General features: G+C 68.8%; 47 protein-coding genes (2 of these 47 cut by a window edge). 29 read left to right on the top strand and 18 right to left on the bottom strand.

Annotated elements, in window-relative coordinates; translation table 11 throughout:
* Window positions 1-678, bottom strand: partial view of an ROK family transcriptional regulator gene (locus tag ACVBEQ_RS01850; RefSeq protein WP_447151701.1) — the 5' portion only. Its footprint begins 537 nt before the window's first position; 678 of the gene's 1215 nt are visible here — the first part of the coding sequence; the start codon lies at window positions 676-678; its stop codon lies off the left edge, out of view.
* Window positions 679-751: 73 nt separating this feature from the next.
* Between ACVBEQ_RS01850 and xylA the strand changes: the two genes are divergently transcribed.
* Window positions 752-1939: a xylose isomerase gene (gene xylA, locus ACVBEQ_RS01845; protein WP_447151700.1), complete on the top strand. Its 1188-nt coding sequence runs from the start codon at window positions 752-754 to the stop codon at window positions 1937-1939.
* A gap of 135 nt (window positions 1940-2074) precedes the next feature.
* Window positions 2075-2479: a hypothetical protein gene (locus tag ACVBEQ_RS01840; protein WP_447151699.1), complete on the top strand. Its 405-nt coding sequence runs from the start codon at window positions 2075-2077 to the stop codon at window positions 2477-2479.
* A 76-nt stretch (window positions 2480-2555) separates the two neighbouring features.
* On the opposite strand, the gene ACVBEQ_RS01835 is transcribed toward ACVBEQ_RS01840, so the two are convergent.
* Entirely contained in the window at window positions 2556-3374 is an 819-nt protein-coding gene (locus ACVBEQ_RS01835) for a MerR family transcriptional regulator (RefSeq protein WP_447151698.1), read from the bottom strand.
* 39 nt (window positions 3375-3413) lie between these two features.
* Window positions 3414-4283: a helix-turn-helix domain-containing protein gene (locus ACVBEQ_RS01830; protein ID WP_447151697.1), complete on the bottom strand. Its 870-nt coding sequence runs from the start codon at window positions 4281-4283 to the stop codon at window positions 3414-3416.
* Window positions 4284-4480: 197 nt separating this feature from the next.
* Here ACVBEQ_RS01830 and ACVBEQ_RS01825 point away from each other — a divergent pair, with 197 nt between their 5' ends.
* The 11 genes from ACVBEQ_RS01825 (at window position 4481) to ACVBEQ_RS01775 (ending at window position 18275) form a co-directional block, all read left to right on the top strand.
* A complete protein-coding gene (locus ACVBEQ_RS01825; RefSeq protein ID WP_447151696.1) occupies window positions 4481-5683 on the top strand; it encodes a multidrug effflux MFS transporter in 1203 nt (400 codons plus the stop codon).
* Window positions 5684-5718: 35 nt separating this feature from the next.
* Complete coding sequence (locus tag ACVBEQ_RS01820; RefSeq protein ID WP_447151695.1) at window positions 5719-6741, top strand: zinc-dependent alcohol dehydrogenase family protein; 1023 nt, start codon at window positions 5719-5721, stop codon at window positions 6739-6741.
* A gap of 13 nt (window positions 6742-6754) precedes the next feature.
* Window positions 6755-7279 (top strand): cyclophilin-like fold protein, encoded by a 525-nt coding sequence (locus tag ACVBEQ_RS01815; protein WP_447151694.1) that lies wholly within the window; start codon window positions 6755-6757, stop codon window positions 7277-7279.
* Between the two features lie 86 nt (window positions 7280-7365).
* Window positions 7366-7767 (top strand): (R)-mandelonitrile lyase, encoded by a 402-nt coding sequence (locus ACVBEQ_RS01810; RefSeq protein WP_447151693.1) that lies wholly within the window; start codon window positions 7366-7368, stop codon window positions 7765-7767.
* Between the two features lie 631 nt (window positions 7768-8398).
* Window positions 8399-9496, top strand: coding sequence for a LacI family DNA-binding transcriptional regulator (locus tag ACVBEQ_RS01805; protein WP_447151692.1), 1098 nt, complete (start codon window positions 8399-8401; stop codon window positions 9494-9496).
* A 144-nt stretch (window positions 9497-9640) separates the two neighbouring features.
* Window positions 9641-10963, top strand: a complete 1323-nt coding sequence (locus tag ACVBEQ_RS01800; protein ID WP_447151691.1) for an ABC transporter substrate-binding protein — start codon at window positions 9641-9643, stop codon at window positions 10961-10963.
* A 143-nt stretch (window positions 10964-11106) separates the two neighbouring features.
* Window positions 11107-12096, top strand: a complete 990-nt coding sequence (locus tag ACVBEQ_RS01795) for a carbohydrate ABC transporter permease (RefSeq protein ID WP_447151690.1) — start codon at window positions 11107-11109, stop codon at window positions 12094-12096.
* 1 nt (window position 12097) lies between these two features.
* On the top strand, window positions 12098-13012 hold the full coding sequence (locus tag ACVBEQ_RS01790) for a carbohydrate ABC transporter permease (protein WP_447151689.1): 915 nt from the start codon (window positions 12098-12100) through the stop codon (window positions 13010-13012).
* A 213-nt stretch (window positions 13013-13225) separates the two neighbouring features.
* Window positions 13226-15631 carry an alpha-xylosidase gene (gene yicI / locus ACVBEQ_RS01785; protein WP_447151688.1) on the top strand — a complete coding sequence of 802 codons (2406 nt, stop codon included), beginning with the start codon at window positions 13226-13228 and terminating at the stop codon, window positions 15629-15631.
* Complete coding sequence (locus tag ACVBEQ_RS01780) at window positions 15628-17082, top strand: GH1 family beta-glucosidase (RefSeq protein ID WP_447151687.1); 1455 nt, start codon at window positions 15628-15630, stop codon at window positions 17080-17082. The genes yicI and ACVBEQ_RS01780 overlap by 4 nt, the downstream gene beginning before the upstream one ends.
* An 89-nt stretch (window positions 17083-17171) precedes the next feature.
* Window positions 17172-18275, top strand: coding sequence for a WD40/YVTN/BNR-like repeat-containing protein (locus ACVBEQ_RS01775; RefSeq protein WP_447151686.1), 1104 nt, complete (start codon window positions 17172-17174; stop codon window positions 18273-18275).
* Between the two features lie 37 nt (window positions 18276-18312).
* On the opposite strand, the gene ACVBEQ_RS01770 is transcribed toward ACVBEQ_RS01775, so the two are convergent.
* Both ACVBEQ_RS01770 and ACVBEQ_RS01765 read right to left on the bottom strand, forming a co-directional pair.
* Window positions 18313-19266: an alpha/beta hydrolase gene (locus ACVBEQ_RS01770; RefSeq protein ID WP_447151685.1), complete on the bottom strand. Its 954-nt coding sequence runs from the start codon at window positions 19264-19266 to the stop codon at window positions 18313-18315.
* A gap of 277 nt (window positions 19267-19543) precedes the next feature.
* Window positions 19544-20338 (bottom strand): LLM class F420-dependent oxidoreductase, encoded by a 795-nt coding sequence (locus tag ACVBEQ_RS01765; RefSeq protein WP_447151684.1) that lies wholly within the window; start codon window positions 20336-20338, stop codon window positions 19544-19546.
* 261 nt (window positions 20339-20599) lie between these two features.
* Here ACVBEQ_RS01765 and ACVBEQ_RS01760 point away from each other — a divergent pair, with 261 nt between their 5' ends.
* Complete coding sequence (locus ACVBEQ_RS01760; protein ID WP_447151817.1) at window positions 20600-22375, top strand: ABC transporter ATP-binding protein; 1776 nt, start codon at window positions 20600-20602, stop codon at window positions 22373-22375.
* A gap of 5 nt (window positions 22376-22380) precedes the next feature.
* On the opposite strand, the gene ACVBEQ_RS01755 is transcribed toward ACVBEQ_RS01760, so the two are convergent.
* Entirely contained in the window at window positions 22381-24027 is a 1647-nt protein-coding gene (locus ACVBEQ_RS01755) for an FAD-binding dehydrogenase (protein ID WP_447151683.1), read from the bottom strand.
* Between the two features lie 312 nt (window positions 24028-24339).
* On the opposite strand from ACVBEQ_RS01755, the gene ACVBEQ_RS01750 reads away from it, so the two are divergent.
* The 6 genes from ACVBEQ_RS01750 (at window position 24340) to ACVBEQ_RS01725 (ending at window position 30835) form a co-directional block, all read left to right on the top strand.
* Window positions 24340-25731, top strand: a complete 1392-nt coding sequence (locus tag ACVBEQ_RS01750; protein WP_447151682.1) for a GGDEF domain-containing protein — start codon at window positions 24340-24342, stop codon at window positions 25729-25731.
* Window positions 25728-27209, top strand: coding sequence for a GGDEF domain-containing protein (locus tag ACVBEQ_RS01745; protein ID WP_447151681.1), 1482 nt, complete (start codon window positions 25728-25730; stop codon window positions 27207-27209). Before ACVBEQ_RS01750 ends, ACVBEQ_RS01745 begins: the two co-directional genes overlap by 4 nt.
* Window positions 27210-27365: 156 nt before the next feature.
* Window positions 27366-27722: a GNAT family N-acetyltransferase gene (locus ACVBEQ_RS01740; RefSeq protein ID WP_447151680.1), complete on the top strand. Its 357-nt coding sequence runs from the start codon at window positions 27366-27368 to the stop codon at window positions 27720-27722.
* A complete protein-coding gene (locus ACVBEQ_RS01735) occupies window positions 27719-29320 on the top strand; it encodes an AI-2E family transporter (RefSeq protein WP_447151679.1) in 1602 nt (533 codons plus the stop codon). The genes ACVBEQ_RS01740 and ACVBEQ_RS01735 overlap by 4 nt, the downstream gene beginning before the upstream one ends.
* A complete protein-coding gene (locus tag ACVBEQ_RS01730) occupies window positions 29317-30291 on the top strand; it encodes an SDR family NAD(P)-dependent oxidoreductase (RefSeq protein WP_447151678.1) in 975 nt (324 codons plus the stop codon). Before ACVBEQ_RS01735 ends, ACVBEQ_RS01730 begins: the two co-directional genes overlap by 4 nt.
* Window positions 30292-30301: 10 nt before the next feature.
* The gene (locus tag ACVBEQ_RS01725; RefSeq protein ID WP_447151677.1) at window positions 30302-30835 is read left to right on the top strand and encodes a PaaI family thioesterase; all 534 of its coding nucleotides are present in this window, start codon (window positions 30302-30304) and stop codon (window positions 30833-30835) included.
* Here the strand turns inward: ACVBEQ_RS01725 and ACVBEQ_RS01720 are convergent.
* The 4 genes from ACVBEQ_RS01720 to ACVBEQ_RS01705 all read right to left on the bottom strand — a co-directional run bounded on the left by ACVBEQ_RS01720 (window position 30832) and on the right by ACVBEQ_RS01705 (window position 33717).
* Window positions 30832-31569 carry a copper resistance CopC family protein gene (locus ACVBEQ_RS01720; RefSeq protein WP_447151676.1) on the bottom strand — a complete coding sequence of 246 codons (738 nt, stop codon included), beginning with the start codon at window positions 31567-31569 and terminating at the stop codon, window positions 30832-30834. The genes ACVBEQ_RS01725 and ACVBEQ_RS01720 overlap by 4 nt on opposite strands.
* A 3-nt stretch (window positions 31570-31572) precedes the next feature.
* Window positions 31573-32367, bottom strand: a complete 795-nt coding sequence (locus tag ACVBEQ_RS01715) for a YcnI family copper-binding membrane protein (RefSeq protein ID WP_447151675.1) — start codon at window positions 32365-32367, stop codon at window positions 31573-31575.
* 175 nt (window positions 32368-32542) lie between these two features.
* A complete protein-coding gene (locus tag ACVBEQ_RS01710) occupies window positions 32543-33094 on the bottom strand; it encodes a hypothetical protein (protein WP_447151674.1) in 552 nt (183 codons plus the stop codon).
* A 29-nt stretch (window positions 33095-33123) separates the two neighbouring features.
* The gene (locus tag ACVBEQ_RS01705) at window positions 33124-33717 is read right to left on the bottom strand and encodes a DUF6474 family protein (RefSeq protein WP_447151673.1); all 594 of its coding nucleotides are present in this window, start codon (window positions 33715-33717) and stop codon (window positions 33124-33126) included.
* A gap of 116 nt (window positions 33718-33833) precedes the next feature.
* Here ACVBEQ_RS01705 and ACVBEQ_RS01700 point away from each other — a divergent pair, with 116 nt between their 5' ends.
* Window positions 33834-35546 (top strand): TM0106 family RecB-like putative nuclease, encoded by a 1713-nt coding sequence (locus ACVBEQ_RS01700; RefSeq protein ID WP_447151672.1) that lies wholly within the window; start codon window positions 33834-33836, stop codon window positions 35544-35546.
* 3 nt (window positions 35547-35549) lie between these two features.
* Here the strand turns inward: ACVBEQ_RS01700 and ACVBEQ_RS01695 are convergent, their stop codons facing one another.
* Window positions 35550-36311, bottom strand: coding sequence for an SDR family NAD(P)-dependent oxidoreductase (locus ACVBEQ_RS01695; RefSeq protein WP_447151671.1), 762 nt, complete (start codon window positions 36309-36311; stop codon window positions 35550-35552).
* Window positions 36312-36375: 64 nt separating this feature from the next.
* Between ACVBEQ_RS01695 and ACVBEQ_RS01690 the strand changes: the two genes are divergently transcribed.
* From ACVBEQ_RS01690 to ACVBEQ_RS01670, 5 genes are all read left to right on the top strand, one after another.
* On the top strand, window positions 36376-37416 hold the full coding sequence (locus tag ACVBEQ_RS01690) for an NAD(P)/FAD-dependent oxidoreductase (protein ID WP_447151670.1): 1041 nt from the start codon (window positions 36376-36378) through the stop codon (window positions 37414-37416).
* A 72-nt stretch (window positions 37417-37488) separates the two neighbouring features.
* Window positions 37489-38436 (top strand): proline dehydrogenase family protein, encoded by a 948-nt coding sequence (locus tag ACVBEQ_RS01685; RefSeq protein ID WP_447151816.1) that lies wholly within the window; start codon window positions 37489-37491, stop codon window positions 38434-38436.
* 51 nt (window positions 38437-38487) lie between these two features.
* Window positions 38488-40119, top strand: coding sequence for an L-glutamate gamma-semialdehyde dehydrogenase (gene pruA / locus ACVBEQ_RS01680; protein ID WP_447151815.1), 1632 nt, complete (start codon window positions 38488-38490; stop codon window positions 40117-40119).
* 547 nt (window positions 40120-40666) lie between these two features.
* Window positions 40667-41251 (top strand): helix-turn-helix transcriptional regulator, encoded by a 585-nt coding sequence (locus ACVBEQ_RS01675; RefSeq protein WP_447151669.1) that lies wholly within the window; start codon window positions 40667-40669, stop codon window positions 41249-41251.
* Between the two features lie 47 nt (window positions 41252-41298).
* Window positions 41299-42258 carry an L-lactate dehydrogenase gene (locus ACVBEQ_RS01670; protein WP_447151668.1) on the top strand — a complete coding sequence of 320 codons (960 nt, stop codon included), beginning with the start codon at window positions 41299-41301 and terminating at the stop codon, window positions 42256-42258.
* Window positions 42259-42379: 121 nt separating this feature from the next.
* On the opposite strand, the gene msrA is transcribed toward ACVBEQ_RS01670, so the two are convergent.
* A complete protein-coding gene (gene msrA, locus ACVBEQ_RS01665; protein WP_447151667.1) occupies window positions 42380-43048 on the bottom strand; it encodes a peptide-methionine (S)-S-oxide reductase MsrA in 669 nt (222 codons plus the stop codon).
* Window positions 43049-43176: 128 nt separating this feature from the next.
* Between msrA and opgC the strand changes: the two genes are divergently transcribed.
* Entirely contained in the window at window positions 43177-44415 is a 1239-nt protein-coding gene (gene opgC, locus ACVBEQ_RS01660) for an OpgC domain-containing protein (protein ID WP_447151666.1), read from the top strand.
* 210 nt (window positions 44416-44625) lie between these two features.
* Window positions 44626-47325 carry a PAS domain-containing protein gene (locus tag ACVBEQ_RS01655; protein ID WP_447151665.1) on the top strand — a complete coding sequence of 900 codons (2700 nt, stop codon included), beginning with the start codon at window positions 44626-44628 and terminating at the stop codon, window positions 47323-47325.
* Between the two features lie 30 nt (window positions 47326-47355).
* Here ACVBEQ_RS01655 and ACVBEQ_RS01650 read toward each other — a convergent pair whose 3' ends face one another.
* The 4 genes from ACVBEQ_RS01650 to ACVBEQ_RS01635 all read right to left on the bottom strand — a co-directional run bounded on the left by ACVBEQ_RS01650 (window position 47356) and on the right by ACVBEQ_RS01635 (window position 55216).
* A complete protein-coding gene (locus ACVBEQ_RS01650; RefSeq protein WP_447151664.1) occupies window positions 47356-49140 on the bottom strand; it encodes a chitinase in 1785 nt (594 codons plus the stop codon).
* Complete coding sequence (locus ACVBEQ_RS01645; RefSeq protein ID WP_447151663.1) at window positions 49140-51992, bottom strand: glycosyltransferase family 2 protein; 2853 nt, start codon at window positions 51990-51992, stop codon at window positions 49140-49142. The genes ACVBEQ_RS01650 and ACVBEQ_RS01645 overlap by 1 nt, the downstream gene beginning before the upstream one ends.
* A gap of 207 nt (window positions 51993-52199) precedes the next feature.
* Window positions 52200-54557 carry a PAS domain-containing hybrid sensor histidine kinase/response regulator gene (locus ACVBEQ_RS01640; RefSeq protein WP_447151662.1) on the bottom strand — a complete coding sequence of 786 codons (2358 nt, stop codon included), beginning with the start codon at window positions 54555-54557 and terminating at the stop codon, window positions 52200-52202.
* The gene (locus ACVBEQ_RS01635) at window positions 54554-55216 is read right to left on the bottom strand and encodes a putative pterin-binding protein (RefSeq protein WP_447151661.1); all 663 of its coding nucleotides are present in this window, start codon (window positions 55214-55216) and stop codon (window positions 54554-54556) included. The genes ACVBEQ_RS01640 and ACVBEQ_RS01635 overlap by 4 nt, the downstream gene beginning before the upstream one ends.
* 102 nt (window positions 55217-55318) lie before the next feature.
* Here ACVBEQ_RS01635 and ACVBEQ_RS01630 point away from each other — a divergent pair, with 102 nt between their 5' ends.
* Window positions 55319-55681: an Hpt domain-containing protein gene (locus ACVBEQ_RS01630; protein WP_447151660.1), complete on the top strand. Its 363-nt coding sequence runs from the start codon at window positions 55319-55321 to the stop codon at window positions 55679-55681.
* Here the strand turns inward: ACVBEQ_RS01630 and ACVBEQ_RS01625 are convergent.
* Together ACVBEQ_RS01625 and ACVBEQ_RS01620 are read right to left on the bottom strand one after the other, a co-directional pair.
* Window positions 55663-56358, bottom strand: a complete 696-nt coding sequence (locus ACVBEQ_RS01625; protein ID WP_447151659.1) for a response regulator transcription factor — start codon at window positions 56356-56358, stop codon at window positions 55663-55665. The genes ACVBEQ_RS01630 and ACVBEQ_RS01625 overlap by 19 nt on opposite strands.
* Window positions 56355-57671 carry the 3' portion of a hybrid sensor histidine kinase/response regulator gene (locus tag ACVBEQ_RS01620; protein ID WP_447151658.1) on the bottom strand. 1095 nt of this gene lie beyond the right edge of the window, so only the last 1317 of its 2412 coding nucleotides appear in the window; its start codon lies beyond the right edge, outside the window; the stop codon is at window positions 56355-56357. Before ACVBEQ_RS01620 ends, ACVBEQ_RS01625 begins: the two co-directional genes overlap by 4 nt.

Raw genomic sequence — 57671 nt, 5'->3', positions numbered from 1 at the left:
CAGGAAGGACAGCCGACCGGTGGGCCGCAGCGCGTCGGCCTCCGCGCGGGCGGCGAGGGTTGCCTCGTTGTCCAGCCGGATCCGCACGTCGGCCGTCTCCGGCCGGGTACGGAAGTGCTCGACGACGTCCACGTCGCGCCACCCGAGGTTCGGGGCCAGCCGCAGCGGGCCGTGTGGCCGGTCGACCAACCCGGGGACGGCGAGGCAGCTGCCCGCCATCCGGATCCCGTCCGGGAGCTGCCCGGTCACCTCCCCGTACAGCTCCGAGAGCCGACCCAGCACCTTCGCGGGGTCGCTGCCGCGGAAGTCGGCGGACTCCACCCGCCGGCTCAGCACCGCGCCGGACAGGTCCACCACGCGCAGGCCGAGGTAGTCGACATTGACCTCCATGCCGACGGCGGCCAGAGTCTTCACAGCGGGGACCAGGGGAACCGCGGGTCGACCGGCCCGCTGAGACATGACCGGGGGGAGCTCGGCCACCAGCCGGGCGGAGATGAGCCGATCGGCCAGAGAAGAGACGGTTGCCCGGGTCAGACCGGTGGCGAGGGCGATGTCGGCTCGCGATACCGGGGTCTGCGCGTCGATGATCAACCTCAGCACGAGGCCGAGGTTGTGCTCCCGCAGGTTGGCCTGGCGAATAGCGGAAGCGCCGAGGTGTGTAGACCGGCGGGAGGGCATGGGTTGACCTTAGCGGTCCGATAGGATAAGTTCACTCAAACAACAAATCAGACACCGACGAAGGAGTCTTGTCATGGTTGCTGCACCCACCCCGGAAGATCGTTTTTCATTCGGTCTGTGGACCGTCTCATGGCAGGGCCGGGATCCGTTCGGTGACGCCACCCGGCCCGCGCTCAACCCGGTCGAGGCCGTCGAGAAGCTGGCCGAGGCCGGCGCATGGGGCGTGACGTTCCATGACGAGGACGTCGTTCCGTTCGGTTCCGATCCAGCCACCCGGGACAAGCTGCTCGGCGCGTTCCGCGACGCCTGCTCGAGCAACAACATCACGATCGAGATGGTCACCACCAACCTGTTCACCCATCCGGTGTTCAAGGACGGCGGCATGACGTCGAACGACCGTTCGGTGCGCCGCTTCGCGCTCCGCAAGGTGCTGCGCAACGTCGAGCTGACCGCGGACATCGGCGCCAAGACGTTCGTTATGTGGGGTGGCCGCGAGGGCAGCGAGTACGACGGGTCCAAGGACCTCAACGCTGCGTTCGACCGTTATCGCGAGGCCGTCGATACCGTCGCCGGCTACATCAAGGACAAGGGCTACGACATCAAGATCGCCCTCGAGCCCAAGCCGAACGAGCCGCGTGGCGACATCTTCCTGCCGACCGTCGGCCATGCACTCGGCTTCATCGCGCAGCTCGAGCACGGCGACATCGTCGGGCTGAACCCCGAGACCGGGCACGAGCAGATGGCCGGCCTGAACTACACGCACGGCATCGCCCAGGCGCTGTGGTCGGACAAGCTCTTCCACATCGACCTCAACGGTCAGCGTTCGATCAAGTACGACCAGGACCTGGTCTTCGGGCACGGCGACCTGCTGTCCGCCTTCTTCACCGTCGACCTGCTGGAGAACGGCTTCCCGAACGGTGGACCGAAGTACACCGGTCCGCGGCACTTCGACTACAAGCCGTCCCGCACCGAGGGCTTCGACGGCGTCTGGTCGTCGGTCCGGGCGAACATGGCGACCTACCTGCTGCTGAAGGAACGCGCGCTGGCCTTCCGCGCCGACCCCGAGGTGCAGGAGGCGATGGCGGCCTCCGGGATCACCGAGCTCGCCGCCCCGACACTGTCCGCCGGTGAGTCGGTCGCCGACCTGTTGGCCGACGAGTCCTCCTTCGAGAACTTCGACGCAGAGAAGGCCGCCGCGCACTCCTTTGCGTTCGTGCATCTGAACCAGCTGGCGATCGAGCACGCCCTCGGCGGTCGCTGAGTCCTTTCGCAACGCCCGTCGGAACTGTTCGAAGTTCCTCGAGAACCGTTCCGGCGGGCGCTGCGTACCCCCTGATGAGCCGGTCAGCGCGGCGCCACGGGGCGTCGCACGGCTCCACCCACAGGGGGTCATGTCATGGCATCAGTCAGCAACCTCAACCTGTCCGTCGTCCGTGATGTCGCGAACGCGGAGATCACCATCGAGTACGACATCGTCTGGAGCAACTTCGACCAGCTGACGAACCTGCCGTACGTCGACAGCTTCCGGTTGATCGAGGACGACACCAGCCAGGACGGGGACAACCTGCCGCTCGGCGACGACCCGGTCTCGCTGACCCAGCTGACCTTCGTCCTGCCGATCAGCTCCAACGGTCAGGCCGTCACCCACCGGACGAAGACCACCACACTGCCGTTCGCGAACCTGAACAAGGACGACAGTGCGGGCAACACCGATGACGAGATCCGCGCCGTCGTGACCCTGACGCCGCGGCTGCCGGTGGAGACCAGCCGGGAGAGCAACCTCGTCACCGTCACCGCTTGATCCTGCTGATTCCTGTACGGCCGCACCCGGGCCGGTCTGCCTCCGGCGGCCCGGCTCGGGTTGGTCGCTGTCCGGGTCAGCCGCCCACCGCCACCGGCTCCTGGAGTTCGGTCACCCACGACGAGAGATCCTCGCCGATCTCGATGTACAGCTCCCGGTTGTAGCCGGTGGACCGGTAGCCGTTCGCGTCGATCCACCTGGCCAGTGTCTGCACGGTTCCCATCACGTCATCCATCGAGCCGCGATGGACAATCGTTGCGGCCGAGATGATCTCGGGTAGGTCGGTGACGGAGAAGTCGCCCGCTGTTGTCTCTGCGCGGACCGGCAATGTCGCGTGCACGATGATGTCGCCGTCGTTCCCGTCCTCGTAATACGCGATGGGCGAACCGACCGGGGTGACGCCCGCCTTCGCCAGTCGCCCGATGAGCTCTTCGTACAGCGGCTTGATCACCGGGCTGATGAATTCCGGGGCGAAACCGGCCGCGGTGGCCGTCAGTTCCGCGACCGTGACCGCCGGGATCGTCTTGATCTGGATGTCGTCCGCTGGCATGGTGCCCTCCTGTTCGATGATGTGAAGCCGTGCCTCAACCTGCGCCAATCTGGCTGCGTCGTGGGCGATCTGGGATTGCAGCTGCGCTCGCCGCAGCCGCAGCATCCCGTGCAGTTCCTCCGCGCTGACCGCGTCGTCGAGGATGGACTGCACCTGGAGCAGGGTGAACCCGAGCTCCTTGAGCGCGACGATTCGATTCAGCCTCGACAACTGCGCCGCGTCATACGACCGATACGCCGTCGCTGCGTCCACGTGCGCCGGTCGCAGCAGCCCGACGGTGTCGTAGTGCCGCAGCATGCGCACCGACACCCGGCCGTGTCTGGCGAACTCGCCGATGCTGAACATGGCACAGGTATACGGGCTGACACCGTGTCAGGGTCAAACTCAGCTTTCCTGCAGATGTGTGGCGTTGGTCCAGGAGGCGAGAAGGGCCAGCGCGTCGGCGCTCCGGGATGCCGGCTCGGCCGCGTACAGGGTGAGGGTCAGACCGGGTTCGGACAGCAGATCCATGCTCTCGTAGGCGAGATTTAGCTCGCCGACCGTGGTGTGGTGGAACTGCTTGCTGCCCGCGCCGTGCAGGCGGACATCGTGCCTACCCCAACGGCGGCGGAAGTCCTCGCTCAGCGTCGACAGCTCGCCGACGAGATCGTGCATGCTCCGGTCGTGCGGGTCACGCCCGGCTTCTGTGCGCAGGATGGCCACACAGGTATCGGCCGCGGTGTCCCAGTCGGGGTAGAAGCGGTGGGAGTCCTGGTCCAGGAACGTGTAACGGGCGAAGTTGGGGACCTCACCGGTGGCCCGCTCGTAGAGACTGGCGTGCATGGCGCGGCCGAGTTCGTTGGCTGCCAGCAGGTCCATCCGGCCGTTGCGGACGATGGCCGGCCCGCGGAACGAGTCCAGAATCCACAACAGGGTCGGGTGGGGAGTCCAGGCCGGCCGGTTGCGTCGCGTCGAGCGCAGGATCGCGCCCGACCCGTTGGCGGCCTGCGCCAGGTGGAGCAGGTGGGCGCGTTCGGCGTCATTCAGGTGCAGGGCCCGGGCGATTGCGTCCAGGACAGAGGGGCTGACTCCGGCCAGGACGCCGCGTTCGAGTTTGGCGTAGTACTCGACGCTGACCCCGGCCAGCGCGGCGACCTCTCCACGGCGCAGGCCCGGGACCCGCCGCTGCCCGACGTCGGGCAGACCGACGTCGCGGGGGGTCACCTTCGCCCGTCGGGTGGTGAGGAACTCGCGGACCTCGGCTCGGTTGTCCATGTCGACAACGGTAGGGCGCGGCCGGCCGGCGAAGGGTGCCCTGTCGGTACACGTCACGGCAGGGACTTCTCCGGACGGTCCGGTCGCCGTGGAATGGAAGCACCACACCACATCCACGCCGAAAACCATGGGCCGCTGTGAACCCTCGGTCCGCGAACGGAGATCCCCCAGCGATGCACGTGACCACGCCGGTCCGCATGACCAAGGCCGTCCTCGCGACGGTAATTCTGGTCAGCACGATCGCTCCACTGGCCACCGACATGTACGTACCGGCATTCCCGCAGGTCGGCACGGACCTCGCCGGCACCGCAACCCAGGTGCAGCTCACCTTGACGACCTTCTTCATCGGAATGGCACTGGGCCAGCTGATCGGCGGACCCGTGTCGGATGCCCGTGGCCGCCGTGGCACGCTGCTGCTGGCACTGATGGTGCTGACCGTGGCGTCCATCGCCTGCGCCTTCAGTCCGTCGATCACCGTGATGATGGCGGCACGTTTCGTGCAGGGCCTCAGCGGCGGGTGGGCGATGGTCACGGCGCGGGCGATCATCATCGACCTGTCGCACGGCCCGCAGCTGGTTCGCAGGCTGAACCTCGTCGCCGGCGTCGGCGGTATCGCGCCCATCGTCGGCCCGCTGATCGGCGCGGTGATCCTGCAGGTGTCCAGCTGGCGGGTGTCGTTCTGGGCGGTGGCCGCACTCGGCGCGCTGATGCTCGCGGCCGTCGTCGTCGGAATCCCGGAATCGCTCCCCGAAGATCGACGTCACCGGGGCGGCCTGACCGAGCTCGGCCGCACGACCCGGCAGGTCGTCGGACAGCGCGGCTTCGTCGGCTACCTGATCGTGATGGCCTTCTCGATGGGGATCACCTTCGCCTACGTCGCCACCTCGGCGTTCATCCTGCAGTCGATGAACGGGTTGTCGCCCATCATGTATTCGATCGACTTCGCCGCGAACGCCGTGGGCCTGGCCCTCGCCACCCTGCTGGCAGCGCGGCTCGCCGGCCGCGTCCCAACCCGCATCGTCATCACCGTCGGGCTTGCCGTGACCGGCGCGGCCGGGCTCCTGCTGCTGGTCGGCGCGCTCTGGTGGGGCACCCCGCTCGTCGTCGCCCTGGTGGCGTTCTTCCTGCTGATGAGCGCACAGGGCCTCGTCGGCCCGAACGCCGGAGCGCTGGCCTCGGCCCAGGTGCCCGAGCACCCGGGCACCGGTTCCGCTGTCCTCGGATTCCTGCAGTGGTGCATGGCCGGCGTCGTGGCGCCCATCGCCGGCCTGGGCGGCGAGCACACCGCGGTCCCGATGGCGCTGATCATTGTTGTCCTGGTGGGTATCTCGGTGGCCGCGCTGTTCGGCCTCACCCAGCAGGAATCGCCGAGCGAGGAGCACGCCCTGGCCGGCCGCTGACTTTCCGTCCCCTCCCAACGAAAGGCTCCATCACCATGCGCGCAGTTCTGATGCACGGCCCCCGCGACGTCCGCGTCGAGAATCGTCCCGACCCCGTCCTGCTGGCGGCCACCGACGCGATCATCAGCGTGTCGGCCGCCTGTGTCTGCGGGTCAGATCTGTGGCCCTACCGCGGCACCGACCCGATCAGCGAACCGACACCGATGGGCCACGAATACGTCGGCGTGGTCCAGGAGATCGGCGACCAGGTCAAGAACGTCGCGGTCGGCGACTTCGTGGTCGGGTCCTTCTTCGCCTCCGACAACACCTGCGAGATCTGCAGGGCCGGCTACCAATCACGCTGTGTCCACGCCGAACCCATGGGCAGCATCGGCACCCAGGCCGAACTCGCCCGCATCCCGCTGGCAGACGGCACCCTGGTGGCCACCCCGGGCCGGCCCGACGACGACCTGATCCCGTCGCTGCTGGCCGCCTCGGATGTGCTCGGGACCGGCTGGTTCGCCGCCGTCGCCGCCGAGGTCGGCCCCGGCAAGACAGTTGCCGTCGTCGGAGACGGAGCCGTCGGCCTGCTCGCCGTGCTGGCCACCCGACAACTGGGCGCAGAACGGATCATCGCCATCAGCCGGCACCCGGACCGGCAGGCTCTCGCGCGGGAGTTCGGCGCCACCGACATTGTCGAAGCACGCGGCGACGAGGGCGTCGACGCGGTCAAGGAACTCACCGCCGGTCTCGGGGCGCACAGCGTCATCGAAGCCGTCGGCACCCAGGAATCGATGATGCAGGCGATCCGCTCCACCCGGCCCGGCGGGCACGTCGGCTATGTCGGCGTCTCCCACGACGTGCAATTGCCGGGCGAGGAGCTGTTCTTCAGCGGTGTGCACCTGCACGGCGGGCCCGCGCCGGTCCGCAGATTCCTGCCCGAGCTGATCGGCCTGATCTGGGACCGAAAGATCAACCCCGGCAGCGTCTTCGACCTCACCCTGCCCCTGGAGGACGCCGCCGACGGCTACCGGGCCATGGACGAGCGCCGGGCCACCAAGGTCCTGCTCACCCCGTGAGCCGGTGAGCGAAATGAGACGCGGGTTTCTTCCCACCTTGTTCGCAGGCATCTCGACCGCCGCGCTGCTTGCTGCCTGCGGTTCCAGCGGATCTGGCTCACCGGTGACAGGTACCGGCACGAACTCGACGCCTGCGGTGGCATCCCCGTCGACCGATACCTCGACATCCCCGTCGGATCGGTCGGCGCCAGGCACCATCACCGTCAGCATCGGTTCGGCCCAGTTCCCGGCGACGCTGGCCGACACGGCGACGGCACGGGCGTTTGCCGAACGACTGCCTCTGACGCTGGACATGGCCGACGTCAACGGCAACGAGAAGGCGTTCGAGCTGGCCGATGCCCTGCCGGCAGATGCAACGATTCCGGGCACCGTACGTCGTGGGGACCTCATGCTGTACGGCTCCGATACGGTCGTGCTGTTCTACGAGTCCTTCGACGCCTCGTACGCCTACACGCGAATCGGCCGGTTGGATGCCCCGGATTCGTTGGCCGGGGTGCTGGGTGCCGGCGACGTCACGGTCTCCTTCGCCCAGCAGTAGCAGCCCACCTCGATGATCGGGTGCGGCATGAAACGGCGTCATCCCAACGACACGATCCGAGTGGCATCAACCTGTGGAGGAAGACAGTGAAGATCACCCCTAGTTCCGGCCAGAGCGGCCGGGGTCCCGCCGACTGGTTCACCGGCACCGTCTTCATCGACACGGTCCGGAACCCCGACGACCAATCGGCCATCGGGTGCGCCCATGTGCGCTTCACCCCCGGTGCGCGCACAGCGTGGCACTGGCACCCCAAGGGGCAGACCCTCTACGTCACCGACGGGATCGGACTGGTCAACCGGCGGGGTGGCGAGCCGGTCGAGATCCGACCCGGTGACGTGGTCTACATCGAACCGGGTGAAGAGCATTGGCACGGAGCCACTCCCGACCGGTTCATGGCCCATCTGGCTGTGCAGGAAGCCGACGATCAGGGCCAGGTCGTGACCTGGCTCGACCACGTGACGGACGAGGAGTACAGCTCCCGGCCGTAGCGCCGGTGGGTCGTGCGGTCCGCCGCTTCTGTCGTTGGCGCTGCTCTTGCTGCAGCGTGAGCGGGGCGTTGCCGGCGAGCGTGACGGACCATTGCACGAGCAACGCCCCCACAGGGACGCCCGCCCCCACTGACCAGCATCACCCAGCGTCCACTGAACCCCTCCCTCGCACATATCGCGCAGCACCCCGCCGGTCGTGCGGCAGAGGTTCAGCCGAAGCCTCCACTCACCGCCGGATCCTGGTTGACCCTCGGGCGGCGGCAAGTCCTCGGCAGACGGGTGAACGGACATCGCCGTTATCGATTCGTGACCCAGGGGCCTTGACGAATACTTTTGTTCGCCAGATACTCAAATCCATCGAAGCGCTTCGACGATGAGCCAGCAAGACCGGCAGTCTGTCGAAGCCCTTATGTTGACGGTGATCTCGATAAGATCCCGCTCGACGACGAGATTCGGCTCGTGGGACGACCTGGAGTTTCCGTCCCGCGCAGGCCAAATCGAAGCGCTTCGACGAATGACATGAGGTCCCTCGGCTGACCGAGACCCCGGCACTCGGGGGACGATGCACCAGGACCATGCAGTAGCAGGCAGCAGCACGAACATCACGGTCACTGACGACGGAGGAGGCGAGATGGCCACCATGCAGGACGTTGCCACCCTTGCTCAGGTCTCCATCAGCACCGTGTCCTACGCCATCAACAACACCCGCCCCATCTCCGCGGCCACCCGCGAGCGCATCGAGCGGGCCATGGCCGAACTCGACTTCCGGCCGAATGCGATGGCCCGCGGCCTGGCCAGCAGGCGCAGCAGGATCATCGCCCTGACCTTCCCCGGCATCGAGAACAGTCTGGGCAGCACCGTGATGGAATTCGTGACCAGTGCGGCCGAGGCGGCGCGGTCGCGCGGATACCACCTGGTCGTCTGGCCCTACGCGCCGTCCCGGGCGGACGAGATGTCGGAGATGAGCCGCGACGGCCTGACCGACGGTGTGATCATCATGGAGGTTCGACGTGATGACCCACGGGTCCGGGTGCTCGACGCCGCGGGCGTGCCGCTGACGATGATCGGGCGAACCGACGATGCGGGCGACAGCCGTTCCGTAGACATCGATTTCGACGCCACCACCGAGGACGCGGTCCGTCACCTGGCCGAACTCGGACACCGGAACATCGCACTGCTGAACCATTCCGCGGCGAGTCGGGACAACGGCTACGGACCGACACTCCGTGCGCGCAGCGGATTCGACGCGGCAATGCGGCGGCGGGGATTGGACCCGGTGACGATCTGGTGCGCAGAGACGCCGGCGGCTGGTCGGGTCGCGGCCGCCGACCTGCTGCGTGACCATTCCGAACTCACCGCCATCGTCGCGATGAACGAGAACGCCGTGATCGGTGCCGTCACCGAGATCACCAGGCGTGGAATGACAGTGCCGCAGGACTTCTCGGTGCTCTCGATCGTCTCGTCACCGATGGTGGCTGAGATGGTCCAACCCCCCTTGACCACCCTGCACTCGCCCGGCGCCGAACTCGGCCGGCTCGGTGTGCATTCCCTGCTCGACCAGCTCGACGGGCGGCAACCGGTCGGTGGACCGGTTCTGCTGCCCTGCCGATGGGAGGCCGGCCAGAGCACTGGTCCGGTCCCGCCGGATCCTCCGGCCAGACTGACGCGCACGACCCGGCGTCCGACAGAACCTCATCCCCGACCAGATCACCCCCGCGCGAAGACGTAACCCCGCAACCAGCCTCACCCGAAACCGGACCGGATGCAGCACCCCGACCCGGCGTACCCGCACGCCTTCACGGCCGACCCTTGCCCTTCCCGTCCCCAACCGGCTCCACGATCCGTGAGCCGTCCCTACCCCCTGGAGGAACCCATGAGACCGAACCGACGACGAGCCGGCTGGGTAGCAGCTGTCGCAGCGCTGTCCCTGACATTGGCCGCCTGCTCCGGCTCCAGTGACTCCGGAACGGCAGCATCCGATTCTCCTGAATCCGGGACGCTGAAGCTCTGGCATTACGAGAGCGCGAACGGGGCAATGGGAATCGCCTGGGACAAGGCGATCGAGATCTTCAAGGAACAGCATCCCGGGGTGACCGTCGACTTCGAGCGCAAGGCGTTCGAGCAGATCCAGCAGAACGCGGGCATGATCATCAGCTCCGATGAGGGCCCGGACATCATGGAGTACAACAAGGGGAATGCGACCGCGGGACTCCTCGCGTCACAGGGCCTGCTGACCGACCTGAGCGAGCAGGCCACCACCCGGGGCTGGGACCAGAAGTTGCCGCCCAGCCTGCAGACCACCGCCCGGTATGACGAGAAGGGCGTGATGGGCTCCGGGAATTGGTATGGAGTTCCCAATTACGGCGAGTACGTCATGGTCTATTACAACAAGGACCTGTTCGAGAAGAATGGCATCACGGTGCCGAAGACGCTGGACGAGATGACCTCCGCGATGGACACCTTCGTCGCCGCCGGGACCACACCGTTGTGCATGGCGGGCGCCGAGTATCCCGCCGGCCAGCTCGCCTACCAACTGGCGCTGACAAAGGCCGACCGGCAGTTCGTCGACAACTACCAGCTGTATGCCAACCCGGTTGATTTCTCGCAGGACCCACTCCAGTACGGCGCCGACACGTTCGACGCGTGGGTCAAGAAGGGCTACATCTCCAAGGAGTCGGCCTCGCTCAAGGCAGAGGACATGGGCACCGGGTTCATCGGCGGCAAATGCGCGATGATCGTTTCCGGAAGTTGGTGGTACGGAAGGTTCACCGACGAGATCACCAAGTTCGACTGGGGCACGTTCCTGTTCCCGGGAACGAAGCTGAGCCTCGGCTCGTCGGGCAATCTGTGGGTCGTCCCCGAGGCGTCGAAGAACAAGGAACTGGCGTACGACTTCATCGACATCACGATGAGCCCCGAGGTCCAGGAATTGCTGGGCAACAGCGGCGGAATCCCGGTCGCCGCGGACCCGGCGAAGATCACCGACCCGAAGAACCAGGAACTCATCGCCAACTTCAACACCGTCACAGCGGCTGACGGGCTGGCGTTCTACCCCGACTGGCCGGTGCCCGGGTACTACGACGTGCTGGTGTCCGGATTCCAGTCGCTGATCAACCAGTCCAAGACCCCGGACGAGGTGCTCCAGCAGATCGCCGGTCCGTACGACGAGGGCGTCGAGACCATCAAGGCCGGCTGACCGCATCACCTGGTGCCGCGAACGCACGTCGCCACAGCCGGTGCCATCGCTCTCGCCGTGTGCGCGTTGCTCGCCCTGCAGCGGGCGGAACGCGCACACGGCGGGGGTGGCCGTCACACGATCACACCTCGAGGGAGCCCCGAATGTCCGACATTGCACCGCCATCCGGCACCGTCCAGCTCGACGACTCCCCGGCAGCGCCGCCCACGTCGAGGCCGGCGGGACGGACGAACAAGAGCGTCGGCTTCAGTTCGCGGCCGTATTGGTGGTACCTGCTGCCGGGTGGGCTGCTCTTCGCGGCCATCATCATCGGACCGCTGATCTACAACGTCTATCTGTCGCTGACGAAATGGTCGGGCGTCGGGCAACCGAGGTTCATCGGCCTGGACAATTACGTCAAGCTGATGGGTGACGCGGTCTTCTGGGAATCCTTCAAGAATTCCCTGGCCATGATCGTCGCGATGGTCGTCATCCCGACGTTGATCGGCCTGCTGCTGGCCTCCGTGCTCTTCGATTATCTCGGGAAGCGTTTCGGCGGTTCCAGTGTGAGCGTGCTACGAGCGGTCTTCTACCTCCCGCAGGTGCTGCCCGTCGTGGTGGCCGGAATCGTCTGGGGATGGATCCTCCGCCCGGACGGTGCCTTCAACGCCTTTCTCGACATGGTCGGGCTTCAGGGGTTCACCCGCGACTGGCTGGGCGACCCGAACACCGCACTTCCGGTCGTGATGCTGGTGATGGTCTGGGTCCAGATCGGTTATCCGGTGGTGATCTTCATGTCCGCGTTGCAGCGGGTGGACCCCGAGATCTACGAGGCGGCCGAGATCGACGGAGCCGGCTACTGGGCGAGGTTCCGGGCCATCACCATCCCGCAGATCAAGCCGGAGACGTTCGTCGTCGCACTCACCTGCACCATCGCCGCGTTGAAGGTGTTCGGGCCCATTTACGCGCTCACCAGGGGCGGTCCGGAGAACGCGACCAACGTGCCGTCGTACTTCGCGTACTTCACTTTCTTCAAGAAGCTGAATGTGGGCTACGGCGCGGCCATCGCCACCGTGCTCACCCTGATCATCGTCCTGGTTGCCGCCGCCATCATGCGCTGGCAGGCCGCCAGCGAGCGTAAGGAAGTGGGCTGACATGAGTGTCCCCGTCATTCACCCCGCGCAGGCGGAGATCGATTCCGCCCAACGCCGGACCGACGAGCGGGCGCTGAAGGCCCGCGACCGGTTCCACCGCGGCACCGGCCGCTGGGTCGTCCTGGTGCTCGTGTCGGCGGCGGCGCTGCTCATGCTGATCCCGTTCGTGCTGATGGTGCTGAATGCGTTCAAGTCGCCGGCGGACTATTCCAACAACGGCCCGTTGAGCTGGCCGACCGAGTTCTACACCAAGGGCCTCGTGACCTACTGGACCCAGGTCAATTACCCACAGAAACTGTGGAATTCCACCTTGATCGCTGGTGTGGTCGCCGTGGCGGCCGTGCTGATCTCGCTGCTCAACGCCTACGCGATCGGCGTCGGGAAGGTGAAGGGCCGGCTGTGGATCGTGGCGCTGTTCCTGCTGGGCAACATGCTGCCGCAGGAGGCGCTGGTCTATCCGCTCTACTTCTTCGCGAAGGAGGTCGGGCTGTACAACACCCGACTGGCGGTGATCATCATCTTCACCGTCATCCAGAGTGCCTTCGGAACCTACCTTCTCGCGTCGGTATTGGGCACCTTCCCGAAGGCGCTGCTCGAAGCGGCGGCCTTGGACGGCGCCTCCCGCTGGCAGATCCTGTGGAAGGTGGTCTTCCCGATCGTCCGGCCGACCCTGTCCGTGCTGCTGATCTTCTTCTTCATCTGGACCTGGAACGAGTTCTTCATTCCGCTGGTCATGCTCATCGACAACGCCACCCAGACCATTCCTGTCGCGCTCGCATCCCTGCAGGGTGACCGATTGATGGACGCACCCACCACCAACGCCGGGGCGCTGATCAGCCTCATCCCGGCCGTCATCTTCTTCTTCATCTTCCAGCGGACGCTGACCCGGGGCGTCACGGCCGGCGCGATCAAGTAAGCGGCCCCGAATCCGCGCCAAGCGCCCCCCAATCCGCTGTTGATCATGGCAATACTCTCGCTCCCGCCTGCGTGTCGTCGGTGTGTTGCGCGAGTTTTGCCATGATCAACGCCCCCCACGAGTTCGCTTTCACCACTCGACCCGCTCCCGGCGGCAACCCGGCGGCGCACCCGCTCACCCAGCACACTCGAAGACTCACCGAAAGGGACGGCCATGAAGTTCAGCGACGGGTACTGGCACGTGCGGGAGGGCTTCGACGTCCAGCATCCCGCCCACGTGACCGAGGTGAGCGCGGACGAGCGGTCGCTCACTGTGCTCGCCCCGACCAAGGTGATCACCTCCCGCGGCGACACCCTCAACCGGCCGACCGCGACGATCACCCTCTCGTCCCCGGCGGCCGACGTGATCAAGGTGCGGGTCGAGCACCATGCCGGCGGCAGGGAGCCGAGCCCGCAGTTCGCCCTCCCGGGCGCCGACGACCCGCACGTCAGGATCGAGATCACCGAGGACGAGGCACGGCTGACGTCCGGTCATCTCTCCGCACGGGTGCGCAGGGGGCCGGGCTGGCAGCTCGACTTCCTGGACGGCGGCGGCCTTGGGCAAGAGCGCGTGTTGACCTCCAGCGGGCCCAAGACGATCGGGCTGGCGACCGGACCCAACGGGTCTCCCTACGTCTTCCAGCAGCTCGCCCTCGATGTCGGCGAGAAGGTCTACGGCCTCGGCGAGCGGTTCGGGCCGGTGGCGAAGAACGGTCAGCCGGTGGACATCTGGAACGCCGACGGCGGCACCAGCAGCGACCAGGCCTACAAGAACGTGCCGTTCTTCTGGACCACCCGCGGCTACGGCGTCTTCGTCAACCACCCGGAGGAGGTCTCGTTCGAGATCGGCTCGGAAGCCGTCTCGCGCAATCAGTTTTCGGTGCACGGCCAGTTCCTCGAGTACTTCGTGGTGCACGGACCGACCCCGAAGCAGATCCTGGAGCGGTACACCGCGCTGACCGGCCGGCCGCCCAGGGTGCCGGACTGGTCCTTCGGGCTGTGGCTCTCGACGTCGTTCACCACCGATTACGACGAGAAGACCGTCAGCAGCTTCATCGACGGCATGGCCGAGCGGGACATCCCCCTGAGCGTCTTCCATTTCGACTGCTTCTGGATGCGCGAGTTCCGCTGGTGCGACTTCGAGTGGGACCCGGAGACGTTCCCCGAGCCGGAGGCCATGCTCGCCCGGCTGAAGGACAAGGGGCTGCGGATCTGCGTGTGGATCAACCCGTACATCGCCCAGCGATCGGCGCTGTTCGACGAGGGCAAGGCGAAAGGTTACCTGGTCACCCGGCCGGACGGCAGCGTCTGGCAGTGGGACCGCTGGCAGGCCGGCATGGCGCTCGTCGATTTCACCAATCCCGCTGCGGCGCAATGGTATTCGTCCCATCTGGAGCGTTTGATCGACCAGGGCGTGGACGCCTTCAAGACCGACTTCGGCGAGCGCATTCCCACCGATGTCGTCTGGTCGGACGGATCGGACCCGCAGCGGATGCACAACTACTACACGCAGCTGTACAACCGGACCGTCTTCGACCTGCTCGAACGACGGCGCGGCACGGGAGAGGCCGTGCTGTTCGCGCGGTCCGCCACGGCCGGCGGCCAGCAGTACCCCGTGCACTGGGGCGGCGACTGCGATTCCACCTACGCCTCGATGGCCGAGACGCTGCGCGGCGGGCTGTCGCTGGCGGCCAGCGGTTTCGGCTACTGGTCGCACGACATCGGCGGCTTCGAGGGCACTCCGGACGCCGGCGTGTTCAAGCGCTGGCTGGCCTTCGGGCTGCTGTCCAGCCACAGCCGGCTGCACGGGTCGGGGTCGTACCGCGTTCCGTGGGCCTTCGACGACGAGGCGGTCGAGATCGCCCGACGGTTCACCCGGCTCAAGATGTCGCTGATGCCCTACCTCGCCGGGGCGGCACGCCAGGTCGAGCAGTCCGGGACACCGATCCTGCGCCCGATGGTCGTCGAGTTCCCGTACGACCCCGCGACCGAGCATCTGGACACCCAGTACATGCTCGGCGACTCGCTGCTGGTCGCGCCGGTCTTCACCGCGGACGGGATGGTGCGGTTCTACGTTCCCGACGGCACCTGGACGCACCTGCTCGACGGGCACACGGTCAGCGGGCCGCGGTGGGTCACCGAGCAGTACGGGTTCGACTCCGTTCCGGTCTTCGTCCGGCCCGGCGCCGTCATGCCCGTCGGCCGGCGGGACGACCGTCCGGACGTCGACCATTCCGACGGCGTCGCCCTGCAGGTCTTCGACACCGGGTCGCTGACGGCGGCAACCGTTGACGTCCCAGGCGCGTCGGGCGGTCCCGGTTCGAATTTCGACGTCACCAGGGAGGGCGACACGGTGACCGTCACCCGGATCGCCGGCACACAGCCCTGGTCCGTCGTGCTGCCGGAGGGCACCGCGGTCCTGTCCGTCACCGGCGGTGAGGCCGCGGGCGATGACCTGTCGACCACGGTGGAGCTGGGCAGAACAGGTTTCAGGGTGCGGGCCGTGTCGGATACGGTCGCCATCACCATGACGCCCGGCTCGACGGCGGCATCCGTACCGGAAGAGGAGTCCCCCCGATGACCAACCCGCAGCGTGCCTTTCCGAAGGACTTCCTCTGGGGGTCGGCCACCGCGTCGTACCAGATCGAGGGCGCCTTCGACGAGGACGGGCGGACCTTCTCCATCTGGGACACCTATTGCCGCACACCAGGAATGGTGCTGAACGGCGACACGGGTGACGTCGCCGACGACCACTACCACCGGTGGCCAGAGGACGTCGCGCTGATCAAGGAGCTCGGCCTGCAGGCCTACCGGTTCTCGCTGGCCTGGCCCCGCATCCAGCCTGGCGGCACCGGGGCCTTCAACCCCAAGGGCCTCGAGTTCTACTCGCGGCTGGTCGACGCGCTGCTCGAAGCCGGTGTGCAGCCGGTAGCGACGCTGTACCACTGGGATCTCCCGCAGGAGTTGGAGGACGCCGGCGGCTGGCCCAACCGGGAGACCGCCCTGCGGTTCGCCGACTACGCCGGACACGTGGCCAAGGGCCTGGGCGACCGCATCTCGCTGTGGACGACCCTGAACGAGCCCTGGTGCTCGGCGTTCCTCGGCTACGGCGCCGGGGTGCACGCGCCGGGCCGGAAGGAGCCGCTCGCCGCGCTGCAGGCGGCCCACCACCTCAACCTCGGCCACGGTCTCGCGGGCCGGGCGATCCGTTCCGTGCTGGGTGAGACCACTCCACTGTCGGTCACCCTGAACGTCCACGTCACCAGGCCGGACAACCCCGAGTCCGCGGCCGACCGGGACGCGGTCCGGCGGCTGGACGCGGTCGGGAACAGGATCTTCAGCGGCCCGATGCTGGACGGCAAGTACCCGGAGGACCTGATCGCCGACACGGCGTCCGTGACCGACTGGTCCTTCGTGCAGGACGGCGACGAGGCGACCGCGGCGGTGCCGTTGAGCGTCCTCGGGATCAACTACTACTCGACCTCCCGGGCGCGGCAGTACAGCGGAGAGGGACCGAAGTCGCAGGCCGACGGGCACGGGGATTCCGATGCCAGCCCGTGGGTCGGCGCGGACGACGTCGAGTTCCTTCCGCAGCCGGGCCCGCACACCGCGATGGGCTGGAACATCGACCCGAGTGGCATGACGGAGCTGCTGACCGATCTGGGTAGCCGGTACCCGAACCTGTCGCTGATGATCACCGAGAACGGCGCCGCGTTCTACGACGAGGTCGCCGCTGACGGCCGGGTGCACGACGTGGACCGGATCTCCTACCTGCACGGTCACATCGACGCGGTCGGGAAGGCCATGGACGCGGGCATCGACGTCCGCGGCTACTTCCTCTGGTCGCTGCTCGACAACTTCGAGTGGGCCTGGGGCTACGACCGCCGGTTCGGCATCATCCGCGTCGACTACGACACCCAGGTGCGGACGGTCAAGGATTCGGCCCGCTGGTATGCGCAGCTGATCCGGACCGGGCAGTTGCCGCCGGTCGATGCCGTCGACGCGGTGGAGACGGATTCGGTCGACGCCTGACCGATGATTCCGCCGGCTCGCGGCTGTCGGACCTCAGTGGCACGGTGATGCCGGGATCAACCGTGCGCTCCCGAGGAGGTCGACGCGAGATGGCCGAAGTGGTGCTGTTGATCGGTACCCGCAAAGGACTGTGGGTGGCGCGTTCGTCGAACGACAGAACGGCGTGGGAGCTGGATCCACCGACGCTGAAGATGGAAGAGGTCGCCGCGGTCGGCGTGGACCCGCGGACGGCGAAACCCGGCTCCCCGCCGCGGCTGTTCGCCGGCAGCACCAGCTACGTCTACGGCACCCGGCTGCTGCACTCGGACGACGGCGGCCGGACCTGGGTGGGCCACCCCGCCGACGCCGTTCGCTTCCCGGAGCGCACCGGCACGACGCTGGCGCGGATCTGGCAGATCACCCCCGGGTACCAGGAGGGCGAGATCTGGGCCGGCACCGAGCCGTCGGCACTGTTCCGGTCCGTCGACGGCGGCGAGACCTTCACCATGAACGACGGCCTGTGGGACCACCCGCACCGCGAGAGCTGGGCTCCGGGCGGCGGCGGTCAGGCCATCCACACCGTCCTGCCGCACCCGACCAAGGCTGACGACCTGCTGGTCGCGATGTCCACCGGCGGCGTCTACCGCAGCGGTGACGGAGGCAGCAGCTGGGAGCCGCGGAGCAAGGGCATCAGGGCGGACTTCTTCCCCGACCCGATGCCCGACCACGGCCAGTGCGTGCACAAGGTCGCGCGCAACCCCGCGGACCCCGACCAGCTGTTCGCCCAGAACCACGGCGGGGTGTTCCGCAGCGACGACGCCGGGCTGATGTGGTCGGAGATCAGCGACGGCCTGCCGGCGTCGTTCGGCTTCCCGGTGCTGGCCAATCCCCATCGGCCGGGCACCGTCTACGTCTTCCCACTGGTCGCCGACATCGAGCGGTTCCCGCCCGGCGGTGCGATGGCCATCTGGCGCTCGACCGACGCCGGCCAGACCTGGCATCCGTTGACCGACGGTCTCCCGCAGTCCGGGGTCTACACGGCGGTGTTGCGTGACGCCGCGTGCGTCGACGACATCGACAGCACCGGCATCTATTTCGGCACCAGATCGGGATCGGTGTACGCCGGGATCGACACCGGCGACACCGCGCACTTCAGCTGCATCGCCGACAATCTGCCCGACGTGCTGTCGATCCGGGCCGCGACGGTGGGCTGACGCCCGTGGGGACTCCGCGGCTGTATCGACTGCACCGCTACGCGGCGGCGACACCCGGGAACGACTGCGCGGCGGTGCCCAGGATGTTCGGCCAGGAACCCAGGATCGCGGAGCTGCCTGGCGCAGCGAGCACCGACCAGCGGGGCAGGCCGTCGGCGAATGCCTCGACGGTGCGCAGTGTGGTGCCGGTCTCGTGCTTGCCGTGCCAGAGGTTGACCGGGACCCGGATCGGGGTCGGGTCCACCACCCACTGCGGCGGTCCTGCGGGTCGTGCCGGTGCGGTCCAGGCCTGGTTGATCTGCGCGGCGTCCGCGGCGACAGCGTCGCGGAAGTCCGCCTCGCGCCAGCGATCCCCCAGCACCTGCGCGGCGACGACGTCGAGCCGGTCGAGCATCCTGGACCAGGTGGCCTCGTCGCTCAGGTCTGCGCCCTTGCCGGCCGTGCTGACCCAGGCCGAGAGCGGGCCGGCCCAGCTGCGGGCGTGCCGCTTGCCGAACGGGTGCCGCAGGCCGCGGCGTTCGGCGGTGGTGCCGGGCAACCGGACCGAGACCGCGGACACCGACGTGACCATGGCCGGGTAGCGGGCGGCGAAGGCCAGTGCGTCATCGGCGCCCTGACCGATGCCGATCACGGCGACCCGTCCGACGGCCAGCGTCTCGACCATCCGCCGAAGATCCTCGGCCGGCTGTTCGCCGCCGCCGAAGCCGATGGGGTCGGACATCCCGATGCCAGGGCGGTCGATGGAGAGCAGCCTGATGGCCGCCGGCAGCGCGCTGTCGTGCAGCAGCCAATCGGGTGCGAGGCGGGACGACGCGGTGTCCGGGATCAGCAGGCAGGGCAGGCCGCGGACGCTGCCGTACTCGGCCCACGCCATCGCCCGGCCGTCCGGCAAGCGCAGAGCACCGTGCGGCGACCGCTCGGCGAGCGGGAGGAGGATGTCGTCGTCATCGAACACGTCCGGCTGGATGCGGTCCTCGTGCAGCGCCGTCATCGTTCTTCCTCGCCTGGTCGGTCGTGGCCCGCCGTGTCGACGCACGGTGAACAGACCGCTTTCCTTCACTGACATTCCGCAGATCCCCCCGGAGAGTGGCGCGGGAGCGCACACGACTCACAGCACATTTATATGCCGTCAGGAGGTCTCCTGGTGCCGTTTTGATACCGATTCGTGATGTGACGATTTGGTGACGACGGATCAACATCCTGTCACATTGCGTGACGACGTCGTTCACCCGGCTAATAGATGGTCGCTGGGTGAACAGTCGGTGACGTCAGCCGCGTTCGGTGTTCCGCTGATCGCGCCAGCTCACCCATTTCGCGACATCGGACAGGTCGTAGTCGGGCCCGGACGTGCTGATGGTGAACTGCGTGAAGCCCACGTCCACCAACGCATCCGCGGCGTCGGTGCCGGCGCTGGGCGCCGAGGTCGACCGCTCGATCTCATCCGGGTCGCGGTCCTGGGTGGCGCAGTGCTCGGCGAGCACCGCCGCCTTGTGCCGCAACGTATCCGGGCTGCCGAAGACATGCCAGATCGACGCGTGCCGCGCGACGAACTTCAGCGTCTTCCGTTCGCCACCACCGCCGATCAGGATCGGGATCGCACGGGTCGGCAGCGGGTTGAGCTGCTCGAGACGGGAATCGATCCGCGGCAGGTACTCGCCGAGCAGGTTGAGCCGGCTCCCCGCGGTACCGAACTCGTAGCCGTACTCGTCGTAGTCCTTCTCGAACCAGCCACTGCCGATGCCCAGGATCAGCCGGCCGCCCGAGATGTGGTCGACGGTGCGCGCCATGTCCACCAGCAGATCGGGGTTGCGGTAACCGCCACCGGTCACCAGCGCGCCGATCTCGACCCGCTCGGTCTGTTCCGCCCAGGCGCCGAGCATCGTCCAGCACTCGAAGTGCTTGCCGTCGGGGTCGCCGTTGAGTGGGTAGAAGTGGTCCCAGTTGAAAACAATGTCGACCCCGAGATCCTCGGCGCGGAGGACGGCGTCGCGGATCTGGCTGTAGTCGGCGTGCTGCGGCTGGATCTGGATGCCGAGGCGAATCGGCCGGGGAGGAGTCGTCATCCGACCATCGTGCCAAGCCCGCGAGCGGGCACGGCGGGGGACCCGCCCGGTGCCGATGCGGGATGCTGTTCGCGCAGGGCAGACCCACCGTCGGCGCTCGTCATTACCGTGAGGAGGGTGACCAACACGACCAGCACCGTCCCGGACGCCGGTGCGACCGAAGGGTCCGACCGGGGCGGCTCCACGGCGCAGCGGGTCACCGATCCGCCGGTCGACACGCCCGACGGTGCGAAGGACCACCCGAACGGGAAGGGCCGGCGGCTGCTCGGCAGGCCGTCCCGCACGACAACGAAGGACGGCCAGCAGCGGATTCCGCTGCGCAGTCTCTGGCCGTACCTGCTGCCGCATCGGGCTGTGTTGCTGGTCGTCACCGCGATCTCCGTGGTGGGGGCGGGCCTCTCGATCGCGCAGCCGGCGATGGTGGCGGTGGTGATCAGCTCGGTCCAGGAGTCCAGGCCGCTCGGCGGTGTGGTCGCGTTGCTGATCGGACTGGTGCTGGCGACCGCGGTGATCAGCGGGATCCAGCAGTACCTGCTGCAGCGCACGGCGGAGGGCGTCGTGCTGAACACCCGGCAACTCCTCGTGCACCGGATCCTGCGGCTGCCGATCGCCGATTTCGACACCCGGCGCACCGGGGACCTGGTGTCCAGGGTCGGATCGGACACCACCCTGCTGCGAACGGTGGTCACCTCGGGGCTGGTCGACGCCGTGTCCGGCGCCCTGGTGTTCGTCGGATCCATCGTCGCCATGGCGCTGATCAGCCTGCCGCTGCTGTTGCTGACCCTCGTGGTCGTCGCGGTCGCGATCGGCGTGGTCGTCGGGCTGGGGGGCCGGATCCAGAAGCTCACGCTCACCGCGCAGACCCAGGTCGGTGCGCTGGCATCCGGGGTGGCGAGGGCGATTCCCGGTGTCAGGACCATCCGGGCCGCCGGTGCGACCGAGCGGGAAACGGAAGTGCTGGACGGCCTGACCAACGAGGCCTATCTGACCGGCGTCCGGCTGGCCAAGGTGATGGCGTTGATCGCGCCCATCATCGGGATCGCGATGCAGGGTGCCTTCATCGCGGTGCTGTCGGTCGGCGGCTACCTGGTCGCCGACGGTTCGATGCAGGTGGCCGAGCTGGTCGCGTTCATCCTGTATCTGTTCATGATGATCATGCCGCTGGGCCGGGTCTTCAACGCGTACACGGCGACTCAGAACGCGCTGGGTGCGGTGGTCCGGATCCAGGAGATCACGTCGCTGTCCGAGGAGGGCGCGAGCGGGCAGGCGTCATCGGAGGGGCGGCTCGAGCGCCCGGCGCTGATCCCGGGCGAGCCCGCGATCGCCTTCGACCGGGTGAGTTTCGGGTACGGCGATCAGCACGTCCTGCGCGAGGTCAGTTTCTCGGTCCAGACCGGCACCAAGACGGCGGTCGTCGGTCCGTCGGGCGCGGGCAAGTCCACGATCCTGGCGTTGATCGAACGCTTCTACGACCCGGCCGCGGGCGTCATCCGGCTCGGCGGCGTGGACGTCGCCGAGATGAGCCGGGAGCAGACCAGGTCAGCGCTGGGCTACGTCGAACAGGACTCGCCGGTGCTCGCCGGAACGATCCGGGAGAACCTGCTGCTCGGGGCGCCGGCAGCCACCGATGACGACTGCCGGGCCGTGCTGGCCTCGGTCAATCTGAGCGGTGTGCTCGATCGCGACCCGGCGGGCCTGGACGCACAGGTCGGCGAGGACGGGATCCTGCTGTCCGGCGGCGAGCGGCAGCGGTTGGCCATCGCCCGGGCGCTGCTCGCCTCACCGGAGGTGCTGCTGCTGGACGAACCCACCGCGAGCCTGGACGGCCGCAACGAGCAGGCGCTGCGGGACGCGATCGACGCCATCTCGCACGATCGGACTCTGATCCTGGTGGCCCACCGGCTGGCGACGGTCGTCGACGCGGACCAGATCCTGGTGCTCGAGGACGGCCGGCTGCAGGCGGTGGGAACGCACCGCGACCTGCTCGACACGAGCCCGCTGTACCGGGAGCTCGCCGAGCACCAACTGCTCGCCTGACCCGCTCAGCCGGCGGCTGTCCGTCCGGCGATGCGCCCGGAGAACAGGCAGCCGCCGAGAAACGAACCCTCCAGGCTGCGGTAACCGTGCATGCCACCGCCGCCGAAACCGGCCGCCTCGCCGGCCGCATAGAGACCGGGCACCGGGCTGCCGGACAGTGACAGGACCCGCGCGGAGAGGTCGGTCTCCAGCCCGCCCAGTGTCTTACGGGTGATGACGTGCAGCCGGACGGCGATCAGCGGTCCGGCGGCGGGGTCGAGCATTTCGTGCGGTTCGACGGTCCGCATCCGGCGGTCGCCGAAGTATTGCCGCGCCGCGTTGACGGCGAGCACCTGTGGGTCCTTGCCGAGCCCCGCTCGGACCTGACCGTCACGCAGCACCACGGTGGCTGCCAGCTCGTCGGCGTCGATCAGCGGTTCACCGACGAGGTCGTTCATCTTCTGCACCAGCTCGCCGACCGACGGGGCGGTGAGGAAGTCGACGCCCTTGTCGAGGAAGGCCTGGACGGGCGGGGTGATCTTCCCGCCGGCCCTGGTGGTGAGCAGCAGCTTGACGGACTTCTCGGCGAAGTCGGGGTTCTGCTCGGATCCGGAGAGCCCGAACTCCGGCCCGATGGTGCGCTGGTCGAGCAGGAACCAGGAGTGCGACCGCCCGGTGCGGAGGATGTGCTGCAGCGCGCCCAGCGCGTCGAATCCGGGGAACAGCGGGGTCGGCAGGCGGTGCCCGTACGCGTCGAGCCAGAGCGGGCTGGGTCCGGACAGGATCCGGATCCCGTGCGAACTCCACACCGGCGCATGGTTCACCACCCCCTCCGGGTAGTGCCACATCCGGTCGGCATTGATGAGGCGTCCACCGGCGCGTTCGGTGACGCCCAACATCAGCCCGTCGACGGAGTCCGGAACGCCGGACAGCATCTCGGCCGGGGCCAGCTGCGGGCCACCGGGCCAGTTCCGCCGGACCAGCTCGTGGTTGCCGCCGATGCCGCCCGAGGTGACGATCACCGCGCCAGACCCGAATGAGAAGGCACCCACCGCCACGCGTGACGTCGGCGCGCCGCGGACCGCGGACGTCGGCTCCAGGACCTCACCGGCCACCCCGACGACGTCCTCGCCGTTGCGGAGGAGTTCGGTGACCCGGTGCCGGAACCGCATCCGGATGCGGCCGGACCGGACGTGCTCGGTGACCCGGCGGACGAACGGCGTCAGCACGCCGGGCCCCGATCCCCAGGTGACGTGGAATCGTGGGACGGAGTTGCCATGGCCACCCACCTGATGACCGCCCCGTTCGGCCCACTGGACGATGGGAAACAGGCTGATGCCCTGCTGCTTCAGCCACGGGCGCTTCTCCCCGGCGGCGAAGTCGACATAGGCCTCCGCCCACTGCCGTGGCCAGTGGTCCTCTGGCCGGTCGAATCCGGCCGAGCCGAGCCAGTCGGCGAGCGCGAGATCGGCCGAGTCCTTGACGCCGAGGCGTCGTTGCTCCGGGGTGTTCACCAGGAACAGCCCCCCGAGTGACCACCAGGCCTGTCCGCCGAGACTGGACGCGCCCTCCTGATCGACGACGATGACGGACCGCCCGGCATCCGCCGCTTCCGCCGCCGCCACCAGCCCCGCGAGCCCTGCCCCGACAACGACGATGTCTGCGTCCGCCATGCTGACGACCCTGCCACAGATTGCCCTCTGATCGCGGCCCTGCGCGCTCCGACGCCGCCGGACCGTGAACCGACCCACAGTGGGTTGCCGGTCACTGAGTCAGCTTTGTTGGCCAATTACCCAGAGTAGTGACAGAGGACGACAATGTGACCCGAACAAGTCCTCTGACCAGTGCAGATGGCAGACAGTGACCGGTCAGACACGAGAATCACTCATTAGAGCGCGCTGCGACAGTTCCTTCGCCCGTACAGTTTTTGGCATACCTCAGGGGGAGGGGGCGGGATCGTGCGGCACATTTTCACTGGATCGGCGGTGTCTTTTCGCGGCACGCCGCCGCGGTTCCGGACCATCCTGTGCCTGAGTCTCGCCGTCGTCGTTGTCGGTTACGTCCTGCTGGTGCGCAGTCCGATGGACCGCCCGCTGGACGCCCTGCTGCAGCAACCGGGCTTCCTGCTGCTGGCCGCGCTGCTGCTGCTCGCCGATCTGTATCCGCTGGTTCCCTGGATGGGCGAGACCAGGACCACCGTGACGTTCGCGTGGTCGGCGTCGCTCGCGTTGGCAGCTGTCCTCGCCTACGGCTCGAGCAGCGCTCTGTTGTTCCTCGTCACCGGCCTGACCACCGCACTGTTCCGGCGCACCGGACCGTGGTGGCCGGTCGCGACAAACGTGGCCATCTTCGGTCTGATCGGGCTGGCGGTGGTCGCCGCATACCGGCTCGCCGAGGCCGTGCAGGTGCTGAGCCCGGGCGGCTGGAGGCTGGCCGGTCGCGGCATCACGATCGCCATGCTCGTGCTGCTGCTCGCCCTGCTTCTGACGGCCGTGGCGCTCACCGAGCAACGGTCGTCGACGTGGTCCGAACAACGGGTCCGGCTCGGCAAGACCGCCCGGATCTGGGGTAGCAGCCTGGTCGCGGCTCCCGTGCTCGCCGCGGTCGCGATGGCGAACCCATGGGCCCTGCTGGCGATGGCCGTCGTCATCGTCGCGCTGAACCAGTTGAGCCGCACCATGTTCCGCAGCACCGCGGCCTCCCGGGTCGACGGGCTGACGGGGCTCGCCAACCGGTTGACGCTGTCCCGGACGCTGTCCGCGCGCCTCGCCCGGCTGACACCCGGCGGCAGCGTGACGCTGCTGATGATCGACCTGAACCGCTTCAAGGACGTCAACGACACCTACGGGCACCTGGTCGGTGACGAGGTGCTGGTGGAGGTCGCCCGCCGGTTGGTGGCCACCGCGCGGGCCCAGGATCTGGTCGCGCGGTACGGCGGTGACGAGTTCGCCGTGGTGCTGGGTGGCAACGCCGGGCCGGATCAGGCCGACGCCGCTGCGGCCGCCGTCCGGAACGCCCTTGCCGAACCGGTCACGGTTCGCGACGTGCGGGTCGTCGTCGGCGGGTCCGTCGGGCTGGCCACGGCCACCGACAAGAACACCGAGATGCAGGCGCTGGTGGACCAGGCCGACCGGGACATGTACCGGGCGAAGCGGCTCCTCGACACCACGTCCACCCGGCGGCCCGGCACCGTCCCGACGCACCGGACATCGTTGCTGCGCCCGGTTCCGGTCTGGAGCGTGACCGTGCAGGGCGCGTCGGCCGCACCGGCCGCGGGGTGGCCCGGGGTGCAGTGGTCGGCGGCGCCACCGCCGGCGGACCCGCCCACCGATCTGGCTGTTCGACCCGGGCTCCCGCTCGACGGGGGACTGCGGTGAACAGGTCCGCGATCGAGGACGACGCCGGCGGCGCCACGCACGAGATCGACCCGATGGCCGTGCCGTTGGCCGCGACGCCCGTCGCATTCCGCTGGTGGTGGGCGGCCTGCCTGGTCGCAGTGGTGGCGTCGTTCGCCGCCCTGCTGCTGTTCGTGCCCGGGCCCGGCGTGCTGGACATTGCGCGTCAGCCCGGAGCCATCCTGCTGCTGATCCTGGTGCTGCTGGCGGAGATGTACCCGGCATTGCCGTGGATGCGGAAGTCCAGTCCCTTCGAGGAATACGTGCTGTCCACGCCGCTGGTCATCGCGGCGCTGCTCGCCTTCGGCCCGCATGCCGCCTGGTTCTTCCTGGTCGCCGGCGCCGCGATGACGCTGCCCTACGGCATGGTCTGGTGGCGGGTGGTCCTCAACATCTCGCTGTGGGGGCTGCAGGGTGCCGCCGCTGCCGGCGTGCTCGCCGTGCTGGAGGTGGGACTCGGCCTGAGCGGCGAGGTCCGGTCCGCTGCCCTGGTGCCGGTGGCCGTGCTGCTCGCGGTGGTCGTCGAGTCCCTCAACGTCCTCTTCGTGATGACCTCGCAGGTGCTGGCCGGCGCGACCACCCGGCGCGAGTACCTGGCCGACTGGCGCAGTCAGCTCGCGATCGGAACCCTCGCCCTGACAGCTCCCATCCCCGCGGTGCTCGCGGTGGAACAGCCGGCCATGCTGCCGTTCCTGGCGCTGGCGATGGTGGCGGCACAGGTCGGGATCAGGGCCGTCTCATCCCGGACGCTGCTCGCGGGGACCGACCCGCTCACCTCCATGGCCAACCGTGACCGCCTCCTGGCGAGGCTGCAGTACCGCCTCGGCAGGATGCGGCCGCCGCGGGAGACGGTCACCCTGCTGCTGGTCGATCTCGATCGCTTCAAGAAGGTCAACGACGACTTCGGGCACCTGGCCGGCGACATGGTGCTGGTCGAGGTCGCCCGCCGCTTGCAGGACGCCACCCGGTCCGACGACCTGGTCGCCCGATTCGGCGGCGACGAGTTCGTCATCCTGCTGTCCGGCGGCGTGCCGCAGCGCAGCATCGATGACGTCATCGCACGGATCAGGCGGGCCGTCGGCCGGCCGATCCCGCTGTCGGCCGGCGCGGTGACCGTTGGGGTCTCGATCGGTTCGGCGACCGCCACCGAACGCGGTGTCGACCCACTGGAGCTGATCCGGCTGGCCGACAGTGCGCTGTACGAGGCGAAGTCGGTGCGGCCGGCACTAGGGACCGGGACCACCACCGAAACCACCACGGCGACGCCCGCTGCGGCGCCGCAGGTGCTGCCGGAACGGGTGTCCAGGGCGTCGGTGGAGGTCACGGGGGCCACCGTGTCGATCGATCCGGACTGGACCGCGGCGGACTGGGTACCTGCATGGAGTGCCACCCGGACGGTGCGCACGTCCCCGCCCGTGGACGGGCACGCAATCGGGTTGAGCAGCACGTCATCCCAGTAGTTCCGCCCCGCCGGTCGGTGTGCGGTCGCATGATGGTGTCGTCACGGGAAGCGAACGGCTCACCGGGTGCACTGCGTGGCAACATCGCCCGTGCGGATGTGCCACGATTCTCCGGGCCGCGAGCGCCGCCACCCACCACCGTAGAAAGGGTCGGGAATGACCGATCAGAGCACGCCGGCCAGTACCCAGGATCTCTCGTCGATGGAGCGGTTGGGTGCCGGACCGACCCGGACCAACAGCATCGAGCACCTCCCCGAGCACGGCCGTTTCCGGTTGTTGATCGACGACCGGGAGGTTGCCGTCCTGGACTACCGCCGGTTGGCCGGCACCTGGAACATCGTGCACACCTACACCGACCCGGGTTCCCGCGGTTACGGCGTCGCCTCCGACCTGGTGCGCGCGACGCTGGACACCGCGCGTGAGCAGGGCGTGAAGGTCATCCCGACCTGCCCGTACGTCTCGTGGTGGATCGACCAGCACGACGGCTACGAAGACCTCGTCGCGAAGGCATGACCGGTCCAGCCGCGGACGGGTCCGGCGACCCCGCAGGGTCGCCGCGTCGGACCGATCCGTCGGCTGTGACCGCCGCGGTACCCGTCCCGGGGGGTGACGTCACCCGGGACTTCGAGGACGAGACGCTCGCCGCCGTCCCCGGAAATGGCCGGGAGGCGCTGCCCGGGCTGCCGTTGGCGCCGACACCGACCGGGTCCGCGCCCGTCCCTGCGGGGGTCAACGGCGTCCCGCTGGCAGGTCCGCCGCCGGTTTCCGACGGCGCTCCGGCGGGGAACGGTTCTGCGGATGCGAACGGGTCTGCCGATGCCAACGGCGGTGTCGACGTTGACCGCGGTGTCGGCACCAACGGCACGGCGTCCGCTGCGGATCGCACGGACGCCGGGGACGCGCAGCACCCCGAGGAAGAACAGCACCGGCGCGGCCGGATCCGGCTGCCGCGGACTCTCGGTTCGCTCACCAACCGGATGATGTCCGAGCGTGCCGTGCTCGCCACCGAGGCCGCCGCGGCCGCCGCGTCGGCCAGCGCGGAAGCGGTGCAACTCGTCGCCTCCGGGCAGTCGGAGGCGAGCGAGCGCGGGCACCGGTCGGCGTTCCACTGGGGGTTCTTCGGCGGCATCGGCGTGCTGATCGCCTACGTCAGCTACCTGGTGCTGGACACCATCAGGGACACCCTGGTGCTGATCGCCATCGCCACCCTGCTGGCCATCGGGCTCGACCCCTTGGTCAGCTTCTTCACCCGCCGGGGAATGCGGCGGGGGTCAGGGGTCGCGATCGTCTTTCTCAGCCTGCTGGTGTTGATCGGTGCGGCGATCTACGCGATCATCCCGCCGATCGTCAACGAGGTCGGCTCGTTCGTCTCGACCGTGCCCGAGCTGATCACCAACCTGCAGAACGATCCGCAGATCATGAACCTGGACCAGAAGTTCGGCGTCCTGGACGCCCTGCGCAACTCGAACATCGTGCAGAACCTCGGCAGCGGAGCCGCCGGCGGACTGCTGACCGCCAGCGTCACGGTCGCGTCGGTGCTGGTCGACCTGCTGATTATCCTGGTGCTCACCCTGTACCTGCTGGCCGGCTTCCCCAAGATCAAGTCCGCCGCCTACAGGCTGGTCCCGGCGTCCCGTCGCACGCGGGTCACCGACCTCGGCGACCGGATCCTCAAGCAGATGGGCGGCTACCTCTCCGGGGCCACCATCATCGCCATCCAGGCCGGCCTGGTCGCCGGAATCTTCGCGTCCATCGTCGGGCTGCCCTACCCATGGGCGATCGGCCTGGCGGCTGCCGTCCTGGACTTCATCCCGGTGGTCGGGCCGATCACGGTCGGCGTCGGCATGACGCTGATCGGCTTCACCCAGAGCCTCGCCATCGGCATCATCGCCGGTGTCTTCTACCTGGCGCAGCACCTGTTCGAGGCCTACTGGCTCTATCCCAGGGTGATGCGCCGGACGGTGCACATCTCGACCGGTGCGGTGGTCGTCGCCATCCTGATCGGCGCCTCGCTGCTGGGCGTCACCGGTGCGATCCTCGCCGTTCCGGTGGCCGCGGCGATCATGCTCGTCGTCCGCGAAGTGATCATGCCGATGCAGGAGCGGTCGTGACCCGCTGGCACGACACCGGGGTCGCCGATCAGGTCGGGCGACGGGCGGTCGTCACCGGTGCCAACACCGGCCTCGGCTACCAGACGGCACTCGCCCTGGCCGCTGCCGGCGCAGAGGTGGTCATCGCCGTTCGTGACCTCGATCGGGGGCAGGAGGCCGCCCAGCGGATCAGGGAACACGTCGAGCAGGCGAAGCTGCGGGTGATCCTGCTGGACCTCGGCAACCTTGCCTCCGTCCGCGACTTCGCCGCCGCGGTGCGCGAGTCCGGGCCGCTGGACCTGCTGGTCAACAACGCCGGCCTGATGCTGGTGCCGCAGCGCAGGCTGACCTCCAACGGCTTCGAGGCCCACATGGGCGTCAATCATCTCGGGCACTTCGCGCTGACCGCCCAGCTGCTACCGGCCCTCGAGCAGGCTCCCGCCGCGAGGGTGGTCTCGGTGACGTCGCTGATGTTCCGCCGCGCCGGACAGCTCGATCACGGCCTCGGGATCGACGGGCCGTACAACCCGTCCACCGCCTATGCCCAGTCCAAGCTGGCCGTGGCGCTGTTCGGTGTCGACCTCGATCGTCGACTGCGGTCGGCAGGGTCCACGGTGTCCTCCGTGCTGGCGCACCCCGGCTGGTCGGCGACCGGCGGGCGACGGCCGAACAGCTCCCGGCCCGCACCGGCCGGCCTCGCGGAAAAGGTCGGGCTGTCGGTCACGCTGGCCCGCCGGGCGACCGCGCTACTGGGCTCGAGCGCCAGGACCGGTGCCCGCCCGCAGGTGTACGCCTCGACGGCGCCGCCGGTCAGTGGCGGAGAACTGATCGGGCCACGCTTCCTGATTCGCGGTGCGCCGCAGGCGATCACCCTGCCCGCGGCCATCACCGACAGGACCGAGGCCGACTGGCTGTGGGCCGAGTCCGTCCGGTTGACGGGCACCGAACCGCTCGCCTCCACCCCACCCAGATCGGGCGCGATGCACGCCTAGCATTTCGATCATGGTTCATACCCCGGCCGAAGGCCCGCCGAGCGACCGGCCGGTCAGCAACGGTGACATGCGCACGAAGACGATCAGCTGGCACGACCCGCATGCTTTGGCGACCGCCGGGCGGGAGTTGAGCGGCGTCGATTTCCTCCGCCGGATGGCTGACGGTTCGTTGCCCGGCCCGCCGATCGCCGAACTGTTCGGCATGACGGTGCAGTCCGTCGAGACCGGCGACGTGGTGTTCGGCTGCTCACCGGACGAGTCGACGTACAACCCGATCGGCGTCGTGCACGGCGGGTTGGCCTGTGTCCTGCTCGACACCGTCACGGGCTGCGCCGTGCACAGCACCCTCGCCGCCGGGCTGGGTTACACCTCGCTCGAGATCAAGGTGAACTACCTGCGGCCGATCCACGGCGGGGTGCCGCTGACCGCCCACGGCTGGGTGACCAAGCCGGGCCGCAGGGCCGCCTTCGCCGAAGGCGACCTCCGCGACCCGGCCGGCACACTGCTGGCGACCGCGTCATCCACCTGCCTGGTGTTCGGCTAGCTCCCGCCCGACCCGGCCGTACTGCTGCCGCGCCGCCTGATGATCACCACGGCGGCCGCCACGATCAGTGCCGCGACGACGACGATCGCCGCCCACGCCCAGCCCGACAGGCCCGACGACGAGGACGCGGGAGCCACCGACGCTGTTGTGCGAGCCGCGAAACTCGGAGCCGCCGTCGTGGCTTCCGCCGTCGTGGATCCTGCGGTCGTAAGAGCCGCCGTCGCCGTTGACGAGGTGACGGACGCCGACGACGTCGAGCTCCCCGGGGAACTGGTGGGCGAGGAACCGGTGGACGAGGAACTGGTCGGCGCGGAACTGCTCGTGGACGGCGCTGCCGCGGCGAACCTGAAATGCACCTCGCCCTGCACCGGGTGGCCGTCGGCGGACACCACTCGGTAGGCGATCACGTAATCGCCGGCGGTGGGCAGCGGTGCAACAGGTGTGGTCACGACCGTGCTGTCGACCTGCGGTGCACCGGACTCGTACTTCTGCCCGTCGGGGCCGAGCACGGTGACCACGGGCTGGAAGTCTTGCACCGCCTCGTCGAAGGTCAGCGTGATCACGGTCGGAGGCGTCTGCACGACGGCGCCTTCCGATGGGTCGCTGCTGATCAGCACGTTGTGCGCCGCGGCCGGACCGGCCAGCCCGACCCCCGCCGCCATGGTCAGCAGCACCAGGACGAGGAGCCGTGGAAGCATCCGGGACCCGTGCCTGCGGGTGATGGGCGTCGTCACGGCTCAGCCCTCCCGCGGTGGTGTGGTCGGCCCGCCCGGCCGACGCCGCAAGGCTACTGCCGCGACGACCAGGGCCGCGGCGGCGACCACGAGGCCAATCACGGCCAGGACGGTCGCAGTGGTGCTCGCCCCGGTGGTCGGGCTGCTGCTCGCGGCAGTGGCAACCGAAGCCTCGGTCTCGGCCGCTGACCCGGCGGCCTCGTCCGAGTGCGAGTGACCGGCTTCCTCCCCGGCTTGCTCCCCGGCCCCGTCGCCGACGGTCAGCGCCGGCGCCGGATGCTCGGGTTCCTCACCGGACGCCGAGGTCGGCTCGTCCCAGTTCACGACGGTCCCGTCGTTGTAGGTCTGCGTCGTCGGGAAGTTCAGCGACCCGACATCGGGGACCGGGCCGACGGAGATGTCGAACTCGGCGAACTCGCCGGGTCCGATCTCGGTACCCGCGTCGGCCGTCCAGGTGATCGAGGTGACGGCCTCCTTGATGGTCAGGTCCCCCTCGGTGACCGGCACCGGCAGGGTCGTCTTCTCGGGAATGACCTTCCAGCCGGGGATTTGCCTGACCGACACGGACGCGAACGGATGGTCCGGCGGCAGAGCGACGGTGATCGCGACCGTTCCTGCGGTCGGGGATTCGTTCGGCACCCGGAACGTGAGCTTGGTGTAGTCACCGGCGGCTGCCTCGGACGGATTGACGCTGACATGGGCCGAGGCGATGCCGGCACCGGCCAGCAGCCCGGCGGTGACCAGCGAAAGGGTGGTGACGGCGCGGCGCCATCGGCGGGCGCGCGAGGTTGTCGACATGGAATTCCTTCGGAGCTGAGGGGTAACGGGCTTGTATGACCGCGATGCCGACCGGGATGCCGGCCGGCGACGACCGCGTCGGTCGGCACGGCGACGGAGCCGGCGACCTGCGGCGCGGAGACACCGGGCAGCGTTGCCGCCCGGCGGGAACCAGTGTCCTGTCCCGGTTCGCTGATCAGCTCGGCAACGGCGGCCCACGCCGCGAGCGGAGCGATCCCAGCCCGGTCAGCAGCAGGCGCCCACCGGCCCCACCGGTGATGACGGCCGTCCAGCTCGGGCCCAACCGGACGGTCATCGGTCGGCGTGCCGGCACCAGCACCCGCCAGAGGGCGGCGAACAGCCGGAACAGGGTGCTCTCCCCATGGGTCATCACCCAGGAGGCGGCCAGCGCCGCCAGCAGATGGAACGCGACCATCCCGCCGGTACCGGCAACGACACCGAGCGGGAGGGGCGGGCCTTCCGAGCCGCCGTGATGCGTGCTCAGCGTGAAGGCGAGGTGGAAGAGCAGTTGGCTGGCGGCGAGCGCACCGAAGATCTGCGCGAAGGAGCGGCGCCGGCCGGCGAACCCGGTGAGCGAACCGCCCAGCAGGACGGTCACCGGCACCAGGACGTCGATGTCCGGAAACGCTCCGCCGCCGAGAACGTGGCCGAGAGCGGCGAGTTGGGTGGCGACAGCCGCGAACACGCAGGCGCGGACGAACCGCCAGCATGTACTCGTCGGTGTCACACCAGCATCCCCCCGATCGTCGGCGCCGCTCAGGTTGTCGGCGGCCCGACGAGGAACGTCATCAGTTCGGCATCCAACTGGTCGAGGTCCGCGGAGATTGCCCGCAGCGCCGATCGCCGGGTGTCCGACGGCATCGACAGCGTGGCCGTGGTGGCGGCGGACAGCTCGTCCAACCGGGATGCGCTCGACTCGGTGAAGCGGGTGACCTTGGGGTCGGAGCCGCGCCGGCCGCCGAGGTCACCGACGGCCTTGCGGAGTCCGGTGATGCGGGCCTGCACGGTTCCGGTCGGGCCCTTGTAGGCGGCGACCTCGTCGACGGGCACACCCAGCCGGCGGGAGCGCCGGTCGTCGAGCACGCCCCGCACCTCGGTGGAGGCCTTCATCGCACCGGCCGCGACGGCCGGGCCGATCACCTTGGCCGCCAGCAGCAGACGCCGCAGGGTCTTCGGATCGCTCAGCTGCGCGACCAGACCGGCGGAACCGGTGGTCGGCTTGGCCGGCGACTTCGATCCGGTCTTGCTGCTGGACGTGCTGGACGACGATTTGCTGGACGACGAGGCGCTGGACGACGGTGCTGCGGACGCGCTCGAGGACTTCTTGCGTGCCTTACGACGGAGTGCCACGCTGCTCCTTCCTCGGGCCGGCGGCGCCGGGCTCGGGCCAAGCCTAGAGTCACGCGCCGTCACCCCGCATTCGGGTTGGGCGTCATGGCGTCATCACGCGCCTACCCTGTTCGGTGATGACGTCTCTGATCGGCCGGTCGGAGTCCGCGGACGCGCCCGCACCCATCCGGCTCGGACCGTCGGCGGCCGGACGGTGCCGCCGACGGATCCACCTCGACGCGGCCGCACCCGACCGGCGGGCTGAGATCTCCGCGGCGACCCGGCGGGCGCTGGACGAACTCGCCGAGCACCGCGAACGGGTGCTGAGCAGCATCCTCGGCAAGGCCCGAAACGTCCCCGGGGTGAGCGTCGGCGGTCCGCAAACGCCGCCGGACCCGAGGGTCGAGCAACAGGTGCCGGCGTGGCGCACGGTGCCGCAGCCGGTGGTGATCGGCCCCGAGATGTCCGTCGGGTCCCGGTCGGGCGGCGCCGACCTGCTGATCTGGGCCGGCGACGGCTACCTGCCGGTGGTGATTCGCGCGCACCGCACCCGCGACACGGGCAGCGGCGCGAACAGTTCGACGCTGGCGGCACCACTGGACGTCCGGCTCGACGGCGCGCACCGCGCCCGCCGGCACCGTGCCGACCGGCTCGCGCTCGCCCACCACCACCGTCAACTGGTCGAACTCGGGTGCGCCTCGGCGACGGCGCGGGGCGGTGTCATCGGGCTGGGGAGCCCGACCGACGGGGGCGGAAGGGTGGACGGATCGGGCCCCGACGACGACGCCGCGGTGATCGTCTGGCATCGGCTCGACATCCCGGGGGCCTCGACCCTGGACGACTACGACGAGCGGTTCGGCGACCGACTCGCGGTCGCCATGGCCGCAGCGTCGGGCGCGCCCGCGCTGGCCCTGCCGTCGCGGATCGCCGAGTGCCGGCGCTGCCCGTGGTGGCCGTCCTGCTCGGCGGAACTCTCCGCCGCCGGTGACGTCTCGTTGCTGCTGACCGGAGATGACGTCGAGACGGCCCGCGCGGCCGGTCTTTCCACCATCGCCGACCTGGCGGGGGTTCAGGGGCCCGTGCTGAGCGCCCTGCCGTTCGTCGTCACACCGCCGACGCTGGCCAGGGTGCGGGCGCGTGCGTGGCAGCTGGGGTCGCCGTTGGTGCGGATCGGGCGCCGAACAGCGATCGTCAGGGCCGACGTCGAACTTGATGTCGACGCCGAGTCGTACGGCGAGGACGGCGCCTACCTCTGGGGGGCGACGCTGTCCGGCGCGGACGTCGGTCTGCCTCGCGGACACCGGTCGTTCGTCACCTGGGATCGGTTGCCGTCCGCGTCCCAGGGCACGGTGTTCGGGGAGTTCTTCCAGTACCTGATGCAGGTGCGGGCTGCGGCCGAGGCGCGCGGCCTGACATTTGCCGCCTTCTGTTACGCCCGGTCGGCCGAGGAACGGTGGATGCTCGGGCTGGCCCGCCGCTACGCGGGGCTGCCCGGTGTGCCGGATGCGGCCGCCGTCGAGGCGTTCTGCGCCTCACCGCAGTGGGTCGACCTGCTCCGGGAGATCAAGCGGCACTTCGTGGTTCCGGGGTCGCTGCGGCTCAAGGAACTGGCCGGGTCGATGGGATTCCGGTGGCGTGATCCCGAGCCCGGCGGGGAGAATTCGATGGCCTGGTACCGGGAGGCGGTGGTCGACGACCCGTCCGCGGACCCGCAGCGTGCACGGGGAATGGCCGCGCGGGTGATCCGCTACAACGAGGACGACGTGCTCGCGACGCTCGCCGTGCGCCGCTGGATCACCGCGCACCTCGGCGAATTGCCCACCGTCGCCGAACTGGACACCGACGCCTGACGGTCAGCGCGGCGGCATCCGCAGCGAGCCGTCCAGCCGGATGATCTCGCCGTTCAGGTAGTCCTGGGCGGCGATCGACAGCACCAGCGCCGCATATTCTTCCGGCCGCCCGAAGCGTTTCGGGAACGGCACGTTCGCGGCCAGCGCGACCCTGAACTCCTCGGTCACCGACGCCATCATCGGGGTGTCCAGGATGCCGGGCGCGATCGTCATCACCCTGATCCCGAACTGGGCGAGGTCGCGGGCGGCCGGCAACGTCATCCCGGCGACGCCACCCTTCGATGCGGAGTAGGCGATCTGGCCGACCTGCCCGTCGAACGCGGCGACCGAGGCGGTGTTGACGATCAGCCCGCGCTGCCCCTCGTCGTCGACGGGTTCGGTGGTGGACATCGCCTCGGCGGCCAACCGCAGCACGTTGAACGTCCCGAGCAGGTTGACCGCCACGATGCTGCCGAACAGGTCAAGGTCGTGCACGCCCTTGCGGGACAGCACCCGACCCGCCGTGGCCACCCCGGCACAGCTGACCGCGATCCGCAGGGGGCCCTTCTCGGACGCCTGCGCCACAGCGGCGGCGACATCGGCGCCGCTGGTGACGTCGCCCGGCACCGCGGTGAAGTCCCGCTCCAACCCACCGGTCCGTTCCCACCCGGAGGCCAGGTCCAGGCCGACGACGTGCACACCGGCGGCCGTCAGTGCGGCGGCGGTGGCAGCGCCGAGGCCTGACGCGGCGCCGCTGACGATGGCCGACGAACCCTCGATCTGCATGGACTGAAGACTAAGGCCGCCCCGCCGACGGCGACACGCGGCGTCCGCGCCTAGCGTTGCGCCCATGACCAGCCCATCCCCGCAGCCGCGGACGGACGGCCCCTACGTCGTCGTGGTGGGTGCCGGGGCCATCGGCCTGACGACCGCCGTGCGCCTCCTCGAAGCCGGCGCCAGGGTGCTGGTGCGGACCGCCGGCGCACCGCTGGGGACCGCCTCGGCGATTGCCGGCGCGATGATCGGTCCGGTGTTCGGCGACCCGGCCGACCCGGTACTCGGCTGGCTGCGCGCGTCCGACGCGGTGTTCCGCCGGCTCGCCAACGAACCCACCTCCGGGGTCAGCATTCGCTCCGGCCGGCTGCTCTGGGCTGCCGACCCGGGTGACGAACTGCCGCCGTGGGCGCCGACCGTTCCCGGCTTCCGGCCGCTGTCCGGCGATATCGATCGGAGCGACGAGCTCCCGCCGGGCTTCACCACGGGCACGCGGGCGGAGCTGCCGTTCGCCGACATGCCGGTCTACCTGGCCTGGCTGACGGACAGGGTCGGCCGGTTGGGCGGCCGGGTCGAGCTCAGCCCGGTCCGCAGCCTGGAGGATGCCGGCCGCGGCGCCGATGTCGTCGTGAACTGCGCCGGGCTGGCCGCCGCCGAGCTCGCGGGTGATCCGTCGATGACGCCGATCCGCGGGCAGCACGTGATCGTGGACGCGCCGTGGCTGACCGATTTCGTCTATCAGCTGGGCGGGGGCGAGGCATGGGTCGGGGTGATGCCGCACGGCAGGCGGGTCGTGCTCGGCGGGGTGCGGCAACCAGGGAACACCGATCTGGTGCCCGATCCCGCGGTCACCAGAGGCATCCTCGAGCGCTGCATCGCGGCCGTCCCCGGACTGGCCGACTCCCCGGTGGTCGGGGTGGAGGTGGGCATCCGCCCGGGCCGGCCCAGCGTGCGGGTCGAGCGTGAGGGCGGCGGTGTCGCAGGTGGTGTCGTCCACAGCGGTGTCGTCCACAACTACGGGCACGCGGGCAACGGCGTCATGCTCTCCTGGGGATGTGCGGACGCCGCGACCGCGCTGGCACTGGGCCGAACCGGCGGGAATCCGGACGCGGTTTGACGTCGGCGTCGCCGCTGCGGAAGGCTTCCGGCAAGGCTTCTGACCGCGCGTGATCACGAGGTGACGATGTTCCTGTTGCGCAAGCCGATCCTGGCCATGTCCGGCAGTTCCGCGGTCCGAGACACGGTGTCCAAGGCGCCGCTGACCAAGTCGGTCGTCGACCGGTTCATCCCCGGTGAGACGACGGCGGACGCGGTGGCGGCGGTGACGGCGCTCCGGGCCAAGGGCCTCGAGGTCACCCTGGACCACCTCGGAGAGGACACCACCGACCGGGCCACCGCCGATGCCACCGTCGCCGCCTACCTCGACGTCATCCAGGGTCTGGCCGCGGCGGGCCAGGTCGCGGGTGCGGAGGTGTCGGTGAAGCTCTCCGCGGTCGGGCAGGCGCTCGTCGCGTCACCCGACCTGCCCGCGGGCGGGAACGCTTATGCACTCAAAGGTGCGATGAAGATCGCCGACGCCGCCTACGCCGCGGGCGCCCGGATGACGCTGGACATCGAGGACCACACCACGATCGACCAGACCCTCGAGGTGCTGTTCGAGCTCCGCCGGACCCACCCGGACGTCGGTGTTGCCATCCAGGCGATGCTGCTGCGCACCCCCAAGGACCTCGAGCTGCTGACCGGGCCGGGGTCCCGGGTGCGGCTCGTCAAGGGCGCCTATGACGAGCCGGAGAGCGTCGCGCACACCGACCCGCAGCAGATCGACCTCGCCTACGTCCGGGCGATGAAGACGCTGTTCTTCGGCAAGGGTCACCCGATGATCGGCTCGCACGACCCGCGGATGGTGGCCATCGCCGCTCAGCTCGCCGCTGACGCGGGTCGCACCCCCGATCAGTGGGAGCACCAGATGCTGTTCGGGATCCGGCCCGACGAGCAGGAGCGGCTGGTCAAGGCCGGTCGCACCGTCCGGGTGTACGTGCCCTACGGTGCCGACTGGTACGGCTACTTCACCCGCCGGCTGGCCGAACGGCCCGCCAATCTGCTGTTCTTCCTCCGTTCCGTGGCCACCCGCGGCTGAGTTCGCTGAATGCCCCGTCCGCGTGAGAGCCCCTTCATGAAAGGCAGTGCCATGGACGCCGTCACCCACCCGCCGGCACCGATCAACGAGCCGGTCCTGGACTACGCGCCGGGATCGCCCGAGCGGGCAACGCTGGTTGCCGCGCTGCAGGCGGTCACCGAGCCGGTCGAGCTGGGTGCGGTGATCGGCGGGGTGCAGCGGCGGCCGTCCGGGAAGCCGTTCGACGTCGTCGCCCCGTTCGACCACCAGCGGGTCCTCGCAACTTCCGCGGACTCGACGGGGGAGGACGCCGCCGCCGCGATCAGCGCGGCGCTGGACGCCGCCCCGGTCTGGCGGGCGCTGGACTTTGACTCGCGGGCCGCGATCCTGCTCCGCGCCGCCGATTTGCTGGCCGGGCCGTGGCGGGCCAGGGTCAACGCCGCCACCATGCTGGGCCAGGCCAAGACCGCCTACCAGGCGGAGATCGACTCCGCCTGCGAGCTGGCGGACTTCTGGCGGTTCAACGTCCACTTCGCCCGGCAGATCCTCGCCGAGCAGCCGATCGCCAACGCGAAGGGCATCTGGAACCGCACCGATCACCGCCCGCTCGAGGGCTTCGTGTACGCCGTCACCCCGTTCAACTTCACGGCGATCGCCGGCAACCTGCCGACCGCGCCGGCGTTGATGGGCAACGTCGTGCTGTGGAAGCCGTCGATGACGCAACAACTCGCGGCGTCGCTGATCATGGATCTGCTCACCGAAGCGGGCCTGCCGCCTGGCGTGATCAACATGCTGCCCGGAACCGGACCCGAGATCTCCGAGGTCGTCCTGGCCCACCGCGACCTCGCCGGCATCCACTTCACCGGCTCGACCCGGGTGTTCCAGTCGCTGTGGGCCGGCGTCGGGGCCAACATCTCCGGGTACCGGTCCTACCCGCGGCTCGTGGGAGAGACGGGCGGCAAGGACTTCATCGTCGCCCACGCGTCGGCCGACATCGACGTGCTGCGCACCGCGATGATCCGCGGCGCGTTCGAGTACTCCGGCCAGAAGTGCTCGGCCGCGTCCCGCACCTATGTGCCGGCGTCGCTGTGGCCCGCCCTGAAGGACCGGCTGATCGCCGAGACGGAGGACCTGACGATCGGGTCGGTCGAGGACTTCGGCAACTTCACCAGCGCGGTGATCGACGACCGCTCGTTCGGCCGGTTGAAGGCGGCCATCGACCGGGCGCATGCGACGGATTCGATCGAGGTGCTGGCCGGCGGCACGTATGACGACTCGGTGGGCTATTTCATCCGGCCCACCATTCTCCAGGGCACCGACCCGCGGGACGAAATCTTCTGCAACGAGTATTTCGGACCGATTCTTTCGGTCCACGTGTATCCCGACGACCAGTTCTCTTCGATCCTCACCGAGGTCGACACCGCGTCGCCGTACGCGCTGACCGGTTCGATCCTCGCCAGGGATCGGCTGGCCGTGGCGCAGGCGAGCGAGGGATTGCGGTTCACCGCCGGCAATTTCTACATCAACGACAAGCCGACTGGGGCAGTCGTCGGCCAGCAGCCGTTCGGTGGTGCGCGGGCTTCCGGAACCAATGACAAGGCGGGCTCGGCCGCCAATCTCGCCCGGTGGACGTCACCGCGGTCCATCAAGGAGACCTTCGTGGCGCCCACGTCCATCCGTTACCCGCACCAGTTCCAGGACTGAACCCACCAGATCCAGGCCGGAGCCGGGCGCTCGCGAGGACGGACGTCTCCGCGGTTGGCACGCTGCCGACCGGAAACCCGGAACCGTGAGCTGCCGCACCCTGCGCTCCGATATCAAAAGCGTCTCTAAACTTTCCCTTAACCTCCGCTTACGGTAGTGTCTTGGTTGCTGAAAGTGACAGCCAGCTGGGGGATGATGCCGCCGTCCGCGAGGGCCGCGCCGTCATTGCGCTCATACATTCGGGCACAGGGGCGAGCGGGGTCGCTTCGTTGAGATGTTCATCGGTCATCGTCGGTCCGTCGCTGAGCGACGCGCTGACGAGATCTTCTCGGCCTCAACGTCTTTCGACCGCAGCCAACGCGTCGCACGGTCCAGCCACCCGTCCGCAGAGCACCAGCGGAATTTCGCGTCGTGACGTGAATATCCCATTTCACCTGGTCTTAGCAACCGCGTTCGGTGATACGAAGGGCTTTTGATGAAGGACAGCGAGATAGGCACCATTCGGACAGATCGCCAGCCGTCTCTACCCGAGCAACGGATGCACCCGGTGGCGCACCGCGAGACCGGCCGTGCGCCGGTCGTGTTGATGGCCGATCCCGGTGATGCCTACGGGGAGGTGTTCAAGCCCCAACTCAGCGGATTCCGGATCGTCAGTGCGCGGTCCGTCGCCGAGGTGCAGCAGATCATCACCAGCGGGACCTCCGGCCCACTGGCCATGGTCAGTCTGCGGTTCAACGGCTCGACACCGGCGGTGATCCAGTCGCTGAAGAAGGCCGGCTGGACGAGAGTCCTCGCGCTGACGCTCGCCGAGGCGCCCGTCGCGCCGGTGATCGAGGCGGTCAACGCCGGCGCCAGTGGTGTGCTGACGGTGGCCGGGGTGGTGGACCGGGAACCGGACCCGTTGCATCCGGCGCACAAGCTGTCGCCGCGCGAAGTCGAGGTCGTCCGGCTGGTGGCAGAGGGCCTGACCAACAAGGCGATCGGTCAACGGCTCTCGCTGTCGGCGTTGACGATCAAGAACCATCTCGCCCGGATCGGCCGCAAGCTCGACGCCGGCGACCGCGCGCACATCGTGGCGATCGCCTGCCGTGGCGGCGTCATCACCAGGGCCGGCGGCGGCAGCCGCCGCTAGCACGGTGAGACCGGCGCCGGTACCGGTGGGTGGCTACGGTGTCGGGCATGGCTGACTACTCCGTACGGCGCAACAAGGTCGCAATCGTCGGGGCCGGGTCGGTCGGCGCCACGCTCGCCTACGCCTGCCTGATCCGCGGCCTCGCACACGACGTGGTGCTGTTCGACATGAACGCCGAGAAGGTCGAGGCAGAAGTTCTCGATCTCCGTCATGGCCTGCTGTTCTGCCCGCCCGCCGAAGTGCACGGCTCGGACAACGTCGCGGTGTGCGAGGGCGCCGACGTCATCGCCATCACCGCGGGCGCCAAGCAGCGGCCGGGCCAGACCCGCTTGGACCTCGCTGCCACCAACGTGGAGATCTGCCGCAAGCTGATCCCGCGGCTGCTCGATGTCGCGCCGAACGCGGTGATCATGATGGTCACCAACCCGGTCGACGTGCTGACCCTCGCCGCGCAGAAGTTCTCCCACCTCCCGCCGCAGCGCGTCCTCGGCACCGGCACCGTTCTGGACTCCGCGCGCCTGCGGCACCTGATCGCCCGCCACCTGGGGGTGGCCCCGCAGAGCGTGCACGCCTGGATCGCCGGCGAGCACGGCGACTCGGAGTTCCCGCTCTGGAGCACCGCCACGGTGGGGTCGGTTCCCGTGCAGAGCTTCTCGATGCCCTTCGGCAATCGGCTCGACGCCGATGCGGAGGCGCGGATCGCCACCGACGTCGTCACGGCGGCCGAGCGGATCATCCGCGGCAAGGGCGCGACGAACTATGCCGTCGGTCTGGCGGGGGCCAGGGTGATCGAGGCGATCCTGCGGGACGAGAACGCCGTGCTGGCAGTCAGTTCCCTGCTGGACGGCCGGTACGGGTTGAGCGACGTGTGCCTCTCGCTGCCCTCGGTGGTCAACCGCACCGGTGTCGCGACGATGCTGGACGCGCCCATGTCGGAGCACGAACTGGAGTTGCTGAAGGCGTCCGCCGCGGCCGTCCGCGCGGTGGCCGACTCGCTGGGCATCTGAGCCGGGGGTATCGGCGAGCGGCCCCACGTCGAGTTGGCGATTTCCGACGTTCGCAGGCCCGCTGAAGGTCGGATATCGACAACTCGATCCTCCTGCCGGCGCCCGAGGCCGGCAGATTCGGTCAGTGCGCGGAGACGCCCAACCCGGTCGTCCCGCCGATCGAGCAGCTGATCCCCGTTCCGTGCATGTTGCAGTAGCCGCCGGGGTTCTTGTCGAGGTACTGCTGGTGGTAGTCCTCGGCGTAGTACAACGTGTCGAGCGGCTTGATCTCGGTGGTGATGTCGCCGTAGCCCGCCGCCGTCAGCGACGCGGCGTACGAGTCCCGGCTGGTCGCGGCACGGCCCGCCTGGTCCTTGGTCGTCGGGTAGATCGCCGACCGGTACTGGCTGCCGACATCGTTGTACTGGCGCATGCCCTGGGTCGGGTCGTGGTTCTCCCAGAACGCGCGCAGCAGCTGGTCGTAGCTGATCTTGGCGGGGTCGTAGATGACCAGCACCGCCTCGGTGTGGCCGGTCCGGCCGCTGCACACCTGTTCATAGCTCGGGTTCGCGGTGTAGCCGCCCGCGTACCCGGCCGCCGTCGTGTACACGCCCGGCAGCCGCCAGAACAACCGCTCGATCCCCCAGAAGCAGCCCATCCCGAACACCGCGACCTCGGTCCCCGCCGGCCAGGGCGGCAGCATGCCGGTGCCGAGCACGGTGTGGGTCCCGTCGATGCTGACCGGCTGGTCGCGGCCCGCGAAAGCGGTGTCGGCGGTGGGCAGGTCGGTCTTGCGGGAGAACAGCCTCATGAGCCCAGGGTACGAGCGACCAGTGCCACGCCAGCAGGGTCTGAGGCGCCCCTGACCCTGCTGAGGTGACACTGGACAGAACCGCACGAGCCCGACCTCACCAGACCCGTCACGGAAGGTGCTTGGTCGTGCACAATGAGCGAGAGATACGATCGGCGGACAGTCGTCTGCGACGGGCGAAGGGCCGGCTGTTGACGGAGATGGCGGGCCGCTCGGCCGAACCCGAGATCGGCGGAGCGGAGACCCCGAGGGCAGTCCGGTCGTCGAGCAGGGACGTGGCGATCGATGCGCTCCGCGGGGCCTGCATCGTGAGCATGACGACCGCGCATCTCGCCGCCGGTAGCTGGCCCTACCTCGTCACCCATTCCGCTGTCTTCATCGACGGTGCCGTCGGGTTCGTCCTGCTGTCGGGCGTGATGGTCGGCCGTACCCAGCGCCGCACGATCGACGGGAACGGACTGCTCACCGGGCAACGAAAGCTGTTGCGGCGCATCGGAATCATTTATGCAGCGCACTTGGCGCTGTGCATCGTCGGGTTCCTGGTGGTCGCGGCGGACCCGGCCAGGAACGCCCTGTACGCGGGTGTCGCCGAGCTCGGCGGACCGCTACCGGCGGCGGTTGCGACGCTGAGTCTGCAGGTCAACCCGCACTACACGTCGATCCTCTCGCTCTACGTCGTGCTGCTGCTGATGGCAATGGTTGTGGTGGCGGCACTGTCGCTGCGACAGCCCGCACCGGTGGTCGCCGGGTCGCTCGTGCTGTATGCCGCGGGGCTGCGCTGGCCGGACGTCTTCACCTTCACCGAGCGGCCGGGATCGCCGGGCGCGGTGAACTGGGCGACCTGGCAGCTGCTGTTCCTCGCCGCGGTGCTGTTGGGCTGGTACTGGAACACGTCACCCGTCCGCAGGGCGCGGGCGAGCGCCGGTGTGGGCTGGGCCGCCGGTGCGGTCGTGCTGGTCGCGGCGGCGGCCGGCTGGGTCGCGACGACCGGCGACCGGGCGGCGTGGAAGGAAGCCATCTCCGCGCCGTTCACCGACGGGCTGCTCGGTGCCGGGCGCATCCTGATGGCGTTCGCCGCGGTGATCGTCGGCTATCACTTCTGCCGCTGGGTGCTCCGTACCTGGCCGCCGCTGCTGACCCCCTTCGCACTGATCGGTCGCCGTGCGCTGGACTGCTACGTGCTGCTCAGCGTGGTCGTCATCGTGCTGCCGAGCGTGCTGGTCTACCGGGCGTCGGGCTGGCTGGCGGTGGGCGTGACGCTCGACGTGCTGGCCCTGATGATCGGCTGGTGCCTGCTGCGGGACCGGCTGCGGCGGGACATGTTGCGGCGGGCCGAGAACCGGCGCAGCAGCAGCGTCCACGCGTGACCCTGGTGCGCTGAGGCCGGCGGGCCGCTCGATCGGGTCGAGGTGTACACGATTGCACCAACGGCCCGAGTCGTCGAAGACCCTTACCGGGGCGCACAATGAGGACGATTACGCACAGCGAGAGTTTGTAACCGACAGTGCGGACTGCCGGTCAAGGGCAGCGCTGCGGTCTCCGGCCCGGCAGACGCGGGCCACCCAGGGGGAGTGGCGATGACGTTGACAGGTCCGTCCGACATGGGATTCCGCGAGGCGGCCGCACCCTATCTCTTCGATGCCGTTCCCGAACCGCTGGTGGTGTTGACCGCCCACGGCGTCATCACGGGCGTCAACGCGAGCGCGGAGCGGATGTTCGGCCGACCGGTCCATTGCCTTGTCGGACGCCGACTTTCCGCCTTCCTGCGTCCTGGTGGCGGGGATTCGGCGGGTGCGCCGGCCACCCTGGACTTCGCGGTCGGAGCGGGGGGCGCTCCAGGCACACCTGCAGTGTTCCGGCACGAGTCCGGCCGTGACATCCATGTCGAGGTGCGGTGTGCTCCGGTCTCGACTGCTGCGGGTCCCAGCACCGTCGTGTCCATCCACGACATGACGGCCGAGCGGGAGCGGGCCGAATCCTCGCGTGCAGGGTCCGAGCGGCTGCTGCGGATCGCCGAAGCGACCCGCGTGGGTGTCGGCCTGATACGGATTGATCCACCCGAGTACATCTACGCCAACCCAGCATTCCGCGAGATGGTCGGCGCCGACGAGATGGTCGGAACGGACGAGATGCAGCCAGCGCAGGTCGGCGCACCCACGACAGGGTCAACCGCCGTGGTCAATGGCCGCGAGACGCTGCGGCGCGCGCTGGTCACAATCGGCAGCGGTCAGCCTTTCACCACCGCAGAAGTGCCCATGGCGGGAGCGAACGGCGACATCCGCTGGGTGCGGATGTCCACCGGACAGGTCAGCGTGGCCAACGGTGCCACCACGGAGCTGGCGGTGACGCTCGAGGACATCACAGCGCTCAAGGACGTCGAGACGACGTTGCGGGACAGTCAGCGGGTCATGCTCGAGATGGCGGACACCATCGAGATCGGCTTCCTGCTGCAGCAGGTGTCGGACCAGCGCATCGTCTATGTCAGTCCCGGATTTCTGCGGATCTTCGGATTCGACCCGGCCGGACCGACCCCGGATTTCCTGGAATTGCGGCAGCTGATTCATCCCGACGATCGGGAAGCACTGGCTGATGCCGTTCTGCTGGTCGAATCGGGCGGACGGGTGCAGCGTGATCTGCGGATCACTCACCCCGACGGCCGGCAGCGTTGGGTCCGGTTCACCGCCAATCCGATTGTCGACGCCGACGGCGTGGTGAGCCGGTTGGCCGTTGCGGCGGAAGTATTCACCGCCGTGCGGGAAGCGGAGATGGTCGTCCGGTCGAGCGAGGAACGCTTCCGGCGGGCCGCGAATGCCATCGATGTGGGGATCAGTCTTCGCCAGCTCGAACCCCACCGGTTTCTCTACGTCAATTCCCGGTATATCGAGCTCATCGGCTACGACCCTACTGTCGCCGACGACGCGACGGTGCAGGAAGCGGTCGACCGCCTTCACCCGGACGACCGGGACGGAGTGCTGGTCGACTACTGGAAACGGACCATGTCCGGAATGTCGGCTCAGGCCGAGATGCGGGTCATGTTGGACTCAGGTGGTACCCGGTGGGTCCGGGCGACCAGCCATCCCATTCCGGCCGAGCCGGGATCCCCAGCAATGGCGGCCGGGACCATCGAGGACATCACGGATCGAAAGGCCGCCGAGCAGGCGGCTCAGTCGGCGCGAGAAAAAGCCGAGTTGGCCATTCTGACGAGGAGCGAATTCCTCTCGCGCATCAGCCATGATCTCCGGACACCGCTGAATGCGGTACTCGGATTCGAACACCTGCTGGACGGTGACGTGGCGCCCGGCCCGGAATCGGATGCTGTCGGGCACATTCTGCGCGGTGGACGAAACTTGCTGAACATGATCAATGATCTGCTCGACGACCCGCGCATCGGCGACGGTCTCGAGGTGTCGGCCGAGATCGTCGACGTGGGCGAACTACTGCGCGAGACCATCGCGTCGGTCACACCGATCGCAGTCGCCGGTGGTGTCGGCATCACTGCCGAGTTGCCGGAAGCTGCGGCCGTGTTGGTGGTGGTGGCCGATCGGCGTCGGTTGCGTCAGGTCCTCAACGACCTGCTGTCGAACGCGGTCCAGTACAACCAACGGGACGGGCAGGTGGAGGTCACCTGCGCCCTGCAGGCAACCGAGGTGATGGTGTCGATCACCGACAGCGGAATCGGGATCCGCGCCGAGGACATCCCCCGGTTGTTCGGCGAGTCCGATCGTCAGGCCGTGCCCGGGTCCGGCATGGGTGCAACCGGGATCGGGCTGGCCCTGGCGCAGCGGTTGGTGTCCGTCATGGGCGGCCGACTGGACGTCACCTGCACAGCGGGCCGGGGCAGTGTCTTCACCGTCCGCATGCCGATCGCGCCCTCAGACAGTTCCGGCGGCGCCCTTCACCTTCCCGTTGCGCATCCGAAGGTCCTCTACATCCAGGACAGCGCGTCCAGCGCGGACCTGGTCCGTCGAATCCTGCGCAAACGCCCGGCCTGGTCGTTCCACCACTGCGCCGACGGTGCGAGCGGGCTCGAACTGGCGGCGACGCTCGACCCACAGCTGATCATGATGGACATCCGGATCCCCGACATGAGCGCGGTCGATCTCCTCCGCGCGCTGCGCAGTCGAACCAGAACAGAGCACATCCCCGTCTTCGTGATGACCGCCGACGCCGGTCGTGACGACCTCACCCGGCTGCGCGTCCTGGGCGCCCAGGGATTTGTCAGCCAGCCGTTCGATGTGAGCGAGATCCTCCGGATCCTGGACGCGAACACCCCCTGAGGCGCGAACACCCCTGGGTGTTCGCTGCCGTCACTTCGGCGACTGGATCAACTGCCACGGCGAATCGTCGTCGGGGGTCAGCGGGATCGTGCCCGGCTTGTCGCCCTGGGTCCAGTACTTCGCCTGCCAGCCGATGCCGTCGAGCAGCACCCGGCTGCCGGCGACGTAGATCTCCTTCGGGCTCCAGTCGGGGTAGGTGCCCGCCGGCAACGTCGGTGTCGGCGCCGGGGTGTCCCCGGGCAGCACCGGGCCGATCAGCGTCCACGGGGTGAGATCTGCTGACGCGACAGGGGTGTCGGGCTGGTCGCCGACCGAGTAGTACTTCGACTGGTAGACGTTCTTGTGCCAGACGACCTTGCTGCCCTTGGGGTATCCCACGTTCGGATTCCAAATCTGGTACGGCGATTTCGCCGGGTCGTCGATGGCGCCGGTGGTGGTCGTCGCACCCGACGATGCCGTCGCGGTGGCCGAGGCGGACGCCGATCCGGTTGCTGTCACCGCGGTCGAGGTCGCGGCCGCCGGGGCGTCGCCGCCGAACGTGCGCAGGATGCTGGTGAACTCACCGACCGACTGGTCGATGCCGCTGCAGGCATCCGACACGACCTTGACGTCGGGGTAGTTCGGACCGCAGGACTGGTCACGGTTCGCCGACCACATCGACAGCCTGGCCAGCTTGACCTGCTGCGCGAACGAGACCAGTTGCTTCGCGTCGTCGAGACCGAAGACCTCGTCAGGAATGTCGTTCTGCCCGATCATCGGGGTGGCCCCGATCATCTGCCATGCCTGCGCGTCGGACAGGTCCGTGCCGGCCGCCTTGTACACGTCCTGCAGCTGTCCCATCAGCGCGGTGAGGGCCAGTTCGCCCTGGTCGGCCATGCTGCGGCCGGCGGGCAGCGGTACGCCGTAGTCCATCGTCATCGCGTTGACGCCGGCCAGCGGCACCTTCGCCGCGACCATCGAGTTGAGCACGGCCAGCCCCTCGGCGACCAGGCCCTGCTCGCCGACCGGCAGCGTCAGCCAGATCGCGACCGGCTTTCCCGCGGCGGTCGCCTTGGTGCTGATCGCCAACATCGCCTCCGCCCGCCGCTTGTTGACCGCGGAATCCGACGCGGCCGAACCCTCGATGTCGAGGTCGATCTCGGTGGCGGAATAGCGGTCGATGACGGACTGGTACGCGGTTGTCAGGTCCTTGACATCGGTGCACCCGATGCTCAGCTCGGAGTTCGCGGCCCCGCCGAACGACACGGTCACCTCGCCGCCGAGCTGGCGGAGCCGGGCGACCCGCCGGTCCAGGTCCAGTTGCTCGCCGCCCGCCGCGGCCATCGTGTACGCGCCGCCCCAACTGGGTTCACACGGCTTGTCCTGTGCGCTGACCACGAAGGCCAGCACCGCTGACGTCGGCTGCCCGGTCGTCGGGCTCTCGAACGGGTACGTCGGGGTCGACGTCACGTCCACATAGGGCGCGAACCACGCGTCGGGCACCGGTGCACCAGCGACCGATTCCTGGTGGCGGTTGAACCACCACCACCCCGAGATACCGCCGGCGACAACGGCGAAGACCAGGAACACCCGGAACCAGGACAGGTGTCGTCCGCTGCCCGCCGGCCCCGACATGGCGGGCATCGGGGTGGCCTCTACCGGCGGAGGCCCGGCAGGGGGCGGTGGTGTCACGTCGGTGTCCGGCGGAAGCGCGTCGCCGGCCTCGGCAGCGGGTGCGTCGGACACCTGCGGTTCGCCGGCCGCGGTTTCGGCAGCCGCGTCCGGTGCGGGCTCGACGGCAGGTTCGTCGTCGACCACGATGCGGTCGTCACTCATCAGGAGTCCCTTGCGGTCGTGACGGGGACCTCGACCCGGTCGGCGGCCTTGGGGTCGGTGTCGTCGTTCCAGGTGGTGCCCTTGCCGGCCACCCGGTCGCCGGTCCGGATCGGATCGCCAGCACCGGTCAGTCGGTCGCTGGCCCGGCCGCCGTCGCCGTTGCCGGCGTTGGGCCGGTCGCTGACCCGGCGACCGGCGCTCCCGCCGTTGCGGTGCGCCCCGGTTTCGCGGTCGCTCGCCCGGTTGCCGGCGTTCTCGCCGACCCGGTCGCCCGCCCGATCGCCCGCCCGGCTGCCGGCATTGACCCGGTCGCCGCGCCGGTCGCCGGCGTCGCCTGCCCGTTGGCCGCCGTCCACCCGGTCGGTCGCACGCCTGCGGTACCCCTGCCCGTCGCCGCCGCCCGCCCGGTCGCTCGCCCGCCGGTTGTACTTCACGGGCGGCTCGGGAACCTCGGCCAGGATGCGGAACATGCCCGTGCCGTCCGAGATGTGCTCCCCGGTCGCCGTCGCCGGAGCGCCCCGGTAGAGCACGTCCTCCCACGTCGGTTTCGTCGGCTCGAAGGTCTCCTTGCGGCGACGCCGCACGGCGACCTTCGGTTTGCTGGCCTTGTCGGTGACGTACAGCCGCTCGACGAAACCCAGCCAGATGTCGACCAGCGCGTTGGAGGCGCCCATCAGCGCGAACAGCGCGTAGCTCGCGGTCAGCGCGTTGAAGGCGGCGAAAGCGGCATTGCCCCAGAATTGATTGTTGACATCACGCCAAACGGTCACCGCGGAGAAGACGATGATGATGAAAGGGGAAATGGCGAACAACAGCGGTGTGGCGGTGCGGTTCGCGACCTTGGGTGTGCGGGCGAACGGGATCCGCTTTCCGGTGACGGCCTGCTGGACCGACTTCACCACGCCGGCCAGGTTGACGGGCAGCAGGATCAGGTTGAATCCGTAGACCCGGAAGATGTCCAGCCGCTTGTAGCCGCACCGCTTGAGATCCGACGACATCGCCATGAAGTAGGGCGCGGCGGCCATCAGCACGAGCGGGCTGAGCAACTGGCTGTTGAACGGGTAGGCCAGCAGCAGCACCAGGGCGATGCTGCTCCAGCACGTGGAGGCGAGATAATTGACTCGCAAGAGGGTTTCGATCGTCTTGTTGCTCTCGGCGCGCTTGAGCCGGGCCTTCCGGAGCACGAACAGCTTGGGCATGATGATCAGCCCGCCGTTGGCCCAGCGGCGGCGCTGGATGCACAGCGACCCGAAATCTGGCGGGGTGGCGGAATAGCTCAGCCGCTCCGGGTAATTCAGCAGCTTCCAGCCGTGAATGGCGAGGTCGATGCTGGACTCTGTGTCCTCGATGACCGTGCGGTCCATGACATAGCGGCGGATCTCGAAACCGCCCTGGTGTTCGATCTCGACGATGTCGTCCAGCGCGCGCTTGCGGATGACGGCATTGGCGCCGACCCAGAATGTGGCGCCGTGATAACTCATTCCCTGGTGCACGATGTGCTGCAGGTCGGTGGTCGCGCCGGACAGCCGCTCCATCCGGCTCGCCGAGCCGGGGAAGGCCGAGTACGGCGTCTGGATGACGGCGAGCCGCGCATTCTCCGGCTGCGTCATGACGTAGACGAGTCGCAAGCAGTATTCCGGCAGGATGATGCTGTCGGCGTCCAGCGTCAGCAGATACTCGGCGTCGGGAATCACCAGTTCGCCGTCGGAGTTCGCCGCCGGCGCGAGAACCTGACCGTCCGGTGTCGTCCGGATGTGGAAACTGTGTCCCATCAGCCCGATGTAGCTGTTCAGGTTCATCGCCTTGTTGGCCTCTTGGGACAGCGACGAGTACAACTTCCGTTCGAACGAGGTGATCTCGGCGCGGAACGTCCAGGCCAGCCGGCGGTAGAGCTGCAGCATCCGTTTGCGCGGGATCAGCGCCTCCTCCGACGCGGCCGTCATCAACGCCTGGCTGACATCGGCGAAATCGGTGGCGAGCACACCGAGAATCTGGTCGGCAAAGAATTTGTCGACGTGGTCGGTGACCCTTTCCTCCGCGACGCGCGTGCGGAGCCAATCCGCTGCCCAGCGGTATTGCCGCGCCAATTCCAGCACCTGGTCGACGGAGGTCTCCGGCTTCGGCTCGCCATCGGCGTCCCCGCCGTGCAGGCCGTCATCGAGAAAGGCGTCGTCAGCTCGCTCCTCGTCGAGGTCGGCCTCGATCTCGCACCAGGTCTCGAATGTGTCGAGGCTGGCGTTGAACCGCTCGCGCGGGACCCGCAGCCATTCCATCAGGTCGGCCGGCAACTGCCGGGCGCCTTCCAGGGATGCCTTGTGCGACGCCGCTGTCGGATTCGGCGGATCGTCCAGCAGCAGGACCACCCGCATCTGCGGGTATTCCTGCAGCGCCGCGGACAGCAGCGTCATCCGGACCACCGCGATCTCTTCCCGGTAGGACGGGACGAGCACGGTCATCGTCGGCTGGTGCTTGTCGAAGGAGTCGTCGATGACGGCCCGCGGGACGCGGCGGTGAGCCCTGGTCCGGTACAGGGCTCCCTGCCTCGCAACCAGGTACAGCAGGGAGGAAAGGGCGAGGAACGAGGTGATGGCGACGTAGGTGATCGTTTCCCACAGGAAGCGGGGGTTGCCCTGGTACGAGTTGTTGATGATGCCGGTGAAGAAGTAGGAGAAGACGTACGCCAACCACGCCAGAACGGTGAAGACAATCGCGATCCGGCCCATCGCCATCCGCGCGTCGCTGGCCTGTGGGGCGACCGGTGGCAGCGGCTCGGTCCGCTTGTCCGCACCCCACTGGCGGCGCGGCGGCTGAACGGGTTCAGCGGGTGGGCGAGTGGGTAGCGCGACGCTCATCAGCTCTCCTGCTCGAAGCCGCCGGGGATGCGGCCGCGCGGGAGAGCGCGACCGAAGAGAAGATACTCCGCCGGACGGGTGATATTCGTTCCTTCAGTCTATAGCGCGGCATGTCGATTGGACGTACCGAATCCTGGCGAAACGGACGACAGCGCTCGAATCGCCGCCCGACGCGATGCTGCACACCGGTTTCATCGCTGAGACGGGCTATGACGCCTGGATCGTCTGCGGGGGTCGCGTGCCAGGCATGGCTTCCCCGGCGGCGACGGCGGAGAGCAGGGCCTTCAACGCTCCGGCCGTGACGGGTTTGCTCAGATAGCCGTCCATCCCGGCCGCGATGAGCCGCTCGCTGTCGCCCTCGAGCGCGTTGGCCGTGACCGCCACGATCCGCGGCGTCCGCGCGGCCGCTGCGGTCAGTTCGCGGATCCGGGCGGTGGCCGCGATGCCGTCGAGGCGGGGCATGTGGACGTCCATCAGGACGAGGTCGAAGTTCCTGCCGCGCACGGCATCGACCGCCTCCTGGCCGTCGACGGCGACATCCGCCCGGACGCCGAGGCGGCTCAGCATGCGCAGGGCCACCATCCGGTTGGTCGCGTCGTCCTCGGCCAGCAGGACGGCCAACTCCGTCACCGGCGGCGTAACGTCTCCGGGCCGGGTCTCGTCCGAAGGCCGGCTCACGTGCGCAGGCCGGGTGATATCCACCGGCAGCTCGGCGTCCCCGGCCGGTCCGACAGGCACCGTGAAGGTGAAGGTCGACCCGCGTCCCGGCATGCTCGTCAGCTCCAGTGTGCCGTCCAGGTGCTGGGCGATCAGCCGGCAGATCGACAGGCCGAGACCCGTTCCCCCGTAGGTGCGGGTGGTGGTTGCGTCCACCTGGGTGAACGGCAGGAAGATGCGCTCCTGCCGGTCCGCCGCGATGCCGATGCCGGTGTCCTGCACGGAGAACCGCAGGGCACCCCCGTCGGGGCCGGGAGCGAACCCCACAACGACCCGTACACCGCCGTCCCGGGTGAATTTGAGGCCGTTGGCGATCAGGTTAAGAAGGACCTGACGAATGCGGTTCTCGTCGGATTCGACCGCCGCCGGGACGTCGGGTTGGACTTCGACGGTCAGTTCCAGGCCGGCGGCCGCGGCCGTGGTCGCGAACAACGAGGTGACGTCGGCCATCAGGGAGCGCACCAGGAACGGCCTGCTCTCGATCTCGATCCGGCCGGAATCCAGAGCGGAGAAGTCCAGGATGTCGTTGACCAGTGCCAGCAACAGGTTTCCGCTGCGCTGCGCCGTGCAGACGTACTCCTGCTGCTCCTCGTCGAGCTCGGTGTCCTTCAGCAGGGCCGTGACGCCCAGCACGGCGTTCAGCGGGGTGCGGATCTCGTGGCTCATCGTGGCCAGGAAGGCCGACTTCTCCTGGGCCAGGCTCAGTGCAGTATCGGTCGCGTCGCGCAGCTGTTGTTCCATCAGCCGGCGGTCCGTCACATCCGTCTGGATCGCGACGTAGCGGTTGACCTGTCCCGCGTCATCGTGAACGGCGTGCGCTTCGATGTGCACCCAGTACGGGCGGCCGGTCGCGGTGTAGTTGAGGACCTCGACCGCGAAATCCTCGCCGGCCAGGACGGCGTCGTGCATGACGGCGACGGTCGCCGGATCGGTCGCGGGCCCCTGCAGGAGTCGACCGGGGCATTGGCCGTGCGCCGCCTCCAGCGAATACCCGGTGGTGCGGGCGAAGGCATCGTTGACCCATTCGATGCGGCCGTCGGCATCGGTGATGACGACAAGGTTGTCGGTCGCGTGCACGACCAGTGCGTGGGTGCGCAATTCGGCGTTCAGGGCGACCAGTTCGGCGGCAGCCTTCTCGCGTTGCCGGCGCGACCGCTGCGAGGCGTACCCGGCGACGGCGAGGAACACCAGGAATCCGCCGGCGGTGACAGCCAGGAACAACATCAGCCTGTCGGTCTGCCCGAGCAGTTGGCGGGTTTCCTCGTTGGCCTTGCCCGCACGCATCTTGCGGTTGATCTCACCGTCGCTGACGAGTTGGTTGTAGTTCTTCTCGAGTTCTGCGACCCGGTCGGCCGCCGCGGCGAGTGCCGCAGGGTCGTCGGACGCCACGGCCGCGGCCACGGCCGGCCGGACCTCAGCGGTCCACTGCGCGGCCAGATCCGCTGACCGGCTGAGCAGTTCGTCCGACCCGAGTGTCTGCCCCTGATAGGGCAGGGCACCTTCCTGAAGGCGCTGGTCGACGAACGACTGGGTCAGCCCGATCGCCGCGGCGTCGGGGGCAGCCACGATGAGCAGCGCGCGGAGCCGGAGCAGTTCACGCTGGGCCTGCCCCAGCGTCCGGACGTTGGCGTCCACCGCTTCCTGGGTGAAGGCGACACTGCTGCGCAGGGTGCCGGTCTGCTGGACCACCAGAATTCCCAGGCCCGTGGTGGCGAGCAGCATCACGATCGCCAGTGCGAGCAGCACGGCGCCGACCGCCCGCGGGGTCGAACGGGGTGGCCGGGACGTATTCCGCCGCAACCATTCCCCGGAGGAGGGTAGGCCGGACAGGGCTGCGGGCGGAGTCATGTGACAGTGATCGCGGACAGTTGCCAGATGCGCCGTGGGTCGTAGACGGTCGGATCCAGGTCGTAGCCGGTCGTCGGGTAGATCACCCGCAGCGGCCCGTAGTGCGCCACCGTCATGGGCTGGCCGTCGAGGCGGGTGGCCAGCAGCACCGGCAGCTCGGTCACGTCGGACATCGGCAGGTCGACGGAGTAGTCGTTGAGCGCATCGGCCCGCAGCACGGTCGCGTCCTGCACGCCGAGCGCCGACAGGACCGTGGACAGCAGCACGCCGCGGAAGGTGGCCTGCCGGCCCTCGGCCAGCCTGTCGTCGACGGTGCACTCGACCTGTGGCAGGGCGTCGAGATAGGCGAGATCCAGCGGTGCTGTTCTCGCGGTGCCGTTCCGCAGTCCCCTGACGGTCAGCACGATCTGGCTGTCGCCCGCGGCCGATCCGGTCGGCCGCGGTGCGGGGGGTGCTTCAGTGACCGGTGCCGTGAGCGCCGTCGGGTCGCCGAGGATGCGGCAGCCGCCCCGGTCGAGCCATTGACCCACCGACGCCAGTTCGGTGCCGGTCTCGGAGGGTGCGGCGGCCGGCGCCGGTGCCGTCGCCGCGCAGCCGGCCACCGCTGACAGGGCCAACAGGGTTGACGCCGCCAGTACGGCGATTCGGGTCCGGTTCATGGTGCCCAGTCAAGGCGGAGGTCACCAAGCTGCGTTATGGCGATCCTCAAGATATGTTCAAGAAGCCCGATCGGGCATCACCCACGGTGCAGGATGAGCCGTATGTCCATTTCCTTCGATGCCGGCCGGCTGACCGAACTCGGCGACGATCTCGGCGACCCGGAGTTCCTCCGGCAGACGGTCGGGGTCTACCTGCAGGAACTTCCCGGACGCGCGGCGATGATGCACCACGCGGTCCGGACCGAGGACCGGATGCTGATCGAGGAGTCCGCGCACAGTTTCGGCTCGGCCAGCGCGATGCTCGGAGCGATGGAACTGGCGGACGCGTGCCGCGTGCTCGAGCAGCAGGCCGCGACGGAGGACCTGGATCGCATCATGGTGCTGGTCGACCTCTGGACCTCGTCCGTTCATCGCGCGGAAGCCGATCTCCGGCAATGGCTCTCGGATCAGGGATCGAACCGGTAGCCGATTCCGCGAACAGTGGTGATGTGCCGCGACCGCGCCGCCGGCTCGCCGATCTTCCGGCGCAGGTTCGCCAGGTGCACGTCGACCACATGATCGTCGCCGAACCAGTCCTGGCCCCACACGTCCGCCATCAGCACCCTGCGACCGAACGCCCGCCGAGGCGCCGCCGCCAGCGTGTCGAGCAGGTCGAATTCGATCCGGGTCAGCTCCACGAGATCACCGTTCACCCTGACCTCCCGCGCAGTCGGGTCGATGGTCAGATCGCCGAAGTCGCGGATCTCCGCCCTCGCCACCGGGGCCCTCGGGCGACGCTGCATGGCCTTGATCCGCATCGACAATTCGCGGGCCGAGAATGGTTTGGTGACATAGTCGTCGGCACCCACCGCCAACCCGAGCACGCGGTCGAATTCCTCGTCACGGGCGGTCAGCATGATGACGTAGGCATCGCTGAATTCACGAACGCGGCGGCACACCTCGATCCCGTCGAGGACGGGGAGGCTGATGTCCAGCAGCATGAGTTCGGGGGTGTCCGACTTCGCCATCTGCACCGCGGTGCCCCCGTCCCGGGCGACAGAGACGTCATAGCCTTCGTTCTCGAGAAGGCGGGTGCCGACCCGCACATACTCCTCGGTGTCCTCGACGAGCAGCGCCCGGCGTTGCGCGGTGCGGTCCGTCATCGGGTGCCCTCCGGTGCTGTTGAGAGTGCCTTTTTAGAAAGTGAGGATGGAGTGGAACGTGTCGATGGAGTGGAACGGGTCGGTGGAACCGTCTCGAGGTCGGCGTCGGAACGGGCGTGCGGTCCGCGGGCAGTCGCGCGCTGCTCCTCCTGCGCGAGCATGGCAGCGAGATCCCGGCCGCGGAGGGGTTTGCTCAGGCAATCGTCCATGCCCGCTTCCCTGCACTTGGACAGGTCGGCCGCCGCGGTGGTGGCGGTCAGCGCGATGATCCGGGGTTGCCGCAGCGGGTGGGCGCGAATGCGGCGGGTGGCCTCGAGCCCGTCCAGTTCCGGCATGTGCACGTCCATCAGGATGACGTCGTAGTCCCCGTCGCACGCCGCGCGAAGCGCTGCCAGACCGTCGACAACGGTGTCGACCTGATGACCGGACCTGCGGATCATGGCCGCACCGAGCCGCAGATTGACCGCGTTGTCGTCTGCGAGCAAGATGCGCAGACTGCGGGATGGCCGCTGATCGGCGCGCGGGGGTGCCTGCTCCGCTGCCGCCGCGTCGGGTACCGCAGCACCGACAGTGTCTGCTGCGACCGGCATCTCGACGGTGAAGGCGAAAGTGGAGCCGACGCCGGGCACGCTGCTGAGTGAGATGTCGCCGCCCATCGCGCGGACGATTTCCCTGCTGATCACCAGGCCGAGACCGGTGCCGCCGAACTTGCGGGTGACCGACGCGTCCGCCTGGACGTAGGGACTGAACAACGTCGCCTGCCGGTCCGTGTCGATGCCGATGCCGGTATCCGTGACAACCACCCGCAGCCGCGCCGTGCCCGCCACCGGGTGTGATCCGGACTCGTGCGGACCCGACTCGTGCGATCCCGAATCGTGCGGTCCCGGCTCGTCGAGCACCCGCCACACCCGGATCGCGACCTCCCCGCGGCGGGTGAACTTGACGCCGTTCGCAGCGAGATTGAGCAGGACCTGGCTGAACCGGGTGACGTCACCGGTGAGCCGCCGAGGGCAGCCGGGATCCAGTTCGGCGGTGATCTTCAACCCCTTGGCCGCGGCGGAGGACGCGAGCAGTTCGACGACGCCGTCGACGGCCTCGGCGAGGTCGAACGGGCTCTGCTCCAGGACGAGCTGGCCCGAATCGATCTTCGAGAAATCCAGCACGTTGTTGATGACGGAAAGCAGGAGATTGCCGCCCCGGTCGATGGTCTCGGAGTAGGAGCGCTGTTCGTCATCGAGGTCGGTGGCCAGCAGCAGTTCCGTCATCCCGATCACAGCGGTCATCGGAGTCCGCAACTCGTGGCTCATCATGGC

It is taken from the genome of Nakamurella sp. GG22, from assembly GCF_052976845.2.
The sequence above is the reverse complement of the archived record's forward strand: the minus strand, read 5'-3'. Positions and strand labels throughout refer to the sequence as shown.

Excerpts from the sequence above, each read along its gene's own strand:
- xylA (WP_447151700.1), top strand. The coding sequence starts at position 752 with ATGGTTGCTGCACCCACCCCGGAAGATCGTTTTTCATTCGGTCTGTGG.
- ACVBEQ_RS01840 (WP_447151699.1), top strand. The coding sequence starts at position 2,075 with ATGGCATCAGTCAGCAACCTCAACCTGTCCGTCGTCCGTGATGTCGCG.
- ACVBEQ_RS01835 (WP_447151698.1), bottom strand. The coding sequence starts at position 3,374 with ATGTTCAGCATCGGCGAGTTCGCCAGACACGGCCGGGTGTCGGTGCGC.
- ACVBEQ_RS01830 (WP_447151697.1), bottom strand. The coding sequence starts at position 4,283 with ATGGACAACCGAGCCGAGGTCCGCGAGTTCCTCACCACCCGACGGGCG.
- ACVBEQ_RS01825 (WP_447151696.1), top strand. The coding sequence starts at position 4,481 with ATGACCAAGGCCGTCCTCGCGACGGTAATTCTGGTCAGCACGATCGCT.
- ACVBEQ_RS01820 (WP_447151695.1), top strand. The coding sequence starts at position 5,719 with ATGCGCGCAGTTCTGATGCACGGCCCCCGCGACGTCCGCGTCGAGAAT.
- ACVBEQ_RS01815 (WP_447151694.1), top strand. The coding sequence starts at position 6,755 with ATGAGACGCGGGTTTCTTCCCACCTTGTTCGCAGGCATCTCGACCGCC.
- ACVBEQ_RS01805 (WP_447151692.1), top strand. The coding sequence starts at position 8,399 with ATGGCCACCATGCAGGACGTTGCCACCCTTGCTCAGGTCTCCATCAGC.
- ACVBEQ_RS01800 (WP_447151691.1), top strand. The coding sequence starts at position 9,641 with ATGAGACCGAACCGACGACGAGCCGGCTGGGTAGCAGCTGTCGCAGCG.
- ACVBEQ_RS01795 (WP_447151690.1), top strand. The coding sequence starts at position 11,107 with ATGTCCGACATTGCACCGCCATCCGGCACCGTCCAGCTCGACGACTCC.
- ACVBEQ_RS01790 (WP_447151689.1), top strand. The coding sequence starts at position 12,098 with ATGAGTGTCCCCGTCATTCACCCCGCGCAGGCGGAGATCGATTCCGCC.
- yicI (WP_447151688.1), top strand. The coding sequence starts at position 13,226 with ATGAAGTTCAGCGACGGGTACTGGCACGTGCGGGAGGGCTTCGACGTC.
- ACVBEQ_RS01780 (WP_447151687.1), top strand. The coding sequence starts at position 15,628 with ATGACCAACCCGCAGCGTGCCTTTCCGAAGGACTTCCTCTGGGGGTCG.
- ACVBEQ_RS01775 (WP_447151686.1), top strand. The coding sequence starts at position 17,172 with ATGGCCGAAGTGGTGCTGTTGATCGGTACCCGCAAAGGACTGTGGGTG.
- ACVBEQ_RS01770 (WP_447151685.1), bottom strand. The coding sequence starts at position 19,266 with ATGACGGCGCTGCACGAGGACCGCATCCAGCCGGACGTGTTCGATGAC.
- ACVBEQ_RS01765 (WP_447151684.1), bottom strand. The coding sequence starts at position 20,338 with ATGACGACTCCTCCCCGGCCGATTCGCCTCGGCATCCAGATCCAGCCG.
- ACVBEQ_RS01755 (WP_447151683.1), bottom strand. The coding sequence starts at position 24,027 with ATGGCGGACGCAGACATCGTCGTTGTCGGGGCAGGGCTCGCGGGGCTG.
- ACVBEQ_RS01740 (WP_447151680.1), top strand. The coding sequence starts at position 27,366 with ATGACCGATCAGAGCACGCCGGCCAGTACCCAGGATCTCTCGTCGATG.
- ACVBEQ_RS01735 (WP_447151679.1), top strand. The coding sequence starts at position 27,719 with ATGACCGGTCCAGCCGCGGACGGGTCCGGCGACCCCGCAGGGTCGCCG.
- ACVBEQ_RS01725 (WP_447151677.1), top strand. The coding sequence starts at position 30,302 with ATGGTTCATACCCCGGCCGAAGGCCCGCCGAGCGACCGGCCGGTCAGC.
- ACVBEQ_RS01715 (WP_447151675.1), bottom strand. The coding sequence starts at position 32,367 with ATGTCGACAACCTCGCGCGCCCGCCGATGGCGCCGCGCCGTCACCACC.
- ACVBEQ_RS01700 (WP_447151672.1), top strand. The coding sequence starts at position 33,834 with ATGACGTCTCTGATCGGCCGGTCGGAGTCCGCGGACGCGCCCGCACCC.
- ACVBEQ_RS01695 (WP_447151671.1), bottom strand. The coding sequence starts at position 36,311 with ATGCAGATCGAGGGTTCGTCGGCCATCGTCAGCGGCGCCGCGTCAGGC.
- ACVBEQ_RS01690 (WP_447151670.1), top strand. The coding sequence starts at position 36,376 with ATGACCAGCCCATCCCCGCAGCCGCGGACGGACGGCCCCTACGTCGTC.
- pruA (WP_447151815.1), top strand. The coding sequence starts at position 38,488 with ATGGACGCCGTCACCCACCCGCCGGCACCGATCAACGAGCCGGTCCTG.
- ACVBEQ_RS01670 (WP_447151668.1), top strand. The coding sequence starts at position 41,299 with ATGGCTGACTACTCCGTACGGCGCAACAAGGTCGCAATCGTCGGGGCC.
- msrA (WP_447151667.1), bottom strand. The coding sequence starts at position 43,048 with ATGAGGCTGTTCTCCCGCAAGACCGACCTGCCCACCGCCGACACCGCT.
- ACVBEQ_RS01655 (WP_447151665.1), top strand. The coding sequence starts at position 44,626 with ATGACGTTGACAGGTCCGTCCGACATGGGATTCCGCGAGGCGGCCGCA.
- ACVBEQ_RS01650 (WP_447151664.1), bottom strand. The coding sequence starts at position 49,140 with ATGAGTGACGACCGCATCGTGGTCGACGACGAACCTGCCGTCGAGCCC.
- ACVBEQ_RS01645 (WP_447151663.1), bottom strand. The coding sequence starts at position 51,992 with ATGAGCGTCGCGCTACCCACTCGCCCACCCGCTGAACCCGTTCAGCCG.
- ACVBEQ_RS01640 (WP_447151662.1), bottom strand. The coding sequence starts at position 54,557 with ATGACTCCGCCCGCAGCCCTGTCCGGCCTACCCTCCTCCGGGGAATGG.
- ACVBEQ_RS01635 (WP_447151661.1), bottom strand. The coding sequence starts at position 55,216 with ATGAACCGGACCCGAATCGCCGTACTGGCGGCGTCAACCCTGTTGGCC.
- ACVBEQ_RS01630 (WP_447151660.1), top strand. The coding sequence starts at position 55,319 with ATGTCCATTTCCTTCGATGCCGGCCGGCTGACCGAACTCGGCGACGAT.
- ACVBEQ_RS01625 (WP_447151659.1), bottom strand. The coding sequence starts at position 56,358 with ATGACGGACCGCACCGCGCAACGCCGGGCGCTGCTCGTCGAGGACACC.